The sequence below is a fragment of the Campylobacter sp. US33a genome (assembly GCF_004378855.1).
Classification (GTDB): domain Bacteria; phylum Campylobacterota; class Campylobacteria; order Campylobacterales; family Campylobacteraceae; genus Campylobacter_D.
In genome coordinates, this window is the sequence record NZ_RYYL01000003.1 from 57,672 (window position 1) to 115,342 (window position 57,671).

Here is a 57,671-nt window from a genome sequence, read left to right on the forward strand (position 1 = left end):
AACACCGATAAATAAAGATAAAATCACATCTTTTGTAATAAATGCCAAAACGATAGCCACTAAAGGCGGAAGCAAAGTAAAAACACCAAATATTTCAGCATTTGTTTGCGGATCAGCAAATGCAACCAAAGGTAACAATAAAAAATATAAAATTCTCAATCACTCTCCTTAATTTTTTTCAGTAAAAGTTCCTGCCCAAGTTTGAGTTACGGGCATTAATTCTATCTCATTAACATTGACATGCTCAGGTAAATTAATAATAGCTAAAATCACCTGCGCTATATCTTTTGCGCTAATGAATTTAGTGTTTTCATAAACCAAATCCGCCTTTTGCTTATCCCCCTTAAAGCGCACTTGGCTAAATTCGGTTTTGCAAAGTCCTGGAGCTATATTTGTTACTTTGATATTGCTTCCTCTTAAATCATTCCTTAAAGCTCTTGAAAACTGACCCACAAAAGCCTTTGTGCCACAATATACATTGCCACCAAAATAAGGCGTATTTCCTGCAATAGATCCAAGATTAAATATATAAGCATTTTTTTGCTTTCTTAAAATAGGAATAACCGCTCTAGCCACATATAAAAAACCTTTGATATTTGTATCTACCATAGTTTCTATGTCTTCGAGTTCCAACTCATCAAATTCATTTAAACCCAAAGCAAGTCCTGCATTATTTAAAAGCAAATCAATATTTTTAAATTCACTTGGTAAATTTTCGAGCAAAGCAAAAACTCCCTTTTTATCTCTTACATCAAGCTCTGCGATGAAAATTTGATCCTTAAATTCATCTTTTAATTCTTGTAATTTATCTTTACGTCTAGCAATAGCAATGATTTTATATCCAAGAGCTGCTAAAGCTCTAGCGCTTTCCTTACCAAAACCAGAACTTGCACCCGTAATAAGTGCTGTTTTCATTCTAAACTTCCTCCATAAAATAAATTTTCATTCTCTTTTAAACCTAAAGATTTTAAATATTTAACATTCTCTTTTTTATTTGCCATCAAAGCAAAATCAAGAGCATTAAAACCCAAATCATCAATTTCAAATATTTTCACACCTTTAGCTACAAGTAATTTTAAAATTTCAACATCCCCATAACTTGCTGCGTGCATAAAAAGATTTTTAGAAGTATGTTCTAGGGCACAAAAGGTAATGTAATAAGGCGTATCAAAATTTGTATTGTTACTTAATGCGAGTTTTTCATTGTTGTTAATGTATTTTTGATGGATATTTGCACCATTTTCAATTAAAAGTTGAGCTATATCCTTGCGATTAAATTCAACCGCATAAAAAAGTGGAGATTTTCCAAAAGCATTCGTTTGATTGACATTTGCACCTTGCGTGATTAAAAACTGAGTATTTTCATAATTTTCCAAAGCATAAAAAATAGCACTTTCATAGCTTTCATTAAGCTTTGCGCCCAATTTAATAAACAAGGTTAAAATTTTAATATCTTTTTGTGCCAATAAAGCTATTTGCAAAGCTATACTAAGCTCGGCTTGAGAAGGATTGTTTTGATATATATAAGACTCAATGGCCTCTACATTACTTTCTGGTTTGATAATAAGCTTGGCAAATTCTGAGAGTTCCTTATTGATTTTTGTATCACCAACAGCCCAATATAAAAATTCATCCAAGACTTGGTTACTTAGCTTTTCGCTTGTATTTTTATCAAAATTTTTATTTTGATAAAAGAGCTTCAAAGCATTTTTTGCACTCTCATGCTCTTTCCAAAATTCTTTATATAACCTATAATTTCCTATACTTTGATAAGCCCAATATTCAAAGTATTTTTTTAATCTTAGCATATCTTTTAAATTTGAATTTAAGCTAGGATTTAAAGCCATTTTTAAAAGTAAAAAGTCAAATTTTTTAAGATTAGGCAAATAATAAATTCCAGAACAAGCACTATTACTTCCACGAATGGTATTTGAAATTTGATAAAGTTTTTGAGTAAAGGATTGATTTTTAAAAGAATCTTTGCATGTTGATACTTTATAATACAAATCCTGATTAAAATTTTCAGGATTTGTATTTTTTTCGTATTTTAAAATTTCATTACAATCTTGGGCCTCTAACAACACAATAAAAAAGCACAAAATCAGTATTTTTCGCAACATTTTTAACCTTTCTTGAACTTTTATTATTGTATCTAAAACTGCTTCAATGTAAATTAATTGTCTAATTTAAAATTATTAATTTCATTGAAATTTAAGTACTTGTAAATATTTGCTTTGTGTGCATCATTTAGCTTATCACTAACAATTTGCAAATATTCTTCCTTGCTTGGGATCTTTCCTAAAATTGCACAAACAGCTGCAAGTTCAGCACTTCCTAAATAAACTTTTGCCCCCATACCCATACGGTTATCAAAATTTCTTGTCGAAGTTGAGAAAACCACGGCTCCATCATTTACCCTAGCTTGATTTCCCATACATAAAGAACAACCTGGAACTTCTATCCTAGCTCCTGCAGCTCCAAAAACACTATAATATCCTTCTTTAGTAAGTTGCGCTTTATCCATTTTTGTTGGTGGAACTACCCAAAGTCTAGTTTTTAACATACCTTTGTCTTTTAAAATTTCACCTAAGGCTCTGTAATGTCCTATATTTGTCATACAAGAACCTACGAAAACTTCATCGATATTTTTAGGACGATTGTTATCGGCTAAAATTTCGCTTAAAGTTGCCACATCATCAGGATCATTTGGACATGCCAAAATCGGCTCTTTGATATCATTAAGATTAATTTCTATCACATAAGCGTATTTTGCATCTTTATCTGCTCTTAAAAGACTAGGATTTTTAAGCCATTCTCTCATTTTTTCAGCTCTTCTAGCAAGAGTGGCTTTATCTTGATAACCTGCTTCAATCATAGCCTCAATCAAAGAAATATTTGATTTAATATATTCACTAACGCTTTCTATGCTAAGATCTACACTACAAGCGGCAGCACTTCTTTCAGCGCTTGCATCGCTTAATTCAAAAGCTTGTTCTACTTTTAAATTTGGTAATCCTTCAATTTCTAAAATTTTACCTGCAAAAATATTTTTCTTATTTTTCTTTTCAACCGTTAATTGACCTTGTTTAATTGCATAGTATGGAATGGCATTGACTAAGTCTCTTAAAGTTACCCCAGGTTGTAATTCTCCACTAAAACGCACTAAAACACTTTCAGGCACATTTAAAGGCATAGATCCAGTAACCGCAGCAAAAGCTACAAGTCCGCTTCCTGCAGGAAATGAGATACCTATAGGAAAACGAGTGTGTGAATCCCCGCCTGTTCCAACCGTATCAGGCAACACAAAGCGATTAAGCCATGAATGAATAACCCCATCACCTGGTTTTAAACTCACTCCACCACGGCTTGTCATAAAACTTGGTAAAGTTTTGTGTAAATTTGAATCACTAACTTTTGGATAAGCAGCAGTATGACAAAAACTTTGCATTACAAAATCTGCGTTAAATCCTAAACTAGCTAATTCTTTGATTTCATCTCTTGTCATAGGACCTGTGGTATCTTGAGAACCAACGGTTAAAGTCATAGGTTCTATATACATACCAGGACGCACGCCTTCAACTCCACATGCGCGGCCCAACATTTTTTGAGCTAAAGTATAACCACCGCTTGCTGCTTCTGGCTGTATAGGTTTAGTGAAAATATTTTCATTTTCCATTCCCAAAAATTCTCTAGCCTTAGCACAAAGTCCGCGACCAATGATAAGTGGAATTCTTCCACCTGCTCTGACTTCATCTAAAATAGTATTTGGACTTAGCTTAAACTCAGCAATTACAGAGCCATTTTTCACAATTTTTCCCTCATAAGGATGAATTTCAAATTCATCACCCATTTCTAAATTTGTTACATCGCAAATTATAGGTAAAGCACCACTATCTTGAGCAGTATTAAAGAAAATTGGAGCTATGGTAGAACCCATTACTATGCCGCCACTATGTTTATTTGGAACACCTTCAATTTCTTTACCTAAATGCCATTGTATAGAGTTGATTGCAGACTTTCTACTCGAACCTGTTCCAACCACATCACCCACATACACAATTTCTCGACCGCTTTTTTTAAGTTCTTTAATCTTTTCTAAAGATCCCACTTGTCTGACTTTAAGCATAGCATTAGCATGTAAAGGAATGTCACTTCTAGTAAAAGCATCTCCAGCTGGACTTAAATCATCGGTATTTGTTTCGCCGGCCACTTTAAACACTACACATTTAATCACTTCAGGTAATTTTTCTTTTTTATTAAACCATTCTGCATTTGCCCAACTCTCTAAAACGGATTTAGCATAGGTATTAGCCTTACTAAGTTCTGCAATAGTATGGAAATCATCATGCACAAAAATAATATTTTTAAGCACATCTGCTGCCTTGCTAGCAATGCTTTCATCTTTCAAAGCATCAATTAAAACTTTTACATTGTAACCACCTAGCATTGTTTCAAGCATTTTCAGAGCACAATCTTTATCTATGCTTGGGGCTTTAATTTCACCTTTTAAAATAGAATCTAAAAATTCACACTTAATTAAAGCTGCATCATCAACGCCTGGATTAACACGGTTTTGTAAAAGATTTGCTAATTCTTCATCATTTTGAGTTTTGAGTATTTCGCAAAGTTCTCTAGTTTGCTCTGCATTTAAAGGAAGCGGAGGGACGCCTAAAGCTGCTCTTTCTTCAACTAATTTTTGATAATTTTCTTTGAAAGACATTTTTTCTCCTTGGTTTTATTTTGGTCTTTGGTATAATTGTAACGATAGAAAGGATAAAAAATGTTTAAAATATATTATTCCACTCCCTTTTGTTACCTATCTTTACAAAGTGATGGAAAAACCCTTATACAGCTTGATTTTTGTGATGATAAAGGCGAAGAAAAAAGCTGTGAAATTTTGCTACAAGCTTGCAAGGAACTTGATTTATATTTTTTAGGAAAATTAAAAAAATTTAGCATTCCTCTAAGAGTACAAGGTAGCAAATTTGAACAAAAAGTTTATCAAGCTTTAATGCAAATTCCTTATGGAAAAACTGCCACTTATAAAGAAATTGCCCAAAATATCAATCATCCCAAAGCTTTTCGTGCAGTAGGAAACGCAAATTCTAAAAATCAACTTCCTATTTTTATCCCATGTCACCGTGTTGTTGCAAGCAATGGTATAGGCGGATATAACGGCGGAATTAAAATCAAAAAATTTTTAATGGAACTTGAGAGAAAATTTATTTGAACCAAAAGTGCGAAAATATTACTCATTTCTACAATCAGATATGAAAACATTTTATAAAAAATCAAACAACTTTTGCTCTTGATTTGCATTTTTTACAAATTCATTTTCAAATTCATCAAAATTTTCAAGCAAAACAAGAATATATTTAAAGTCTTTTATTTGTTTCAAATCGCTTATTTTAGAATAAGAAAAATCACAAAATAAAGAATTTTTTAAAGCGCTTTTGAGACCACCAAAACCTTTAAAATTTTCTTGCCAAAACTCTAATTCTTCTTCGTTTTCCACTGCAATAAAAGCTTTAGAACTTGTTCCAAACTCTACAATTTGCATTGCTTTATTGACAAAATAAATTTTAAAAAGATTTAATTTATTTAAATCAAAATGAATTTTTAATTTATTTTCTTGTAAAAAAAACACAAATTTAGCAAAAATTTCAGTATAGATAAAAGGGAGTTTTAGGTTTTTAAAATACAAATCATTGCAAATTAAAGTGCTATAAAAAGGGCTTGAATTTTGAAATTTTTGCACTTTAGCTGCTTTTAGAATTTCATAATTAGCACAAAGTTTTGAAAGATAGTTTTCATTATCAAGGCAAAAAATTTCGCCTTTTTTAGCCCTAATCAAAGAAGTAAAATCCAAAAAAGCATTAGCGTGTAAAATTTTTAAATTAAAAACCTTGCAAAATTCTAATTCTCTTTTAGAGCAAAATAAAAATTTGCATTCCTTTTCTTCGCATAAAAATCTCAGAAGCCTCAAAATCGCATTTTCTAAATTTTCACTTTTTAGCAAATAAACTTCTTTGTCTTTAATGTCGATTATTTTATCGCAAACAATGACAAAAGCACCTTTTTCTACAGCTCTTTTAATTTCTTCTTCATCATTGCTAAAAAAAGCAAAACTTGGTTTTACCTCGCTTGAATTTAAGGCAAAACCACCCACACTTAAAGTGCTACCTTCATTTAAAATTTGTGTATTTAAAAGCTCATTAAGATTACTAATATTCATTATCCAATTAAAGAACCATTTTCCACAAGTTGTTCTGGACTAATTAATACAAGTTTATCGCCACTTTTTGCCGAAAGTATCATTCCATCGCTTTCATGACCAAAAATTTTAGCCTTTTTAAGATTGCTTATCACGCAAACTTGTTTCCCGATCAAATCACTTGCTTTATAGTATTTAGCTATACCTGAGAGCACCTGACGGACTTCTTTATTATCTAGCTCGAGCTGAAATTTTAAAAGCTTTTCGCTTCCTTCTATATTTTGACAATCAAGCACTTTGGCAACTTTAATCTCAATTTTTGCAAAATCATCGATTTTTATCTTAGGACTTTCTTCTTTTTTTATTTCTTGTTTTTCCTCGCTTAAAAGGGCTTTTTCTACTTTTGGAAATAAAGCTTCACAAGCGTTTGCTTTGAAATTTAAAAGCTCGTTTTTAATGATGAGTTTTTCATAATTTTGACTTGAAATTTCAAAATTTAAAGCTTTTGCCACTTTTTGACAAGATTTTGGCAAAGCAGGACTTAGTAAAATACTGACTTTGGCCAAAATATTTGCACAAAGCGCTACAAGGGCATTTGCCTCATTATTTTTGTTTTCTTTGATTAAATTCCAAGGCTCGTATTTACTAATAGCCAAATTTGCCACACTTAAAGCCTTAAAAAGCTCTTCTAAATAGCGATTACATTGCAAATTTTCTAAAAATTCTATCGCTAAGTTTAAATATTCTTTTGCAGTATCTAATTCATCTTTATAAAGCTTTAAAACCTCATTTTGCAAAATTTCATCACCGCTATATTTAGTACTCATTCCTATGATGCGATTTAACAAATTTCCAAATTCATTGCTAAGCTCCGCATTGATGCGATTTATTAACATAGCTTCACTAAAATCTCCATCATTTCCAAAAGGTACTTCTCTGAGTAAAAAATATCTAAAAGCTTCCAAACCATAAACATCCACAACTTCCTTAGGCTTTACAACATTACCTTTAGATTTGCTCATTTTCTCACCATCCCTAGTCCACCAACCATGTGCTCCAATAATTTCAGGTAAAGGCAAATCCGCGCTCATTAAAAAAGCAGGCCAATAAATCGCATGAAAACGCAAAATATCCTTACCCACTAAATGTACATGAGCAGGCCAAAATTTTGCATTTTCACCTTCAGTGCCATAATCAAGAGAACTTACATAAATAAAAAGCGCATCAAGCCATACATAAATGATATGCTTTTCATCGTTGATTTCTTTTGGTAAATTAATCCCCCAATCAAAACTCGTTCTAGTGATGGATAAATCTTTCAAACCGCCTTGTATAAAATTAATCAGCTCATTTTTTTTGTTTTTTGGTAATATAGGATCTTTTTCTTCATACCATTGTAAAATTTTATCTTGGTATTTTGAGAGTTTGAAAAAATAACTTTCTTCTTTTAAAAGCGAAGTGTTTTTGCCACAATCAGGACAGGCACAATCATTCACAAGTTGAGATTTGGTAAAAAAACTCTCACAAGATACACAATAATGCCCTTCGTATTCATCTTTATAAATATCGCCTTTTTGCCACATTTTTAAAAACATAGCTTTAACAAATTCAATATGTCTATTATCTGTCGTTCTAGCGTAAATATCATAAGTGATTTCAAATTCATCCCAAAGTTTTTTAAATTCCAAACTGATTTTATCGGCGTATTCTTTTGGGCTAAAATTTCTTACTTTTGCGGCTTCTTCTATCTTTTGTCCATGTTCGTCAGTTCCGGTTAAAAATCTCGTTTCATGCCCTTGTAAACGATAAAATCTAGCCAGCGTATCGGCTATGATAGTCGTATAAGCGTGTCCTAAATGAGGCACATCATTTACATAATAAATTGGAGTAGTAATATAACGCATTCTTTTCCTTTAAAAATCAAATCCGCCCTCAGTTTTACCCTTGGACATACTATTATAAACTGCATCGACATAATTTTTTCTTGTCTCGCAGCTAAAAATTTCATCGCAATTATAACAAGACTTTAAGCCTTTGGTATTTTGACAAGAGATTAAAATTTCTTTTTTTTTATCCATATCTTGCTCAAATTCATCTCTAATCTCACTCATTATATGCCTTTAAAAGCTTTGAAATTTCATAATTTGATCCAAAAAAGCAAGGCGTTGTGGCGTGGATTTCATCAAATTTAAGCTCCAATAAAGAATTATTTTTGCCATTTGTGGTTTTACCGCCTGCTCTTTCTATGATAAAGGCTAAAGGAAAGACTTCAAAAAAAGCACGCAATTTTCCTTTAGGAGCGTCTTTTGTTGCTGGATAGCTAAAAAGTCCGCCACCTTTGAGTAAAATTTGATTTATATCGCTTACCATAGCTCCTGAATACCTTAAACGATAGCCTTCATCAAATAATTCTTTAATGAATTTAGCGTGCTTTTCTTCCCAAAATTTTTGAGTACCACCTGTAGCGTTGACTTTGCCTTTTTCTTGCATTTTAAGTTCTTTGACAAAAATAAATTCATTATTTTCATTAACGCGGTAAAGTTTTGGTAAATCTTCACAAATCACAAATTCCAAACGCGCTCCATACATACTATAAAGTGCAGCTTTTAAATTTTTCGCATCTGCTTTTTCTTCATAAATGGCAAAAATCGAACCTATAGCAAAATTAACATCCATTAAACTTGAACCATCAAGCGGATCATAAGCAACTACAAATTTAGCCTTTTCATTGATAGTTAAAATTTCATCTTTTTCCTCGCTGATAATAGCTTTAATGCTAGAACATTTACTTAAAGTTTTTGTGATGATTTCATCACTTAAGACATCAAATTTAAGCTGGGTATCACCAGTGGAATTTTGATTTTGACTGTAACTTGTATCAGGAAATTTCAAAGCTTTAGAAATTTCTAAAACTGCTTCTTGTATGTAAGAGATAAGTTCTTGCATTTTTATAATTCTCCTTTTAATTTTTTTGCATTTTGTAAAATATATTCACAAATTCCTTGTATATCATTTAAATCAAGCCAAACCAAACTTTTATGCGAAATTTTTTCATAACTTGCAACAGCATTTGAAAAAGCGAAATAGCTTTCATCAATTTCCTTACAAAAGACACTAATGCGTGGCAAATCAAGTGTTTTTAAACCCTCAACCAAACACAAATCAAAATCAGGCGATATTCTTAAAGCACTAAAAATATCCCTTTCTTGATGCGAAAAAAAAGTTGTTCTTGTAGGGCTAAGCACCATCACTTCGGCGCCACTTTGAAAAAATTTAAAGCTATCCTTACCGTTAAAATCAAATTGCGCTTTATCAGAAGGATCGTGTTTGATAATTAGCACTTTTAAATCTTGATTTATAAATTCATTTGCAATTTTTGTAATCAAAGTTGTTTTGCCTGAATTTGAAGGACCGCTAAAAGCCATAACCAATTGTTTCATTCTAATTTCCTTAAAACAAAAAAGAAATTATAATATTTTAAACCAAAAAATAGAGTTAAAAGGTTAAAATATGAAAAATTTTTTAGGATAGATTATGAAATTTTATATTTTAATTTTAAGCATAGTTTTACTGAGTGCTTGTTCGCGCGAAAGCATTAATTATACCAACTTAAAAGCACAAACTTTAATGCACACTCACAAACAAAAACTTAGCAAAGATCACTTAAGTGGCATTGCAAGTTTAAGCTACTTAAATCCTGTTTTGGATTATAAAAGCAAAGATGAAATTTTTGTCTTAGCCTTGGCACCAAAAGAATTTGAACACAAAAAAATGGAAGTTTTTATCAACAACAATAAAGCCCAAATCACGCCTTTAGAACACAACGATGAACTTTTAAAATATCTCATTAACAATGAATATTCAAACTATTATAAAGTTAGCATATCCAATCAAAACAATATCACTTTGCAAGCTAAAGTTTGTTTGCAAGATTTGCCTTGTTTTGAATTAAATTTTCAAAAATACTCGAAATCTTTATATTATCGTTCAATAGAGCTTGATACACAATATAATTAGCCAAAACTTTTTTAGCATAAATTCTGCTTTCTTGATAAGGCACAAGCTCCATAGATAAAAAAGGTTCGTATTTGCCTTCCTTGAACATATCTGGACGCTCCAACATTCTTCTAGTAAATCCTATACCGCCATTATAGGCATAAGCTACAAAAACAGGGGAATTAAGATAAGTTTCCAAATAATTTAAATGATGATTAGCAAAATAATAAGCTACTTCAGGTTTAAATACCTCATCTTGATCAAAATTTGGAATTTTCAACTCTTTTTGTCCTATATGATTAGCTAAAAATGGCATAAATTGCATTACGCCTAAAGCATAAGAGGTTGAAATAGCCGTAGGAATAAAGCGACTCTCTTGTCTGGCAATAGCCATAATTAAAGCTTGTCTTTGAACAGGATAATCTTTTAAATATTCATAATAAGGCATAATAAAATAATTTTTCTTGAATTTAGAAACTCTTTCCATAATATAAGCATAAATAGCTAAGGTATGTTGAGAATTAAACTGCTTTGCAAGCTTTAAAAGCTCGGCTTCGTCAGCGTTTTGAATCTGCTTATTTAAATTTTGCCACAAAAAAGGATCTAATAAATCAAAATTAGATTTTTTATCGTCTGCTGTCAAAACAATAATTTCTGGAAAAGGTTTATTTCTAAGTTCCTTAGCATACAATGCATAAATATTTAAAGAATTGCTTTGTGCTAAAGTTTCCAAATATTGCTCATTTTTACTGATTAAATACATCCAAAAAAGCGCATTGTCTTTAGTATAAGACATCTTAAAACTTAAATAAGCTTGTTGAAAAAATGCAAAAGCCTGTTTTTCTTCATCATGCAACAAAGCATTTACTCCCAAATAAAAAGCTGTATCTTCCTTAACTATTTGTGGATTGATATTTACTAAAGAAGCACGGATTTTTGGATTTTTCTTCTTAATAATAATATTTTGAGCAAAAGTTTTAAAAGACCCATGTTTAGCAAGCTCATTGATAAATTTATCGCTTAAAACAAGATCGTTATTTTTAAAATAATCATAAAATTGCAAAAAAGCTGATGAATTAAGTTTTTGAGCACTATAGGCTAAAGGATTATCTTGATTAAAAGCTTCAAGCTTAAAAGCCGAATTTGGATAGTTTTGTTTTAATTCTTTAGCAAGCTTTGTTCTTGTTGTTTTGTCTAAGGAAGATATAAAATATAAAGAATTGCTACGGTAATTTTTACAAGTAAGATTAGCATCTAAAATGGTTTTTTTATTATAATTAAAACATGGGGCATAAGCTGGATCAATATAGGTTTGAACAGGAACTAATTTCTCAAATTCGGTTTTTATTTTTCCCACATAACGAAAAATATGATTTGCTAAATTTTGCGCTTCTTTTTTATTGATTTTTTTCTCTTCCAAAAGTCTATGAATATAATAATCTTTTGCTAAAGAATTTTCTTTAATTCTTAAAGTTTTTAAATCATATTCAGCAGCAAAAGAAAAAGTCAAAAATAAAAATAAAAATAAAAATAATCTCATAAAAAACCTTAAAACATATTAGCAATCAACACACTAATAAATTGTAAAACCAAAATAATAATTAATGGCGCCAAATCGATATTTCCAATGCGTGTTGGAATTTTCCTTACCAAAGCATAAGCAGGATAGCTAAGTTTATATAAAATCTGCACGATAGGATTATAAGGATCAGGATTTACCCAACTCAAAAAAGCCGTAATAACAATAATCCAAGTATAAATACTGATAAGAATTTGAATCATTTGTAATAAGGACTGAAATAAAGAATCAATAATCATTTTTTATATCCTTACCAAATCATAAATAAAATCTTTTATATGCGGATACAAATCATTAAGTTCTGGGCCATGGATACTTCCTGTTAAAATGATTCTTAATGGCATAAAAAATTTCTTACCTTTAAGCTCGGTTTTTTTCATTAACTCATTTTTAAAGTCTTCATAATTTTCACTCAAAGCCAAATCACGCAAAGCAACTTTGATAGTTTTACACTCATCCTCAAATTCAGCATAATTTTTAACACCAAAAATCAAACTAATTTTTTCCTTAAGCTCTTTTATAGTACTTGCTTCTTGAGTATAAAATTTGGCTAGTGCTGCTACATCTTTACCTAAATTTAAAAGTTTATTGAGCTCATCATTTGGCATCATTTTTATATGTTCGCGATTAATCTGCAAAAGCTTTTTAAGATCAAATCTTGCCGGAGCTTTAGAAACTTTAGAAATATCAAACCAAACAATAGCCTCTTCTAAAGTAAAAATTTCACAAGGAGTTTTATTACCTAGCATAATAAGATAATTTGCAATAGCACTCGGTAAAATTCCGCTTTCAAGTAGCCATTTTACCGAAGAATGCGCCTCTCTTTTGCTCATTTTCACTCCTTCTTCATTTAAAATGATAGGCAAATGCGCATAAGTCATAGCTTTTTCATAACCTAAACTCGCACGGATATGTTCTTGTTTTGGCGTATTAGAGACATGATCTTCGCCGCGGATAATGCAAGTAACATTTTCGAGCATATCATCAACCGCACAAGCAAAATTATAAGTAGGCGTCTTATCTGTTCTCATAATCACAAAAGAGTCAATATTTTCAGGCTCAAAACTTAGCTCACCTTTGATAAAGTCTCTAAATTTCATTGTTTGATTAGGCTTTTTAAGGCGGATTACAAAAGGTTTTTCACATTTTAAAACGTCTATATCAGCCAAATTCTCACAAGTACCATCATAGCGATAAGCCCTGCCTTGCTTTTTGGCAAGTTCTTTTTTACTTTCTAATTCCTCTTCTGTACAAAAACAAGCAAAAGCCTTTTTTTCGCTAACAAGTTTTAAGGCCATTTGACGGTGAAATTTCAAATTCTCACTTTGCACATAATAATGCTGCCAAGAAATTCCAAAAAGCTTCAAAATTTCCTTAATTTCCTCTTCTTTTCCTGCGATATTTCTAGCTTTATCTGTATCTTCTATACGCAAAATAAAATCCGTGTTATTTTGTCTAGCACAAATGTAATTAAAAATAGCCGCACGCAAATTTCCTATGTGCATATCTCCAGTAGGAGATGGAGCAAAACGATACATTTTAAATAACTTCCTTTGAAATTTAGAATTTTTGGCTGATTATAAAAAAAAAATATTAATCAAAATAAAACCATTCTTTCATTTACAATTTCTTAGATACAATTTCGCTTATGTTATTTTTAGTTTTTTCATTCGGGATATTATTACTTTTCGCTATTGCAAATATCTACATTTATAAAAGATTTATTTTGCAAATTCATTTTTTAAAACCTTTTAAAAAAATATTCGCACTGCTTTTAATACTTTTGTTTTTGGGACAAGCTATTTTCTTGCTTTTTCGTAGGGATGATTATTTAAGTGATTTTATTTATGGACTTTTAGCAAGTTTTTACGCGGTAAGTTATTGCTTATTTTTAATTGCCTTGTTAGCAGACTTATTTAAAATTTTAAGTTCTTTTTTACAAAATAAAGGGCTATTTTTAGGTATAAATTCCAAATATGCCAAAACTTTTTTTGACATTTTCTTCATATTACTAGGATGTTTTTTTATACAATACAGCATAAATAATGCCCTTGGAACACCTAGCGTAAAAGAAAAGGAAATTGTCATTCCAAAATTGAAAGAAAATTTAAAAATCATCTTACTTACCGATATCCATCTTGGAAAAAATTTGCATGAAGATTTTTTGCAAAAACTTATAGAAAAAGTCAATGCTTATGAGAATGTCGATGCAGTGGTTATTGTAGGAGATTTAATTGATACAAAACCACAAAATTTAAGCTCTTATATTCATAAACTTGATGAATTTAAGTCCAAATATGGAACTTTTTACGCGCTAGGCAATCATGAGTATTATCACGATGCCGATGAAGTTATAAAATTCTTAAAAACATATACTAAACTTAATATTTTAATTAATAATGTTAAAATATTACCTTCAATTAATATAGCCGGTATAGCTGATTTATCTAGCTATAGTTTTCAATCTCATATTCCTGATATCGATGCTATCAAAAATAAACTTGATCCAAATTTACCTAGCATCTTGCTTTCACACCAACCAAAAAGTGTCGATGTGCTCGATCTAAGCCATTTTGATCTTATTTTAAGTGGCCATACACATGCAGGACAAATATTTCCTTTTGCATTTTTGGTATTGCTTCAGCAAGGATATTTGCACGGTTTATATAAGCTAAAAACACAAAATCAACTCTATGTAAGCAGTGGTGCTGGATTTTGGGGTCCAAGTTTTAGGACTTTAGCACCAAGCGAAATAGTACTTTTAAATTTAAAAGGAGAATAAATGGCATTTTCAAATTTAACTTCAAATATTTTTGGACATATTGCAAAAATCAATTTTCCAAAGCCCTTACAAAATTTTATCAACCAAAAATACATAGAATTTTTTAACATTAATATGAGTGAATTTAAAAATGCAAACGAATATGAAAATCTAAATGCTCTATTTACAAGAAAATTGCAAAAAGAAAGAATGATAGAAGATGATTTTATCAGTCCTTGTGATGGAAAAATTTTACAATACTCTAAAAGCCATAAAATTAAAACTAAACATTTTGCTTTTAGTATCAAAGGTAAAGAATACTCACTTGAAGAATTGTTAAAAAATAATTATGATAAAAACGATTTAGAACAAAAACTTGAATATGTTAATATCTATCTTTCGCCAAAAGATTACCACCGCTACCATGCACCTTGTGATATGCAAATTTTAAGCGCTGCTTACACTAAAGGGGTGCTTTTTAGTGTCAATGAAAAACACCTTAATAAAATCAAAAGCGTTTATACTCAAAATGAGAGAGTCTCTTTAAAATGTTTGATTGATAATAAATTTTTAGTATGGCTTGTTTTTGTTGGCGCCCAAAATGTTGGAAAAATGCGTTTTAATTTTGACGAAAGCATACAAACTAATGCGAAAATCAAACATGATTTTATACATAATTATAAAAAGCTTTATTTTAAAAAAGGCGAAGAATTAGGAAATTTTGAACTAGGTTCTACTATAGTTATCATTGCGCAAAAAGGCTTTTTAGATTTCAAGCTTCAAGAAATGCAGCAGATTAAATTTGGAGAACAAATTGCTAAATTCGTAAAAAATTAAGCAATTTTTCGAAGCAATCTTAAAGAATTTAACACCACGCTTAAAGAGCTAAAACACATCGCTAAAGCTGCGATATGTGGGCTTAAGACAATAAAAGAAAAAGCTCCCGCAGCAATAGGAATACAAAGCGCATTATAAACAAAAGCCCAAAGTAAATTTAATTTTATAATACTCATTGTTTTTTTTGAAAGCTTGAAAACATAGGCAGCAAGCATTAATTCATTTTTATTTAAAACAATATCTCCAGACTCTTTAGCCAAATTATTTGCATTATTTACCACAATGCCAACATCCGCTAAAGCAAGTGCTGCTGCATCATTAATCCCATCTCCCATAAACAAGCACTTACCCTTACTTTCATACTGTTTTATCATTTGAAGTTTTTCTTCAGGTTTTAAAGCAAAATAAAATTCTTTAATGCCAAGCTTTGAAGCCACGGTTTTGACATTATTTTCATTATCCCCACTTAAAATCACATTAGTGATTTTTTCTTGAGTAAAAAACTCGCATAAATTTCTAGCATCATTTCTTAACTCATTACTCAAACAAACCACACCCAAACACATTTTATCTTTTGCAAAAAACACAGCAACAGGTGCTTTATCGCGATTTTTTTGGACAAAATTTAAGAATTTTTCATCAATGCTTACTTGATACTCTTGAAGTAATTTTTCATTTCCTGCAAGATATAAAACATTTTCTTCTTCATAAGCAATGCCTTTAGTAGGTAAAGTCTTAAGAGTGCCTTTTAAATTTGAGCCTTGTATTTTATCACTAAAAGCCTTAGAAATTGGATGATTACTAAGTTTTTGAATTTGTGTGAGTTTTTCAAAATCTTGCAAAGACATAAGACTTGCATAAATTTTAAGCTTATCTTCACTTAAAGTTCCAGTTTTATCAAAAATACTAAATTGTATTTTATGCAAAATTTCCAAAACCGGTGGATTTTTAATCAAAATGCCATTTTTAGCAGCATTTGAAAGTGCGATCACTATAGCAATGGGCGTTGCTAAACCCAAAGCACAAGGACAAGAAATCAAAAGCACAGCACAAGCATGCAAAAAAGCAGAATTTAATCCTTCTTTAAAAGCCCAAAAGGCAAAAACAAAACAAGATAAAATTAAAATAAAAGCAACAAAATAAGCTGAAATTTTATCCGCAAATTGCGCAATAGGCATTTTTGCATTACCCGCTTTGTAAATTAAATCTTTGAGTTTTTCTAAAGTGCTATCGATAGATTTTTTTTGAGCTTTGATTCTTAAATTTCCATTGATTAAAAAAGTCCCAGCTTGGATTAAATCTCCACTTTGTTTAGTTAAAGGAATAAATTCTCCATTTAAAAAACTAAGATCCACCTCAGCTTTTCCGCTAATAACTACGCCATCAACACAAACACTCTCCCCTTCTTTAGCTAAAATTTCATCATTCTCTTTCACAAAAGAACTTAAAATTTCTTTTACAACGCCATCTTTAACAAGCAAGGCTTTTTGCGTATCGATAGCTTCAAGTTTTCTTTGATAATCATAAGCTTTAAATTTAGCCTTTTCTTCTAAAAATTTCCCCAGCAAAATAAAGCTAATTATCATCGCTCCACCACTAAAATACAAATGCTTTTCTTCAAAAAAACCCAAAAAAGCTAAGAGAGAATACACAAAAGCACTAAAACTTCCCAAAGACACCAAAGTATTCATATCTAAAGCTCTATTTTTAAGCCCTTTGATGGCATGAATAAAAAATTCACGCCCGCAAAAAAAGATCACAAAAGCTCCTAAAAATAATTGGATTAAACTTGAAAAAATATTAAAAACAAACATCTCAAAAGCCATAATCACACAGCTTAAAATTAAACTTACAAAAAAATTCCACTTCAGTTTTTTTAAAGAATGCAGTTTATACTGAGCTAAATTTTCATCATCTGCTAAAATTTCAAAGCCAAGCGCAGTGATTTTATCCAATACCTTTTGTTTTGTCTTAGCATCTTTTAATAAAAACACTCCGCTAGAATTGATATAAGAAACACTCGCATCCTCAACTCCATCAAGCTTTTTGCAAACTTTTTCTATGGCATTGGAGCAATTAACGCAAGTCATTTTCCCGATTTTAAGCCTTATTTCTTGCATTAAATTTCCTCTAAAAGTTTAAAACCAAGTTCTTGTAATTGCTCCCTTAAAAGCACTATTTTATCATCATCTAAATCTAATCTTACCGTCTTTAAACCCTCTTCAAATTCAAAATTTCCAAATTCATCTTCTAAAGAATTTTTAATCAAATTCACACAATTTTGACAATTCACATTTTCAATTTTAAATCTTCTCATTTTTTTCCTCCCAAACTGGCTCTATAGTACAATGCCCTATTTCAAATTCATCGTGCAAAATTTTAGCAATTTTTCGAGATAAAAATCTAAATTCTGCAATTTTTTCTTTTTGAATTTTTATATGCATAGTCGCTACATACATTTTATTTGTAATTTGTGTTACATGTAAATCAATAATTTCTTCAATCTCATCACTAATTAAAATTGCTTGTTTTAATTTTTCCACTTCAATAGGAGAGCTTTCAAGTAAAATATTCACACTTTGTTTTAACAATATAACCGCCCATCTTAAAAGTAAAATAGACAAAATCAAAGCCAAAATCGTATCAATATAAACTATACCTGTAAAATAAACCAAAACTCCACCTATAATTACAAATAAAGATCCAAGTAAATCGCTCATCATATGCAAAAAAGCTGATTTCATATTAATATTTTCTAAATTCGCACCCTTGAACATCATAAAACCGTTAATTGCATTCACCAAAAAGCCTAAAATTGCTACTATAATCATTGTTTTAGCATCAATACTGCTTGGATTTATAAACTTTTCTATAGCCTCATAAATGATAAAAATAGCAGATATTATAATGGTTAAAGCATTCACAAAGGCCACTAAAATTTCAAGACGAAAATATCCAAAAGTTTTTTGTTCATTGTTAAATTTTTGCACCGCTAAGATGGCTAAAAAGCTAAGTCCTAACGCAAAAACATCTGAAAACATATGCAAAGTATCACTTAATAATGCCAAAGAATTTGATAGTAACGAATAAACAAATTGCACAAGCATCATAGAGCCGGTCATAAGAAGGGAAATTTTTAAAATCTTTTTATCAACTTCTCTTGCATCAGCATGAGAGTGATGTTCGTGCGAATGATGCTCATGAGAATGGCAAGTCTGTTTAATCAAAGGTTGATGAGATAAATATTCATACATTATTTCTCCTTTTTTTGGTTTGCAAATTAACACAGTAAAACTAAAAAATTACTTAAACATTTTAAAGCTTATGCAAAAAGAATTTAAACAAAAATTTATCAATTTTATTTTAGACTTACTAGAAATTTTTTAAGAAAGGCAAGAGAATGAAACAAAATGTTTTTTTTGATGATTCTTTAATTTTAACCCTTACTCAAACTCTTCGTTCTTGGCGCTTCTAAACTCTAATTTTATTCTTGACTATATTTTATTTAAAAATTTATTTATATCAACAAAGGTTTTAATATGCTAGATAAACAGGCAAATTTTTATTATAAACAAATTTTAGCAAAATGTGAAAATTCTTATTTTGCAGAGGATTTAAACCGTGTTATTATAGGGATTGATTGTGAATTTCTTGACAGCAATAACTTAACTTTTAGTGATTTTAAGGCTAGATTTTATGAATGCGCTTCAAAGGATCAGCTTTGCGATTATGCCGGATTGTTTGGGATTTTTAGCGCAAATTTCATTACACTTTTTGAAGAATTACAGCAAAGCGAAAATAAAAATTACGATTTTCCTTTGTTTTTATTTGCCAATGCCAAAGCTTACTTAGTGTATGAAAAAAATAGCAAAATGTTCTTTCAATTTGGCGAGAAAAAATATTTCGATTTTTTACAAAATGATTTTAAATGTCAAACCCAAAAGGAAAAAACACAGTTTAAAATTTTAAATTCTTTAAAGGAAGAAGAAAAAAGCTTTATTTCTATGGTTGAAAAAGCAAAAAACTATCTTTTGAGTGGAGATATTTTCCAAGTTGTTTTAAGCAAGCAACTTTGTATTGAGCATAATATCAAGCCATTTGACTTTTACGAAACTCTAAGCGAACTAAATCCTAGTGCTTATATGTTTTATTTTCCTACTAAATACGGCGTAGTTTTGGGTTCTTCACCTGAATTTTTACTCAAAATTAAAAATAAAGAAATTTTTCTAGCACCCATTGCAGGAACTAGAAATTTAGACAAAAATAGCGATATTGCTGCACTAGAAAAAGATCTTTTAAGTGATGAAAAAGAACTAAGCGAGCACAAAATGCTTGTAGATTTAGCCAGAAATGATGCATCAAAATTTGGCTATAAAACCAAAGTTGAGAAGCTTTTTAGTATACTAAAAAACGACTTTTTAATGCATATTGTTAGCGAAGTTTATAGCACAATGAAAGAAGGCACAAGTCTTTTTGATGTTATAGGAGCTACTTTTCCTGCAGGAACCTTAAGTGGCGCACCAAAAATCAGAGCCTTGCAAATCATAGCAGAACTTGAAAATTTAGACCGTGGGGTTTATGGAGGAGCCGTAGGGTTTTTAAATTTTAACGAAGATGTGGTTTTAGCTATCATTATAAGATCTGCGTTTTTTAAAGACGATAAAGCTTATATAGCAAGCGGTGCTGGTATAGTTTTAGACAGTGATTCAAAAAAAGAATATGCCGAAATTTGCGCCAAAAGAAAAGCTTTACTCGTTGCTTTTGAAAAAATTACAAAGGATTTTCAATGATACTTTTAATTGATAATTATGATTCTTTCGTTTTTAACATAAAAAATATGCTAGAAGTCCTAAGCAAAGATGAAATTTTAGTTGTTCGCAATGATAAAATTACCCTTGATGAAATACAAAATTTAAATCCCACACACATTATCTTAAGTCCAGGTCCAAAACATCCAAAAGATAGTGGCATTTGTCTTGAAATTTTTAAAGCAAAATTAAATATTCCCACTCTTGGAATATGTCTAGGACACCAAGCTCTAGGCTTAAGTTTCAATGCTAAAATTCTAAGACTTCAAAAGCCAACTCATGCCAAAAATTCAAAGCTTGAATTTGCAAAAGATAATGAGCTTTTTAAAGATCTGCCCGAGTATTTTAGCGTGATGCGTTATCATTCTTTATATGTTGATGATTTAAGCGATGAACTTGAAGCTTTGGCTTTTAGCGACGATGGAATTTTAATGGCAATGAAGCATAAAAATTTGCCATACTTTGGCATACAATTTCATCCAGAAAGCTATTTTAGCGAATATGGTTTGAAAATTTTTGCTAATTTTTTGCAGCAAAAAAACAAACAAGAAACACAAACTCACACACTTGTACCTTATTTGCAAAAATTAAGCAATGATGTTAGTTTAGAAAGTGATGATTTTAGCGAAATTTGTAAAATTATCATGAGTCAAAATTACGAACCTCTGCAAATGGCAGCTTTGCTTATTTTAATCACAGAAAAATCATTAAACGAAAAATCATTAAGTCATTTTGTGCGCCAAATTTTAAGATACTCAAAAACCTTTAGTGATGAAAGTGAAATGATTGATATTGTAGGCACTGGCGGAGATGGTTTTAAAAGCATTAATGTTTCAACAACAAGCGCTTTTATTTTAGCTGCCTTAGGCGTAAAAGTTGCCAAACACGGAAACAAAGCCATTTCAAGCACGAGCGGAAGTTCTGATGTTTTAACTGCTTTAAATTTAAAACTTCCTACAAGTTTGGAAGAAAATTTGAAATTTTTAAGGGATAAAAATTTAAGCTTTTTTCATGCCCCTTATTTTCATCCCTTAATTGGACATTTAGGTCAGATCCGTAAAAAATTAGGCATAAGAACTGTTTTTAATGTTTTGGGACCACTGCTTAATCCAAATCTTAAATTAAAATATCAAATGATGGGAAATTATCACGCTCCAGTACATAGGCTTTTAGCCGAAGTTTTAAGAACTTTAGGGCGTAAAAAGGCTTTGGTTGTAAGAGGAAATGACGGAATGGATGAGCTTAGCATTTGCGATGAAAGTAAAATTATCGAACTTAGAGACGGTGAGCTTTTTGAGTATAGCATTTCTCCAGAGCAATTTGGCTTTCGTCGTGCTTTTCATAGCGAGATTAGCGGATCAAATGCCAAGGAAAATGCAAAAGATTTGCTTGATATTTTAAGCGGAAAAATGAAAGGAGCTAAATTTGATATTGTTATTTTAAACGCAATGTTTGCGCTTTACACAGCCAATAAAGCTAAAACTCCACAAGAAGCCAAAGATATAATTTTGGAAGCCATTTATTCAGGTAGGGTTTTAGAGTATTTTAAGGAGTATCAAGACTATGCCAAAGCTTAAAATTTGTGGGATAAAAGATAAAAAAAATGCTATGGAAGTAGCGAATTTGGATGTAGATTATTTGGGCTTAATTTTTTCCAAAAGTCCCAGAAGGGTTGATTTAAAACAAGCAAAAACCCTTGCTAAAATCATTCATAAAAAAAACAAACTAGCCATTGGAGTATTTACAGATGAAGGGCTTGAATTTATCCTTAAAGCCGTGCATTATGCTAAACTTGATGGCGTACAAATTCATCGCCTGATCCCTAAGGATGAATTTAAAATTTTAAAAACACAGAAAATATTTATTTGGCAGGTTATTAGTGTGCAAGATAAACTTGAAATTCCAAAAAATATTTATGCTGATTTGATACTTTTTGATACTAAAGGTAAATTTAAAGGTGGAAATGGTGTAAGTTTTGATTGGAATTTACTTAAAATGTATAGTAAAGATTTTGCCCTAGCAGGTGGTATAGGCACACACAATGTTTTAGAGGCTTGTGCGTTAAAACCTAAAATTTTGGATATAAATTCAAAAGTAGAGGATGAAAATTTTCTTAAAAATATTTCCCTCGTTCAAGAAATTATCAATAAGGTTAAAACAATGAATAAAAAATCCTACTATGGAAATTTTGGCGGACAATTTTTACCAGAAACCGCTATGAATGCGATTAATGAACTTGAAAAAGCTTATTATAAAATTGCTTTTGGTAAAGATTTTAAAAAAGAACTTAAAAATTTACTTAAAAACTATGTTGGCAGAAAAACTCCGCTTTATCATGCAAAAAATCTTAGCAAACACTATGGGCACGAAATTTATCTTAAACGCGAAGATTTAAATCATACTGGCGCACATAAAATAAACAACGCCTTAGCACAGGCACTTTTAGCTAAAAAAATGGGTAAGAAAAAAATAATAGCTGAAACTGGCGCTGGACAACATGGACTTGCTACAGCAACTGCAGCTGCACTACTTGGCTTGGAATGCGAAATTTTTATGGGGACTTTAGATGTGCAAAGACAGGCTTTAAATGTTTATAAAATGGAACTTTTGGGTGCTAAAGTTAATGCGATTGATTTTGGATTAAAAACCTTAAAAGAAGCCACTACAGCGGCAATTCAAGCTTGGGTAAGTGATGTGGAAAATCTTTTTTATGTTATTGGAAGTGTGGTAGGTCCTCATCCTTACCCAAAAATGGTCACTCATTTTCAAAGCATCATAGGAAAAGAATGCAAAGAGCAACTTAAAAAACTTGGCAAAAATGCAGATATTATCATAGCAGCAGTAGGTGGAGGTAGTAATGCTGCAGGAATTTTTTATGAATTTTTAAACGATAAAAAAGTAAGACTTATAGGTATAGAGGCTGCTGGACTTGGGATTGACACGCCTTATCATGCTGCAACACTCACAAAAGGACGAGATGGGATTATACATGGCATGAAAACCAAAGTATTACAAGATGATTTAGGAAATATCTTGCCTGTGCATAGTATTTCTGCTGGACTTGATTATCCTGGTGTTGGACCAATGCATGCTCATTTATTTGAAACCAAAAGAGTAGAATATCATGCCATTAATGACGATGAGTGCATCAATGCTTTAAAATTACTTTGTCTTAAAGAAGGCATTATCCCTGCCATAGAAAGCGCGCACGCCTTAGCATTTTTAGATAAAATATGCCCTCGTTTAAAACATAAAAATACTATAATCGTCAATCTTTCAGGCAGAGGAGATAAAGATATGGATACGATTAGAACTTATGAAAAAGGAAAAATTTATGGTTAATTTTAAAGAATTTTATCAAGAAAATGCCAATGTGGCTTATATGGTAATGGGCTATCCTAATCTTGAGGAAAGTGAAAAATTTTTAAATTCTTTAGATCAAAGTTCTATTGATATTTTAGAAATTGGCATTCCTTATTCTGATCCAATTTCTGATGGGCGCATTATTTCAGAAGCAGCTCTACAAGCTTTAAATCAAGGTACTAGTATCCATGAAGTATTTAAAATTTTAGAGAATGTAAGCACTTCTAAAACTTTGGTTTTTTTGGTTTATTATAATCTTATTTTTTCTTATGGCATTAAAGCCTTTGTAGAAAAAGCAAAATCAGCAGGAATCAAAGGTTTAATCGTTCCCGAACTCCCTTTTGAAGAGAATGAAGAATTGTTTATTGAATGTCAAAAACAAGGTATTGCCCTAATTGCCCTTATTAGTATCACCACTCCAGAAGAAAGAATCAAGCAAATTCTTACAAGAACAAGTGGTTTTATCTATGCTGTAGCAAGCATTGGGATTACAGGCGGAGAAAAACTTGCCGAACAAAGACTTCAATCTTTAATTGAAAAAATTCGAAAATATACCAAATTACCTATTTTCGCAGGCTTTGGTATAAAAAACAATGAAGATGTGAAAAAAATTCGCAAAATCGCCGATGGAGTGATAGTTGGAACAAGTATTGTAGCTTTATTTAAAGATAAAAAAGATCAAGAATTATTAGACGAAATAGAGCAAATTTTTAAAAAATAAAAAAATTAAATTAATTTTTTATTTTTCATTGATTATAATAAAAGTATTTATTTTTAAAGGATTAATGATGCTAAAAATTCTTGAATATTCAATTATCCATTTTTGTGAACATATTTTAAATTTTAAACTCAAAGAAGCTAAGAGCATAGATGGGGAATTATATGGTGCATCTATTCCCATCATAAGTCAAAGCGAGGGAGAATATAATTTTTATTTATTTTTTCATCAAGAAACACTCAATGAATTCAAAACCGTTCTTTTAAATAATGCTAAAATGAAAGAAGATGATTGGTGCGATCTTAGCAAAGAATGTGCTAATCAAATTGTAGGTTATGCAAAAAATCTACTTAACGATGCTAAAGGCAATGATGAATTTAAGCTTGGAGTACCTGAGTATCTTGGAAAGATTGAGTTTTCAAAAATCACTTTAGATGAAGCGCTTACCTTTGAATTAAAAGGATATTCCTTTAGAATAGGTTATAAAAAATGGCAGAAGAATTAGAAAATCATGCAGGTTTATTGCAATCTTATGAAGATATTTTAGATATAACAGTTGATTTTGTCAGCGAGCTTGGTACAACAAACATGAAAGTAAGCGAGCTATTGAAATTAGAAGTAGGATCGGTTATAGATCTTGAAAAACCAGCTGGAGAAAGTGTTGAGCTTTATATCAATAAAAGAATTTTTGGAAAAGGCGAAGTGATGGTTTATGAAAAAAACCTTGCAATTAGAATTAATGAAATTTTAGATTCTAAAAGTGTTTTACAATATTTCAAAAAAGAAAGCTAATGAAATATCTAATTTTTATCCTACTATCCTTTTCTTCAATATTTGGCACAGAAATTCAAACGATAAATATCTATGACAGAGATAACAGAATTGATCTTATGCTAAGCTTTGACAATGCTTATAATGGAGTAGTAAGCCAAAGCAAAGATGGAAATTATACATTGATTGCCTTAGAAGATTTAAGTTACTCCAAAGAAGAAAGAAAACAATTGAATTCAAATTTAATTAAACAACTTCAAATCAGTGCAAAAAATAACAGAACTCTTATCATGTTAGAAACAAAACAAGATATTAATATTAATACAAGTAGCATTAATGATAAATTTGGTCTTAGAATTCGTATCCTTCCTAAAGAAACAGAAGTTAATCATCAGACCACAACTAATAGCACCCAAACATTAAATTTAGCAAATCAAAATACGCAAGACGAATTTAATATGTTTCGCTATATTATTGTAATAGCAATTCTTATTTTTCTATCTTTATTGCTTTGGTGGCTAAAACATTCTTTATCTAAGAAAAACCAATCCTTTGAAAAACAGTTTCATATAGTGTTTCAAAAACAATTAGATAAATATAATCGATTTGTTATTTTAGACTATGAAAATCAACGCTACACGCTAATCTTAGGGCACAATAATATAATATTAGATAAAAAAGAACATAATGAAGAAGATAAAAAGGAAGAAAATTTTGATTCTCTATTTGAGTCCAACAAACAAAAAATTCAAGATTTAATACTCAAAAAGCAAAAACAAAATTAAAAATTTTCTTTGTAAATTAAATTTACAGAAATGGGCTTATTGATTTTTTTAATTTCATCACTTATCATTTCAAGCTTAGAATTTGCATAAATATGTAAAACATTTTGCGTATAATTAAAATGAATTTTTTTACAATCATGTGAAAAAACAGCAATAATCTTAGCTAAAGCCAAAATAAAATTTAACCACACAATAACTTGAGTATCAGGCAATAAACTTTGATAGGGATCAAGATTATAAGGGGTAATTTTTTTGCCATTTAATCTAATTAATACAGAAATTAACACTTTTTGTTCATGCGTAAATCCATAATTTAAACCATGCAAAGCCATATAAGCAGAATGTTCATTGGAAAAATAAAAATTTAAATATCTACCAATATAAGATAATTTAGCCGCCCAGATAAGAATTTGCTTATAGCTTGATTGTAAATTATGAACAGAAATTAAACTGTCGAAAATTTGCGTAGCATAATAAGGTATAACACACTTTTTATCCCAAAAAAAACGATCTTGTAGAGATTTAATACTAGGATTAAATGACGCAGGAAAAGTATGCAAAGGCCTTAATAAATCTTGCAAATAAACCCCTTCGCGCACCCCTACTCCGCTTGTAATTACTCTTTTACTGCCTAGTTTTTCAATCACTTTTAAAAAAATCAAAGCTCCTTCTTGAATGGTATCAAAACGGTCTTTTTTAATACCACAATTAGCTAAAAAATCTGGGGAAGCTGTTGAGATTTTATTAATATGAGCTTTTTCATCTTTCAAAAGATAACAAAAGCCATGTAAAATTTTTAAAGGATAAGAATTCTTTTGCATAATGGAGCTAGAAATCGCCCTTAAGCTTCCACCAATAGCGATAAGATTTTCATTTTTAAAGTGGCTAGGGATAAGTCCTAATATAGGTTTTAAAAATTCTTCAAGCTTTTCTTGCTTATTATTATCATAAAATAATTCCTTTAGACGAACCGTGCCAATATCCAAAGATAAAGCATCAACAATCTTACCATTTTTAATTAAACAAAGCTCGCTAGAACCCCCACCAATGTCTAAAGTTGTAGCATTATCAAATCCACCCAATAAATTTACGGCTGCTACACCGCCCAAATATGATTCTGTCTTGCCATCAATGCAACGAATATGCAATCCCAAGTTATTCCAAATTCTTTTAATAAATTCTTTTGAATTTGGTGCATCTCTTAAAGCAGAAGTTCCAACTATAAGCATTTTTTTGCATTTATTTTTTATTGCCTTTTCTTTAAAAAAGGCTAGGACTTCTTCGGCTTTTGACATTGCCTCGGCTTGCAATATTTTACCATTGTTGTAAGCATTTTCACCTAATCTTACTTTTTGTTTATATTCACCAATTACATGAAAAGCATATCTGGAAGTTTTTTCAAAAACCACCATACGAATGGAATTCGAGCCAAGATCAACAACAGCGGTTCTTTTAGCCATTAATCATCTTTATGCTGATTTTTTAAACGAAGTTCTTCTATTGTTTCGATATTATCAGGATCAGGAATAATACAATCTTGCGGACATGCAACAACACAAGCAGGCTCTGAAAAATCATTGACACACTCGCTGCATAAATCAGGATCGATAATATAAATAGGATCACCCTCATAAATAGCTTGATCAGGACACTCTTCCTTACAAGAATCACAGCATGTACAATCTTTTGTAATTAAAAGCGACATAATTTTTCTCCAATTCAAATTTTTAGATATGTTTAGACTTATACTATAAAAAACTTAAATATAATATAAAAATTCCAAAAATAGTAAGATTTAATTTATTTCAAGTGGCTTTTTGTATAGTATCTTCCCTCTTATAGAGGGAAAATCGCTTATGATTTTTTAGGAAAGCAGAAACGATAACCTCTACGGCGAACTGTTTCAATAGTAGAAATATTTAAAGGTTTGTCCATTTTTTGACGAATTTGATTAATTGCCACTTCTATAACATTTGGAGTTACAAGCTCTGGCTCTTCCCAAATAGCATCTAAAAGTTGCTCTTTAGAAACAATTTGATCGGAATGTCTGGCTAAATGAGTCAATACTTCAAAAGGTTTTCCTTTAAGTTCTATCTCTTGATTTTTATAAGTAATCTTCTCTTCATCAGGGTCTATTGTCAAATCATCTATTTTAATCACATTAGTTCCACCCATACGAAGTCTTGCTTCAATTCTTGCGAGCAAGATATCAAAATCTAAAGGCTTTGCCACATAATCATCTGCTCCAGCCCTTAAAGCCTTAATCTCATTATCCTTATCATTTTTTGTAGAAATAGCAATAATTGCGGTTCTTGGAGATTTTTGCTTAATAATATTAATTAAATCACCACCATCTCCATCAGGCAAAGTCCAACTCATAATTACTAGATCATAATGTCTAATCCCTATAAAATATTCTCCATCTTTAAAATTTTCTGAAGAATCACTTTGATAACCTGAATCATTAAGATTTTCGATCATAGTTTTATTTAGCGCTATATCGTCCTCAATAACTAAAATTCTCATATTTTATATCCTTAAAAAGACTTTTTAAATCGGATTATAACACAATTTAAGTAAATATTCAAAAAACTTTAAAAAAATTTTAAAAAAACTTTTCTAAAATTGCTCCTACTTTAGCATGTTTAATAATTCGTGGTTTGCAAGTCACAATTTTTACATAAGTCGCTTTTTTATACTTATCTTTAAAATTTACAACAATAAATTCTAAAGATTCTTCTATAGTTTTAAATTGATGCTTTTTATAGCTTTTTTTTATCCACTCAGAAATTTCAGCATAATCTAAAAATTCATCAGATTTAGCTCTAAATTTCACTATAATTTTTTGTTTTTTTTTACGCTCAAAGTCTAAAAGCCCGATAATACATTTAAAAGTTATTTTTATTTTTATATAACTTTGCATTCTTTTTTGCACACCAATCTTTTAATATTAGATGAATGTTTATATAGCACTATAAAAGCAATGATAATAACAGGTGCATGCGTATCAATTATCGGCATATTATAATGATATATAAATGAAGTTGTAACGAATACAACGAGTGCAAACAAGGACGCTAAAGATGAAATTTTAAACACTTTCCCTACAATAAACCATACAATAAATGCACTCAAAAGCTCCAAAGGAAGCATTATAGCCATAACCCCTGCTCCTGTTGCTACCCCCTTGCCTCCTTCGAAAAACAAATATACGGAATAGCAGTGACCAAAAACACACAAAACACCAAAAGTCCATAAAATTCCATCACTCAATCCTAAATATTTCATTAATAACAAAGGCAAAGCAGCTTTTGCAAAATCCAAAATAATAGTTGCTATAGCAAGCTTTTTAGCCAAAATAGGATCAATCTCTTTTACTACTCTTAATACATTTGTCGCACCTATGCTTTTAGAACCTAAGTCAGTGATTTTAATTTTAGCAAATTTTTTTGCCAAAATAAGTCCAAAAGGGATAGAACCGAGCAAATAAGCCAAAGCATAAAGTATTAAATTTTCCATCACATAAACCTTAAACAATATATTTTAAAAATTCAAATTATAATTCAAATAAGGTAAAAAAATACTTATTTACAAATATACTCACTTAAATAAAAAAATATTATATTTAAAGTTTATTTTGTTTTATATTTAAAATTTAGATTTATAATTCCTTGTCTCTGACAAAAATTATCAATTAGGAGGGAAAAATGATAAAGCTACTTTCGACTTTATCTTCGGCTTTAGTTGCTTCTGTTATCTGTGCAAACGCTGCAGACTTAATTCAAGAAGCTAAAGATTATGGCTTGGCACCATTACCAAAAGATCAAAAAGGAATTGATCTTATTTTGAAAGAAAATCAAATCAAGGCAAGTAAATTTAGCGAACAAAAAGTGGAACTTGGTAAAAAATTATATTTCGAACCAAGACTTTCAAAAAGCGGATTAATATCCTGTAACACCTGTCACAACCTCGGTTTAGGTGGAGCAGATGGAATTTCAGCAGCTGTAGGACATAAATGGACAGCAAATCCTCACCATTTAAATTCCCCAACAGTTTATAATTCTGTTTTAAATTCAGCTCAATTTTGGGATGGTCGTGCAGGCACTTTAGCTGATCAAGCGAAAGGTCCTATTGAAGCAGAACCTGAAATGGCAACCCCAGCCAAGTTAGCTGTAGAAAAAATTTCATCTTTACCTGAATATGTTCAAGAATTCCAAAAAATTTATGGCAAAGAAGGTGTAACATTTGATAATATTGCCGATGCTATTGCAAATTTCGAAAGAACTTTAATCACTCCTTCAAAATTTGATAAATTCCTAGAAGGCGATAAAAACGCTCTTACCAAAGAAGAACAAGCAGGTTTAAAAACCTTTTTAGATAAAGGTTGTGCAACCTGTCATAACGGTGTAAATCTTGGCGGCACAATGCAAGCATTTGAAGTAGCAAACAAATATAAATTTGCCAACCTTGGAGACTTTAAAGGTGATGCAAATGGTATGGTTAAAACTCCTACTTTAAGAAATGTTGCCGAGACAGCTCCATATTTCCATAATGGTGCAATTTGGTCTTTGACTGAAGCGATTAAAGAAATGGGGAGTATTCAACTTGGTATCGAAATTTCTGATGCAGAAGCTAAAAGTATAGAAAAATTCTTACATACTTTAACAGGCGAAAAACCGGTAATTACTTACCCACAACTTCCAGTTTCTACGGAAAAAACTCCAAAACCTGAATTATAAAAAGCTCCCCTTTTTGGGGGCTTTTTAAATACTCTTCTATATTTTAAAACATGATTAAATTTTCTTTATATTAACTTGCTATAATAACTTCTTATTTTTTAAAAAAAGGCGGAAAAATGAAACTTTTTGGGACAGATGGTGTTCGTGGCAAGGCGGGTGAATTTTTAGATAGTTTTTTAGCAATGCGTCTTGCTATGGCTGCTGGAATTTATTTTAAAGATAAAGCCCTTACAAACAATATCTTAGTAGGAAAAGATACAAGAAGAAGCGGTTATATGATAGAAAATGCTATCGTTTCAGGACTCACTTCTATAGGTTATAATGTTATAGAAATAGGTCCTATGCCAACACCTGCTATTGCGTTTTTAACTGAAGATATGCGTTGTGATGCAGGGATTATGATATCAGCTTCACATAATCCTTACTATGATAATGGCATTAAATTTTTTGATGCACACGGAAATAAACTTGATGAGCAAGCAGAAGCAAAAATAGAAGAAATTTATTTTAATGATAAGCTCATAGAGGAAGCAAGAACAACAAAATCTCAAATTGGTCAAGCAAAAAGAATTGATGATGTAATAGGAAGATATATTGTTTCTATAAAAAATTCTTTTCCTAAAGAGCTGACTTTAAAATCTTTACGCGTTGTTTTAGATGTGGCTCATGGAGCTTCTTATAAGGTAGCACCTACGGTTTTTAAAGAACTTGGTGCAGATGTAATTGTGATCAATGATAAGCCAAATGGTCTTAATATTAACGAAAATTGTGGAGCATTGCATCCTTTAAATTTAGCTTTGGAAGTAAAGAAATTTAGAGCAGATGTGGGCTTTGCTTTTGATGGGGATGCGGATCGTTTGGTTGTTGTGGATGAAAAAGGTGAAGTGGCTCATGGGGATAGTCTTTTAGGTGTTTTAGCTTTATTTTTGAAAAAACAAGGCAAGCTAAAATCAAGCGTAGTTAGCACTATAATGAGTAATGGTGCTTTAAAAGAGTTTTTAAGCAAACATAAAATCACACATGAAACTTGCAATGTAGGCGATAAATACGTACTTGAAAAACTCAAAGAATGTGGTGGAAATTTTGGCGGAGAGCAAAGTGGGCATATTATTTTTAGTGACTATGCAAAAACTGGAGATGGTTTGGTAGCTGCTTTACAATTTAGTGCTTTAATGCTTAGTGAAGCAAAAAGTGCAAGTGAAATTTTAAATCAAGTTAAGCCTTACCCACAACTTTTACATAATCTTAAAATTTCAGAGAAAAAAGACTTAAGCAAGCTTGCAGGTTTGGAAGAGTTGAAAAAAGATTTAGAAAAAAAAGGAATTGCTAGTTTGTTTAGGTATTCAGGTACAGAAAATTTAATACGCTTATTGCTTGAAGCAAAAGATATTAAGCTTTTAGAAAAAGAAATGAAAGCTGTTGAAAGCTTTTTTATGAAAGCATTGAATGGATAAAATAAAAACTATTTTAATTTTTATTTCAAGCTTTCTTTTAGTTTTTGTTTTAGATCAGTGGGTAAAATCCTTAACTCTGCAAGGCTTGAGATGGCAAAGTGAATATTTAGATTTTACTTACGCTTTAAATACAGGCGTTGCTTTTTCTATGCTTAGTTTTTTGAAGCATTATTTAAAATATTTACATTTAGCTTTAATTGTGGTACTTTTTATTTATCTTTTGTGGCAAAAAAATTTTCTAAAGGACCATCTTGTGGCTTTTGGCATCATACTAGGCGCGGGAAGTTCCAATTTATTTGACCGTTTTATACACGGTGGAGTTGTAGATATGTTTTTTTGGCATAAATGGTTTGAATTTGCTGTGTTTAATGTCGCTGATGTGTTTATCAACTTTGGCATTATTCTGATTTTAATAAAAGAAATTTTTCATAAAAAGGAAAAAAATGGAAATTATAAATGAATATTATCAATGGGTAAAATGGTTGCATTATTTGGCTTTTATTTCGTGGATGGCTGGGCTTTTTTATTTACCAAGGCTTTTTGTGTATCATAGCGAAAATAAAGATAATATGGGTTTTGTAAAAGTGATAAAAATTCAAGAAGAAAAACTTTATTATTACATACAAAATCCAGCTATGATTATTACTGTTTTAACGGGAATTTTAATGCTCATAGTACATAAAGAAATTTTACTAAGTCATGGCTATATTCACGCAAAATTACTTTTTGCTATTTTATTGTTGCTTTATCATTTTGATAATTTGCGCTATTTAAAACAACTAAAAAATGATACTTGTAAAAAAAGTGGTAAATTTTTCAGAGCTTACAATGAAATACCAACCTTGCTTCTAATAGGTATTATTTCAATGATGATTCTTACACCATTCTAATCAATTTTAATCCGCTTTAAATTCCATATTAGCAGAATTTAGCGGATTAACTTTTTCTTTCATGATATCAATATAATCTTTATTTTTAAGTCTTACATCATCTCTAAATACAGCACGAACAAGATCCATACCCGTGTAAAAATCTTTCATCAAAACGACAAAAAGATACTGTCCAAAAGAAGTTGAATACAAACAACCATCTTTTTCATAAATAGCATTAGCAAATTTTAAACCTAATAATTCTATGTATAAATCTTTTTTTAAATCACATTCTAAAGTTTGATTAAATTTTTTAATTTCGATTTTTCCTGAAAAAATTTCGGTTAAAAAACAGTATTTAATAATCTCTTTTTTATTAAAATTTGCCTTTGCGATATTAGCATTTTGTTTTTGTCTTACAAAATTAGAATAATCATTTAAATTAAAAGCATTGATTAAGAGCTCCCCATCTAAAAAGCTAAAAGCACCGCTACCCACACCTAAATACTCGTGATGAGAACCTACATATTCATCGTTTAACTTAGTTTTTTCTAAAGAAAAACTCCAGCCATTATTACACTGATAGTCTTTAAAAAAATCGCGTATTATTTGATAAAATTCAAATTCATTATCCTTAATGCTTGCACCCAAAGCTTTAGCAATATTTTCTTTTGTAAGATTTGATTTCATTAAAGGATAAGTTGTGATTTGCTGTGGAGCCAATTTTTTAGCAATTATCAAATCGCTTAAAAGTTGTTCTTTGCTTTGCGAAGGAAAATTAAAAATCAAATCAATACTAAAAATAGGTAAAATTCCAAGTGCTTTAGAAATTTTTTCTTGCAAAAATTCACTAGAACCAAATTTATCATATCTAGCTACTTTTTTTAAAATTCCATTATCAAAACTTTGCACTCCACAACTCAAACGATCTATAAGTCCTTTAAACATAGAAAGTTTTTTTGGATCTATGTGATTTGGATCGCTCTCGCAAGAAATTTCTTTGATATTAAAAAGCTTTTTACAAAGCTCTAAAGTTTTAATCAATTCCTCTTCATTGATTAAAGTTGTCCCACCCCCAACATACATAGAAGTAAAATCAAAGCCCTTATCTTTAATTTGTTTGATTTCCTCCCTTAGACTTTGAAAATAATATTTTGCCAAATCTTCTTTGTAGTAATATTTATGAAAACTACAATAAGGACAAAAAGTATGGCAAAATGGAATGTGAGCATAAAGCATATACTCTTTGCTAGAATTAGGAATTTTTTCTTGCCCTTGTTTTAAAAGTTTAACATTAAAACCTTTTCTTAAAGATTGCTGCATCATTATATGAGAATATTTTAAAGCTAAATTTTGTATAAAATTCATTCAATTTTCCATAAATTGTAGTTATAAAAGGCTAATTTTAACAATTTTTTTAAAAAAAATACTTAAATTTTATATAATAAATAAAAAGGAGTAAAAATGAAAAATAAAAGCGAAATAATTGAAAAGTTAAATTCATTATTTAAAAGTCGAGCAGAATTTTATAAACTTTTTGATAAACACATACCAAAGATTAACAACACAGAGGTTTTTGACTTTCAAAAAGCACAAAACATAGATGCAAAAGAACTATATGAAACTTTTTATCATTTTGACTATGCTATGAGAAAACTCTTACCTAGCATATATCAAGCTTACGAAATTCAACATGAAGATTTGGATAAAAATTTTTAGAGAGTTTATTGCTCTCTAAATTTCATATCTAATTGATTGCTTTTTTCCTCAACGCCTTGCATCAAATTTTCACTAGCATTAAAACCACCACCAAATGCCTTAATCACATCAACAATAGCAATAATCAAATCAAAATTAGAATCAGAATAAGAAATTCTCGCACTCAAATAATTTCTTTGCGCATCCAAAAGTTCGATCAAAGCAGAATTTCCATTCTCATAACGAAATTGTGCTAATTCATAAATTCTACTTTGAGCTTCAAGTAAATTTGCATAATTTTGATTATTTTCATAGGCACCGCTTCTTGCATTAAGTGCTGTTCTGATTTCTCCAAAAGCCATCTTTAAAATATTTTCATAATTTAAAAAAGCTTCATCTTTCGTAAGTTTTGCAAGATCTACACTTGAGCTAATTTCTCCAAAATGAAAAATAGGCATTAAAAAATTCCCTGCTACATTCCAAGTTTTACTTCCACCTTCAACCAAAGTATCCAAATCCCTACTTTCAAAACCAAGCAAACCTGTTAAAGATAAATTCGGCAAATAAGCTGTTCTTGCAACACCTACAAGATAATTTTTCTCTTCCAATCTCTTAAGTCCTGCCTTAACATCAGGTCTTAAAAGCAATACTTCACTGGTAATACCTTGCGGAATTTCAATTGCATACTCATTTAATTCTTTAGCTTCTATGCTTTTATATAAAATATCATCCATAGTGCTTGATACAAGTATCATCAAAGCTTTTTCGTTAGAATCTTTAATCACCTGAGTACTAACAAGCATAGCTTTAGCTTTATCTAACTCTGCTTTTGATTGATAAAGCTCATATTCACTAATCCCACCAGCATTGAATTGCTCTTGTTTTAACTCATAAGTCATAGTATAAGCTTGAACTGTTTCGGTTAAAATTTGCACTTGTTTGGCATATTTTATAACATTAAAATAAGTCTTTGCAACATTAGCCGTTAGTGTCAAATAAGCCACTTCATAATCATAAGCACTGGCAGTATAAGCAGCCTCTGAAGCATTAAAAGTGTCGCGATATTTTCCCCACAAATCCACTTCATAGCTTAAATTTAAACCCAAGTTAAAATTGTTACCCACTCTACTTTGTCCTGATTGCGTGTTTGTAGAATTTGCTTGAGTTTTTCCTCTGCTTGCGCCGGCATTTGCATCAAGCTTTGGAAAAAGATTACTACGATCTATGCCCAAAGTTGCCGCAGCCTGCTCAAGTCTTACAAAAGCGATTCTTAAATCAGTATTATTTTCTAAAGCCTTTTGCATTAAGGAATTTAAAGTTTCATCGTTAAATTGTTTCCACCATTCTTTATCATAGCTAAAATTGTTTTCAACCACAGGTGTATAATTTGCTTCTGGCTCTACAAGTTCTGGTTTTAAACTACAACCCACAATCAAAAAACCCAATAAAAATACTAAAAACTTATTCATGAATTTTTCCTCGTTTTTTATCTAACCAAGCATTAAAGCTTTCCAAAATATAGAAAAACAATGGAACAAAAAATAGAGCAAGAGTAGAAGCTGCGATAATACCGCCCAAAAGCCCAGTTCCTAAAGCATGACGGCTAGCACTTCCTGCACCATAAGCAAAAACCAAAGGTAAAATTCCAAAACCAAAAGCTAAAGAAGTCATTACAATTGGTCTAAATCTCAATTTTGCTGCAGCAACTGATGCATCAAAAATACTCTTACCTTTTTTCAAATGCTCTTCCATTGCAAATTCAACAATTAAAATCGCATTCTTAGCTGAAAGTCCTATAAGTAATAAAAGTCCTGTCTGAAAATATATATCATTGTTTAACTCTCTAAACCACACAAAAAGCAAGGATCCAAAAGCCGCAAACGGAACAGCTGTAATAACAGCAACTGGCATGAGCCATCTTTCATATTGTGCCGCCAAGATCAAAAATACAAAAACCATACCAAAAATCAAAGAAATATAGCCCGCACCACTACTTGTTACTTCTTGATAAGCTGAACCTGACCAAGCAATAGAATAATCCTCGCCCAAAGTCTGTTTAGCTACTTCGCTAATGGCAGTAATAGCTTGTCCCGAGGTATATCCCATAGCAGGATCACCTTGAATTTGAGCCGCTGGGAAAAGATTAAAACGCTTTACATCATCTGGTCCAGCACTTCTTTTTAAAGTTAAAATTGAATCTAAAGCTATAGTAGAACCATCATTAGATCTTACATAAATATTTTTAAGTGCTTCTTGGGTATTTCTAAAATCCCCTAAAGCCCTAACATTAACTTGGAAATTTTTTCCTAACATTGTAAAATCATTAACATAATAAGTCCCAATAGTTGAACTAATAGTGTCAAAAACATCTTGCATATTAAGTCCGTAAAGTTTTAACTTATCACGATCAATTTCCAATTTAAACTGCGGAAAACTTGTATCTAAAGTTGTTCTAACATTGGCAAGCTCTGGTCTTGTTCTTGCTACTTCAAGCATTTTATTTACATCGTTTTGAATTTCATCATAACTTTTTCCACTTCTATTTTGCACATACATTTCAAAACCACCAGTTAAACTTAAGCCTTGGATTGGCGGTGGATTTACAAAGAAACTTTGTGCATTTCTATCACCTGCATATTTTTTACTTAAATGTGCAATGATATCAAAAGAACTAACATTTCTATCATTCCAATTTTCCAAAGAAATAAACATTGCTGCTGCATTTTCTTTCAAAGAACTTGTAAACAAATCATAACCTATCATAGCCATACTACTTTGCACTCCATTAGTTTGCATTACTTCTTTAGAAAGATTATCCACTTCTTCTATAGTTCGATACAAAGATGAAGCCGCTGGTAGATTAATAATACTCATTACCGTTCCTTGATCCTCAAGAGGCACTAAAGAATTTGGAACTTGCTTATAAAGATAATAAGTTCCACCCAACATCACACAAAAAAGAATTAAAAATATGGCTATTCTTCGGAGCGTAAAAGCAACCCCTGCGCTAAAAACTTTGGTAGACCAATCAAAAAAATCATTGAATTTTTGAACAAAATAAAAAGGCTTAGACTCATTGCGTCTTAAAAATAAAGCACACAAAGATGGAGTTAAAGTTAGAGCTACAAAACCCGAAATAGCAACCGAAATTGCCAAAGTTAATGCGAACTGTTTTTGAATTTGTCCAACAAAACCTGAAGTAAAAGCAACAGGAATAAACACAGCACAAAGAACCAATACTATTGAAACAACAGGAGAGGCAACTTCTTGCATCGCCTTAATAGCTGCCTCTTTGATAGTAATATCTGGTTCTTCGTGCATAATTCTATCTATATTTTCAACCACAATAATAGCATCATCAACAACAATACCAATAGCTAAAACTAAAGCAAAAAGAGTCAGCAAATTTACACTAAATCCTAAAACATATAAACCAGCAAAAGTCCCCAAAATAGAAACTGGCACAGCAATCATTGGGATAATAGTCGCACGGAAATTTTTAAGGAACAAATACATTACTATAAGAACAAGTACCAAAGCTTCTGCAAAAGTTTTCATCACTTCTTTAATAGAAGCATTAACAAAAATCGTCGTATCATAAGGTACTTTATAAGACAGACCTTGTGGAAAACTCTTGGATAATTCTTCTAATTTTTTTGCCACCAATTCAGCTGTTTTAACCGCATTAGCCCCTGATTGCAAGTTAATGATAATAGGCACCGCATCATTTCCATTTAAGCGCCCTTGTGAGCTATACTGCTCCGAACCAAGTTCTATATTCGCAACATCCTTTAGTCGCAAAAATGATCGGTCTTCATTAACTTTTAAAATAATATTGCCAAATTCTTCTGGATTTTGAAGCCTTCCTTGCATAGTAATAGAAAACACTTTTGGAGATTTTTGCACAACAGGCTCTTCTCCAATTTTCCCTGTAGCATACTGTGCATTTTGCTCATTAACCGCAGCTAAAACTTCAGATGCTGTAACGCCATACTTACTTAATAAATCAGGCTTTAACCATATACGCATGGAATAATTTCTATTTCCAATAGCAAAAGCATCACCCACGCCAGGTACTCTTTTCAAATCATCTAAAATATTTAAAGTAATATAATTATACACATCAACAGCACTCATACTGCCATCGGTTGAATACACGGAAATGGCTTGCAAAATACTTGAGGAGGATTTTCTAACTGTAACCCCAAGCTTTTTAACTGCTTCAGGTAGTTTTGCGGTAGCGGCTGAAATTCTGTTGTTAACATCTACCGTAGCTTGATCAGGGTCCGTTCCTATATCAAAATAAACAGTTAATCTCATTTGTCCTGAAGAACTTGAAGTTGAATCCATATAAATCATATTTTCAACCCCATTAATCGCATCTTCTATAGGGGTTGCGACAGTCGAGGCAATAGTTTGCGCATCTGCGCCTGTATAAGTTGCACTTACGCTAACAGTTGGTGGTGTTAATGAAGGATATTGTTCTACAGGTAAATTTATATAACTAATTATCCCTGCAATGGAAATAATAATCGCCACAACAGAAGCGAATACTGGTCTTTCTATAAAAAATTTAGAAAACATTATTTGCTCCCAACTTCAACAACTTCTGAGCCTATTCTGATTTTTTTAAAATTATCCATAATAATCTTATCTCCATTTTTTACACCTTCGCTTACTATAGCATATTCGTTATTTTGATAAATAATTTTAATAGGACTTTTTTCAACTTTACCATTAACTAAGGTATAAACATACACTTCATTTTGATTTTGCAAAATAGCTATTTGAGGAATTTTAAAACCGTTTTTTTGAACAAAACCTTCAGTTGTAATTGTGGTAAAAGTTCCAGGAAGTAAACTGCCATCTTTATTTTTAAATTTACCTTTTGCTTTAACGCTTCCACTATTGGCATCAATTATAGAGTCGATAAAATCAAGTTTTCCTGTAATAGTTTTTCCACTCACCACAATTTGAGTATCGATGTTTTTCAATTCCCATTTTCCTGTTTTTAAATTGCGATTGATATTTAATTTATCTGTATCAGAAATATAAAATTCTGCATAAATAGGATCTAAATTTGTAATCCTTACCAAATCAGAACTGGTAGCATTAACATAATCACCCACATCAACCAAAGAATCACCTAAAATTCCATCAAATGGAGCACTTACTTCAGTGTATCCAAGATCTAATTTAGCATCTTGTAATTTTGCTTCTGCGTTCTTTAATGTGGCTTCTGCGTTATTGAAGGCAGCTAAAGTCGTATCATAATCTTTTTGAGAAATAGCCTTTTTTTCAATTAGAACTTTATTTCTTTCATGTTCTTTTTTAGCATTACTTAAAGTAGACTTTGCAAGTGCAACTTCCGCAATAGCCATATCTACGCTAGCTTTATACTTATCAGGTTCTATCAAAAAAAGCTTATCATCTTTTTTTACCTTATCACCAGCTTTAAAATACTTCTTCACTATCGCACCACTTACTTTTGGCTTGATAATTACATCCATATCTGTTACAAGTCTTGCCGGATAAGAAAAACTTAAAGGTATATTTTCAGCTTTTGCCACATAAACACTTACAGCTTGAGGTGGCATTTTCTTCTGTTGTTGAGTTTTTGTTGCATTTTTATCCAACATTAACTTGAGTTTATCACACCCACTTAGTAACAATAAACTTGATACAACCAAAACTGTATATTTCGATAAAAATTTCATATTCTACCTTTTATTATTAATTTTTTATTTCGTAACCAATATTACAAAAATATATTGACGCAAATTCTATATTAAATTTGATTAATAGTTAGCAAATAGTATTCCTAATTTCAAACTCTACCTTTTTAAAGTGAATTTTGTGTGAATTTTATTTTTCAAAATTTCCGGTAGGAATTCCATTTAAAAACAACCTTACAACAAAATCCACATGTTCTTCTTGCTCTGCCTTATTCATAGGAGCTAAATCTGTTAAAATATGAAGATTATGAAAGGGCTGTATAAGCATAGTGCAAAAAATTTCCGAAAGTTTTTTTGCATTATTAGCTATAAAATTGTTCGTACTTTTGGAAAAATAATCATTCAAAACATTTCTGGCAAACATTTTATCGTCATCATCTAGCCATTTAGCGAGCCGTTGCTTACTATCATAAACTCTCGAAAAAATAATCTTTCCTATGGAAATGACTTGAGTTTGATTAAAAATTTCTACAAAAACCATTCCAAAAGATCGCAAAACATCTTCCAACTCGTTACTGTAAATATCTCCCATTTTAAATGATATTAATTCAGCGTGTTCTTTGCATAAATCACTTAAAATTTCAAAAAATAAACCTTCTTTATTTGTAAAAAAATCATAAATATTTGAAAAAGAACCATTTGCCTGCTTAATAATCTCACTTAAACTTGTTTCATCATAACCTTTTTGTAAAAAAAGCTGCAAGGCAATGGCTTTGATCTTTTCTCTACGAGCAAGATTTTTCTTTGTCAAAGGTTTATTTTGCTCTTGCACGCTCTAACTCCGTTGTTTTTGGATAAACAAAAATAGAATTTCTTTTAACCACAATATGCTCTTTATTGTCTATGGCATAAGCTGTAATAATTATAGGGATAATACTGTCTTTTTTATCATCACTAGCCAATTCCTTTATAGCCTTTAAAACAACTATTTTTTTAGCTTTTGCATTTGCCTCTAACTTAAATGGAGCACTTGGACGTACAATTTTAATATTTTTCTCATCACTTCCTTGAATTTGAACATCAAAATAATACTCATGAGTTTTATTATCAGTATTTTGAAATAAAAGGGTATATGCATTGGTAATTTCTAAGCCATTTTGTTTGTTTTCTATGCTATAAAGTTCGCTACTACGATTGACATTTAAAAGCATATTTTCTTTAGTTTGACTCATTAAAATTAAAGCAATTAATGCTATAAGTAAAACAATACTGTAAGCAACAGTTCTAAATCTAAAATATTTTACTTTTTGTCTTGTTTTTATGGCTTCTGAACTAGTCCAATTAATTAAACTTGGACGATTAAATTTAGCTTGAATTTTAGAACATGCATCAGCACACTCAAGACAATTAATACAATCAAGCTGCATTCCTTGTCTAATATCAATATGTGTAGGACATACACTTACACAAGCTTCACAACCTATACATTCGCCTTCTGGTGGTTTTTTATAAAGCTTAGTTTTACCATCATACACTACTCCGCCTCTTTGATCATCATAAATCACTTGCACAGTATGCCGATCAAACATTACTGATTGAATTCTTGCATAAGGACAAACATAAACACAAAATTTTTCCGCCAAATAAGTTACATCTAAAGTCAAAAATAAAGAAGCACAAAAGATAATTCCCATAAGCAACAAATGCTCACTAGGATTTTGTATATATACAAAAAAATCTTCAGGCGGTATAAAATACCAAAGCAAATTACTCACAGCAATGATAGAAATACAATAAAACAACAATACGGCTATAATTTTTTTTATATAATCGCCCGAATATTCTTTTTGTTTATCTTGAATGCTTTTGCGAATACCGAGTATTTTTGTTTGAATTAAATCCCTATAAATTACCCTAAAGATAGTTTGCGGACAACTCCACGCACACCAAACCCTACCAGCTAAAGTTGTAACAAAAAATATAGTTAAAAATAAACCAATAAGAACAAAGGGCATGAGATATAACTCTTGCGTATCAAATGCAGTAAATAATAAATTAAGTTTCTTATGATCAAAACTGAGTAAAAAAAAGTGATTGCCATTAATGGTAATAAAAGGCAATACAAAAATCACAATAGTTGTTAAACCATACCACCAATACCTTTTTAAAACATAATTTGTTATCTTACTCATTTGCATAAAAATACCTTTATATGAACTTAAAAATGCTTATATTATAACTCTTTAAAACTAAAAAATTTTTTAGTTTTAGCAAAAAAATATTAGCTGTTACAATTTTAATCACTCGTTTCTTAAAGTATCTAAAATACTTACTTCAGTTGCTTTTTTAGCAGGATAATAAGAGGACAAAGCTACAATGACAGCAGAACCCAAAAGAGTTAAAATAAAATCAACTACAGACAAATCTAAAGGCAATTGACTAGATCCGTAAACATCTGCTGGAAGTTCTATAATATTAAAATTTCCTAAAATTCCCAAAACAATAAAGGCAAGTAAAGTACCCACCACCATACCACTTCCGCCTATAAAAATACCCAAAATAAAAAAACTTTTTTTAATTTCAATTTTGCTCGCTCCAAGTGCCAATAATAAAGCAATTTCAGAGCGTCTATTCATCACTAACATCAATAAAGAACTGACTATATTCAAACTAGCAACTAAAATAATCAGCATTAAAACAATAAATAACACCCTTTTTTCCAAAGCCAATGCAGCAAAGAAATTTTGATTATTTTCCCACCAACCAAAACTTGCATAATTATTTCCTAAAAAATCTTGAATTTTTTTCACATCATCAAATGGCTTTTGTGAATATACATGTATGCCATCATAGCCGTTGCTATAAGATAAAACCTTGCGTAAAGCATCCACATCTGCATACATATAAGCCTTATCATAGAACAACAATCCCGAATGAAACTTCGCTTTTACATCGAAACGTTTGGTTTGCGGAATTAAAGAAAAACCACTGGCGTTTAAATTTGAAAATATTAAGGATAATTTATCATTTTTAGACAAAGAAAAACTATCCACAAGTGCAGAACCAACTACAATATCAAAATCCGTTAATTCTTGGTCACCAATAGCCTTTTGTATTACTTCATTAATTTTAACTTCATCTTTAAATTTAACTCCAAATAATACTCCCCCTTCAAAACGATTAGTCCCTTTAATAATAACTTGAGTGCTAATATATGGACTAAAAAGCAAATTTGGAAATTGTTGTTTTAGCTTATCAACCAAAGCATCATCAACTTGTGCATAAAATTTTGGCACAATGGTAATAGGATAATTCATTACAAAAAAGCGTTTTTCAAACTCTTTATCAAAACCATTCATGATAGCCATTGCAACAAGCAAAACACAAAGCCCTACACAAACTCCTAAAAAAGCCAAAAGCATAGAAAGCATGATAAAAGGTTGCTCTTTGTCAAAGCGCAAATATTTAAAAAGCAGATATCTTAAAACGCTTTTTTTCAAGCTAAAATTCCTTGTTTAGGACCACTTTTACCATGACATTCTTTAAATTTCTTGCCACTTCCACAAGGACAAAGTGCATTTCTTGGAACTCTTTTAAAATCTTGATTTGAAATACTTTGATTTTCTTCATTTTCCAAATTTTCACCTTGATTTTCTCTGGTTAAAACAATACTAAAAAGCAATTTAATACTATCAAATTTAATACGCTCTACAAGCTCTAAGAAAAGATTATAACTTTCTTTTTTATATTCAACAAGTGGATCTTTTTGATTATATCCACGAAGTCCAATTCCAGTTTTTAAAACATCCATTTGATACAAATGTTCACGCCAAGCATTGTCTAAAACTTGAAGATATAAAATTCTTTCAATGCGTCTAAGTTCTACACTTGGGACATCTTTCATTTTTTCATTATAAGCATTTTCTAGCTTTTCATTTAATTTTGATTCAATTTCTACTGCGCTTAAATTCAAAAAGTCTTGTTCTAAAAGTTCCACAGAACATTCATGCAAAACCCTCTGTTTTATTTTTTCAAAATCAAAATTTTCATTTACACCATTCATTGTATCATTTATTAAATTTACACTATATTCAGAAATATTTTGACTGATTTTTGCACGGATATCAAATTCTTCATCCAAAAGTTCGTTACGATAGTGATAAATAGTTTTTCTTTGCTCATTTGCTACATCATCATATTCAAGCAAGTGTTTTCTGCTTTCAAAATGTAAACTCTCAACCTTTTTTTGTGCATTTTCAACCGCTCTTGTAACTATGCTTGATTCTATATGCTCGCCCTCTTTTATCCCTAAACGCTCCATAATATTTTTAATGCGATCACCGCCAAAAATTCTTAAAAGATTATCTTCTACACTTAAATAAAAACGACTAATACCTGGATCACCTTGTCTTCCCGCACGACCACGGAGCTGATTATCAATTCTACGACTCTCGTGTCTTTCTGTACCTATGATATAAAGTCCACCCAAAGCCCTTATTTCATCATCGATCTTTATATCTACACCACGACCTGCCATATTTGTAGCAATAGTTACTGCGCCTTTTTTACCCGCATCTTGTATGATTAAGGCTTCTTGTTCGTGATTTTTCGCATTTAAGACATGGTGGGGGATTCTTTCCTTAACAAGCATATTATGAAAAACCTCACTTCTTTCAATGCTTGCAGTTCCTACAAGCACAGGCTGTCCTTTTTTATGAGCTATTTTAATTTCTTCAATAACAGCCTTAAATTTTTCATCTTGAGTTTTATAAATTAAATCATCTTTATCTTGTCTTTTAATAGGAATATTTGTAGGAATTGAAATAACATCTAAATTATAAATTTGAGAAAATTCCGTCGCTTCAGTTTGTGCTGTCCCTGTCATACCGGCTAATTTCTTATACATTCTAAAATAATTTTGGAAAGTGATATCAGCCAAAGTTTGACTTTCTTCTTGAATTTTTACATCTTCTTTAGCTTCTAAAGCTTGATGAAGTCCATCGCTAAAACGGCGTCCTTCGCTTAAACGACCCGTAAATTCATCTACAATTACAACTTCATTATTTCTTAAAACATAATGCACATCTTTTTCAAAAAGATTATGAGCTTTTAGAGCTTGATCAAGTTGATGGGCCAAAATAGCGTTATCAAGGCTATATAAATTTTCAACACCAAACAATTTTTCAGCCTTTGAAATGCCCTCTTCAGTGATAAGTATAGTTCTATTTTTTTCATCTACAACAAAATCGCCTTCAGGTTTTTCAGGAGGTAAAACCGCTTGTGCACGCTTCATTTGCTTAGCTACTTCATTAGCCTTGATATAGCCATCTAAAGTCCTATTTGCTGGACCACTAATAATTAAAGGAGTTCTTGCCTCGTCAATTAAAATACTATCCACCTCATCAACAATTACAAAATTATGCTCTCTTTGAACTTTTTCTGCCTTTGAAAATTTCATATTATCGCGCAAATAATCAAAACCAAATTCATTATTTGTCCCATAAGTGATATCGCAATTATAAGCTTGCCTATTTGCCTCATCATTAAACTGATTAGACAAAATAACGCCAACGCTAAAACCTAAGAAATTATAAATTGCACTCATCTGCTCTGCATCTCTTTTAGCTAAATAATCATTTACGGTTACAACATGCACACCCTTGCCACTCATAGCATTTAAAACTACTGGTAAAGTAGCCACAAGAGTTTTACCTTCCCCTGTTTTCATTTCTGCAATCTTACCTTCATGCAAAACCATACCGCCAATCAATTGCACATCAAAATGACGCATATTTAGCGTCCTTTTACCCACTTCTCTAACGATAGCAAAAACATCATTTAAAATACTATCCAAACTTATATTTTCTTTGATTACCTTATCTTTTAAATCCGCAAAAACTTTTTTTAAATCCTCATCGCTAAGCTTTTGATATTTTTCTTCTAAAGCATTTATTTGCGCTACTCTTTTAAAGTATTTTTTTATAGCTCTAGCGTTTTTTGTTCCAAAAATTGCTTTTACAATATTTAAAAACATCTTTAACCTTTTTCATTTAAATTTCATAAGTTGTGATTATAACTTTTATTTAATTAATCTTAGCTAGAATATCTTTAAAATTTGTTATTTTTTGGAGCAAATCAATGAAAATTTTATTTTTTCTTATCTTGATCGGTGTAAAAATTTTAGCTTTTGATCCTAAATTTAAAACTTTTTCGAGTGATTTTTTACAAAGAGTAGATTCAAAATCAAATTCAATTGAGTATAAAGGCAATTTCATCTTAACGCAAAATCAAGCTTTTTGGAATTACACCTATCCCAGCAATAAACAAATCTATATCCAAAACAATGAAATTATCATCATTGAACACGATCTAGAACAAGCCATTTTCGCCAAACTTCAAACCCTACCTAATTTAAGTAAAATTTTCAAACAAGCCACAAAAATTGATACAAATCTTTATGAGGCAAAATATCAAAATATAACTTATAAAATTACCCTAGAAAATGATGAAATCAAAAGCATCTCTTATCAAGACGAGCTAGAAAATATCATTACTATTGTTTTAAACAATGTCAAGCGCGACGAGATTATTGATAAACAAATTTTTGAAGCAAAAATCCCGCCACACTATGACACAATTTATTAATTAGTAGGATCAAATTTTATATCAAAGCCTGTGGAATTTTTTTCTACACTTTGATTATTTTCTAATTGCTTTAAAATTTGTTCGTTTAATTTTTCTTTTAAACTAGGTAAATTTATATCGTCGCTTCCATTTTCATCTTGAAAAAGAGTATCAATTTGTTTGATTTTAAAGGGTTGATTTTTTTGCATTTTCTGAATTTCTTCTTTAGGTTTTGTGCCTTTTATCTCATTTTTTTCATCAATATTTTGCAAAAAACGCTTAAACTCTTCCAAATCAAATTCTTTTACCCCATTTAAAGAAATGAAATAAATATTTTTAATCTGCAATTTATATTTTTTATTTATAAATTTTATAAGCGTTTCTTTAAATTTATTTTTCCCAAGTTCTGTAAAAATATCTTCATAAAAAAAACTCGAAATCACAGTATTAATACTGTCTTTAATTTTGGCGCTATTTTGCTCTAAATTTTGCCCTTCAAATTCCAAAGTCATTTCAATTTTTTTCAACGCATTTATTGTGCTTTTAGAATACAAATCTGTTCTAAAGTTTTCTATCACCAAAGCCTTTAGTGCTAAAACGCTTATAAATAAACATAATAAAATCTTCATATTATCCCTTCTTCTAAATTTAAAAAATGCGTTTGTTTGTAAAACTCTAATACTTTTATATCAAATTTTAAAATTTGTTTAAAATATAATTTAAAATCCATATTTTTTGAATAAAAAATTCTTAAAAAATTTGGATCAATCGCTCTAGAAAGCGCCACATAAAGTTGGCCATTCTCAAAAATATTATCTATATCACAAATTAATTTTTCTATACTCATTCCTTGCGATTTGTGTATGGTAATAGCATAAGCAAGTTTGATAGGAAATTGTATCATTTTAGCACGAATTTGCTCATCAATTTTATCCTCTTGCAAATTCAATTCTTCAAGAGCAAAAGCATATGGTTCAAGGATAATTTCTTGATTATTGCTTTTACGAATTTTTAAATAAATTTGATCCTCTTGCTCAATAATATCACTAATAATCCCTTGCTCTCCATTATAATATCCTGTATCAAAATTATTAATACAAAAAATAATCTTAGCCCCAATTTTCACCTTCAGCTCTTCAGCCACATTAAGACTCTTAACCCAGTTAATCAAAATAAAATCATCTAATTTTTCATCAATTTTAATTAATTTTGATTTCAAAATTATGGGTTTTGAATGAAGTTTTTCAAGCTCTTGCTCATTGATTAAATCCGCCTTTTTATTTATCCCGCAAAGCAAAGTATAATCATTATTTAAGCCTATTTCTTGGGTAATAAAATTTTGAAAATAAGACACAATTTCTTCATCTAAAAATCCCTTTCGCAAAGCGGATAAATGAGAGTAAAATTGAATATTATTGGTTCGTTTTGCATTATTTAAACCAAGATTTATGAATGCAAAATCTCTCCACGCAAAAGAATCAAAGGCATAAAAACCCTGAGTAAATAAAGATTTATCTTCAGTTTTTACTACAGGAGGTAATTGAAAAAAATCCCCCACAACAAGTAATTTTCCATCAAATTCAGAATTTTTAAGTCTATAATAAATCATTTCAAAAACACTTGCACTAACCATAGAGATTTCATCAATGATAATCAAATGCGTCTTTTTTAAAATTTTCCTAAGTTTAATCAACTTATCCTTTTGTTTTCTATCATAAACCATTAATTCATCAAAATTCAAACAACGGCCTAAGGCAAAAAAACTATGCAAAGTAACTCCACCAATATTCAAAGCTGAAATTGCACTAGAACCCAAAGCTACAACATTTTTACCCTTATTTTTATAAGTTTTTTTAACTTCTAAAGTCAAATAAGACTTTCCAACTCCAGCACCACCACTTAAAAAAACATTATCTTTTTCCAAAAATTTTAAAATTTTATCCGTCATTGTTTTTATTCCTTAGTTATAATTATATCTTTATTTTAAAAATAAAAGCGGGGTGTGATGAAATACTTTTTTCTTTTTGGCATTTTTATTTTTTTTATTTCTTGTTCTAGCAAAAATTTACCTTCCAATTATCTTGAATTTAAATATGAGCAAAATATCAGCATCTTACCAACCCTTGATGAAAATCAAAATTTTGTTTTAAATGATTACAAAAAAAACTTTTTTTCTCCTTGGCATATGAAAATCACCCACAAAAATCCAGAGCAAATCTTTTGGTCTTTTAATTTCTATATGAATACTCAAAAAGAATTTTATTTCTTTAATAAACAAAAAATTCCAAAAACTTGGTTTGAAAAACAAATCACAAATGCCAATGCAAAAGATTTTTTAAAAATCAACAAAAAAGCACTTGTGATTAAAAATTCCTTACTAAAAAACTTGCCCGTGGATACTCCTATCTTACTTGATCCTTTTAAGCAAGGCGAAGGGATACCTTTTGATTATGCTCAAGATTCTGTTCTTAATATCGCAAGTGCCATTTTAGTATCTCATTATACTCTAGATAAACGCTTTGTTTTCGTTAATACTGAAAGCGGCTGGGGTTTTATCCCTGCGCAAAATATAGAATTTTTTAGCGACAAAAGAGCAAAAATTTATGAAAATTTAAATTTCATCACTCCTTTGAAGGACAAATTTCCTATTTATGATAAAGACGATAACTTCATATTTCAAACCCGTATTGGAGCTTTATATCCTTATTATAGTGAAGATAAAAATTTTTATTTTGGAAAAATTGGTTCTTTAAAATTTAAATTTCCAAAATCAAAAGCGGTAAAATTTCCTTTGGAATTTAATGAGAATAATTTAAAATCTCAACTCACTCAGCTTCTAGCTTTGCCTTATGGATGGGGAGGATATAACTATGAAAGGGATTGCTCTTTATTTTTAAGAGATGTCTTTGCTCCTTTTGGATTATATATGCCACGAAATTCAAAAGCACAAAGTGAATATTTTACCCAATTTAATATCAGCAAATTAAGCAATCAACAAAAACAAATTTTCCTCAAGAAATACGCCAAGACTTATTTAACTCTACTTTATATGAAAGGTCATATTATGCTTTATGCGGGGACTATTAATGATGATATTTTAGCCCTGCATAGTGCTTGGGGCGTTAAAACAAAAGATGATGGACGCTTATTAATCGCCAAAAATGCCATTACAACACTTGATATTGCTAGCGACAAGAAAGAAGTCGATAGCAAAGATTTATTTATTTCAAGACTTAGTGCGGTAAGTTTTTTATCTTTAAGCCAAGAAGAAAAAGAAGAAATTTCAAATTATCTTCAAAATATCAATTCTCATTAGCTTCTGCTAAAATTTTCTCTACATATTTTTGACGAAGTTTTGGAACAAATTCGCCAATTTTTCCATCATTAATCAACTTACCATCAGCTTTAATCACAGGCACTAGCAAAAGGGTTGCTGCAGAAATAAAAACCTCATCAGCCTCATAAACTTCATCCATACTAAAGGCTCTTTCTTCAATCATAAGCCCAACTTCTTTAGCAAATTTTAAAATATTTTTACGACGAATTCCAGGCAGTATTTCATTTGAAAAAGGCTTGGTAATTAAAGTTTTATTTTTAATGATGAAAGCCGAAGAACTCGAACCCTCATTTACCTTACCATTTTCAATCATAAAAGCCTCATCAGCATTTGCCACAACAGCCTTTTCTTTTGCCATACATTGTGCTAAAAGCGAAATAGATTTTATATCGCGTCTTTTCCATCTTATATCACTCACGCTAACAATACTAATGCCTTTATCTTTTAACTCATTATCAAGCACTTTGCTTTCAAACACAAAAGCCATCACAGTGGGTTTTAAACCTTTTAAAAAAGCAAAATCCCTTGAAGCAACTCCACGCGTTATTTGTATATAAATTCCGCCTTCTTTAAGAGAATTTATATTGATTAACTCTTTTAAAATATTTTCAAATTCTTCTTTTTCATAAGGCAAAACCAATTGTATTGCCTCTAAACTACGCTTAAATCTCTCCCAAAACTCTTCCTTATCAACCATTTTACTTTTGATAGCAGGTATTACCTCATAAATTCCGTCTCCAAAAATAAAACCCCTATCAAAAACACTCACTTTTGCCTCGCAAGACTTTAAAAACTCACCATTTAAAAAAATCATTTCCTTTTCTTGCATCATTTTTTATCCTTTTATAAGTTCTAAAATATCTTTATCTAATTCTAGCTGATTTGAGTAATAAAAATACTTAGCCAAAACTAAAATTCCAATATAAAATTCTCTCTTTTCATCTAAAAATTGCTCAATATACTCATGGGCATTTTGTATGATCTGTAATGCCTTTTTAGGGTGTGCGTTATAATAACAAATTTGCTCTTCTAAATTATTTTCATCGACCAAAATAAAATGCTCATTAGGAACAAGCTTTCCCTCCATAAACCAAGTTTCACAAGTCATCTTAGGCGATAAAACCAAAGAATTTGAACTTAAAGCCCATTTTAAATTACTTGCAACATCATTGCCTTCTAAAGAAATAATGAATTTATATTTCATTTGTTCTTGCTTACTTAAAAAACCTTTTCTCCACATTTTATAATCATTATTAGTACAACCCAAATCACACAAAGAACTCCTAAAATATCTTTCAAAAAATTCTTTTCTATGCTTTTGATAGATTGCACCTCTAAAAACTGCTTTGTTTTGCTTATTTTCAAAATTCATTTTATCTTCAAGAAAAACAAAATGCCTATTTTTATCAAGTTTTAAAATGATATTATTATAATTTTTCTCATTAAGAGGTCTTGATTTACAAATGACTGGGGGGGGGGCAAAAAGTGCAATTAATATCTCCGTATTTTTTCACCCACAATAAATCATCTTTAAAATATTTACTAATCTTATATCCATCATAAGCTAAAGAAGTTTTTTTAAAAGGCAGTTTGCCTATTTTTTCTTTTTCATGGCAAGCTTGTAAATCCTTAGAGAAATCTGAATTAATTTTATTATAATACCCTACTCGTTCGCTTATATAAGCTAAATTTTTCGCATCGTATTTTAAAATATCGCTAAAAATATCCTTTAATTTTCTTTGAAAGAAAATTCTTGGAATTAAAGCAACGCCAATACCTTTAACATTCATTACAAAACGACAATCAGACATTTCGCTCTCTTTAAATAATTTTATTTTAAAAAATTTCACAAAAATTATAATTATTTATGATAAAATTCAAAACAAAAAATTATACCAAAAACTCAGAAAGTTTATTTTGATGAAAAAAATCGAATCATTCGTTTTGAATTTCCTTTTTAAGATTTCAACACAGCCCGTGCTTTTAAGAGATTTATTAGAAGCCAATGCTTTATTTAATGAAGGAATGCTAGTTGATCCTGCAAAATTGAATTATAAATTAAAAGTATTTAATTCTTATTTATTATATGCTTTTATTTGTCTTATTGTCTTAACACCACTTCTTGCAATTACACATTATCTTTTTACTCTTTTAGATTTTCACATTAGCATAATCAGTGCTATTGTTGTAACCTCTGCTATTTTTATAGGCTATGATCTTTTCAAAATTTACACACGCAAACTTATTTCTAAAAAACTCATACAAAAAGCTTGGATGATCCATTTTCCTTGTTTTCCATATGAAAAATATTCAAATTTGATTGAAAATATCTATAAGCAAGCCTTAAAGGAAGAAATTCCGAAAAATTCTTTAGAACAATATGTGTTGGAAAAAATCGTTCAAAATTCTTAAATCACTCCAAATAATCCAAAATTTGATTTTGAAACCGCATATTTTCTAAACGCCTTTTAAGTTCTTTATTTTCTTCATTTAATACTGCTTCTTGCGATCTTAAAACAGCAATATCGCGGCTTAAATAATAAATATTATTCCTTATATAAATTTGAGGTATAAAAACAACCAAAGAAAACATTAAAATCAAAAAAGAAAACAATAGATGATTTTTATTTAAATTTGCATCCTCTTTTGTAGCAATTTTATAACCCTCTAATAAAATATCTTTTGTTTGCAAGTTGCTTTCTTGATTATTTTGCTCCAAAGATAAATTTTCGATTCGTGTATCTGATTTTTCTTTATTTTGTTTTTGACTTTTATCTTGAAATTTTATTTTTGTATTTGCAATTTTTAAATCAGATATAAATTTCTTTTTGCGTTTTAAACTAAGAAAATTCTTTAAATTTAAAGTCCTTTTTTCAATGAAATTTATCGGATTTTGTTTTTCTTTATTTGCTTGATTTTTAACATCTATTTTTTGCTTTTTAATCAATTTTAAATTTTTAATTTGAATTCTTGAAAAAACTTTTGATATCAAACCCTGTTTTTCTTCGAGTTTTACATTAATTAAATCTTCTTTTAAATAAATACTTGCTTTTTTTTGTGTATTTTGCGTATTTAAAGAATCCAAAAATTCATACTTGTGCTTTTGAGTTTTAATTCTTCTTTTTAAAATGTCATCGCTTTTTAAAGACTCTTCATCTTCTATATTATCGTAATTAGGCTTTTTACCTTCCTTGATCGCTCTTGAATACTGAAGCATTTTTTGGCGTATATTTTGCTTTTCTTTTAAAAACTCATCCTCAGTCATTATTACCCTAAAAATTGAAATACTCTCATTTTTGCACAACTCGAGCGTGAATTATAATATATTTCTTCTTTACTTGCAATTATAGCTTTTTTACTTAGAATTTTACCCAAACTATGATTATTCCCGCATTCACATTTAAGCGTCATCTCATGACAGATGCAATTTTTACTCCATTCTTTAAATGCATTTTTAATCATTCTATCTTCTAAAGAATGAAAGCTAATAATCGCTACTTTGCAGCCCTTTGGTTTTATTTTTTTTAATTTTTCTAAAAATTGCTTTAAAACTCCAAGCTCATTATTAACTTCTATACGAATGGCCTGAAAAACCAAAATCGCTTTTAAAACTTTCCTACCTTTAAAATACCCCTTTCCTATAATTTCAACCAATTCTTTTGCCGTTGTTATTTCTTTATTTAAACGCGCTTTACATATCTTTTGTGCTATGATTTCTGCTTCATTTTCCAATTCACCATATTCTAAAAAAATATGCCGCAATTTTTCTTTAGAATAAGAATTTACAACCATCTTAGCATCTAATGTCGTACTTTTATCCATTCGCATATCCAAAAAATCAGAATCAAGAGCAAAACCGCGTTCATTATAATCTAGCTGCAAGGAAGAAACACCAATGTCTGCTAAAATACCCTTTAAATTATTCGTATCGATTTTATCCAAAATATCACAAAAATTACTTTTTATAATTTGCACTCTTTGCGAAAAATCTGCTAACTTTTTCTTAGAAAATTCCAAAGCCATTTCGTCTTGATCACAAGCATACAAATAGAGTTTAGGATGATGCTTTAAAAGCTCATAACTATGTCCCGCATAGCCTAAAGTACAATCTAAAAATACGCCTTCATTAAGATCGGAAAATATATTTAAAACTTCATTTAATAAAACAGGAATATGTGGACTTTGCAAAAAATCAACCTTGTTTAAGTTTTGAAATTCAAATTATATAGTATGGATTTTAGAATTTCTATTAAATTTTACATATTTTCGCAAATTCTTAGCTAAAATTAAACTGCAATTAACACTTTTTAAGATAGAATTTTAAGTTTATAAAAAATGCAAGGAAAATTATGATTACTTGGATGCAACGCCATAAGAAATATCTTGTTGTAACTATCTGGATTAGTGCAATAGCTTTTGTTGGAGCTGGATTCGTAAGCTGGGGAGCTTATGATTTTAACTTAAACCGTAGTTCATCTGTAGCTCTTGTAGGAGAAGAGCCAATTAAAATTAAAGAATTTGAAAATAGATATCAAAATTTATATAGAACACGCAATGCTATTTACGAAGGGGCTTTGACTCCAGAGCGCGCAAAAGCCGAAAAACTTGATCTTATCGCTTTAAATAATCTTATTGAAGACAAACTTTTACTTTCTTTTGCTAAGGATTTAGGTTTAAGCGTTAGCGAAGAAGAAATCATTCAAACCCTAAGCACAAAACAAGAATTTCAAAACGAAAAAGGACAATTTGATAAAAATTTATACTATAAACTCTTAGAGCTTAATCAAATGAAAGCAAAGGAATTTGAGGCTTATTTAGCAAATGATATTTTACTTCAAAAATTAGCCCAAATTTTTAATATAAAATCTAGCGATGAAGAGCTTAAAATGATTACCTCTAGTTTTTATATGCAAGATATTTTGAGCATTGACGTTATTAATGCAAATTACAACAATATTACTTTAGATGAAGAAAAATTAAAACCTACTTGGGAAAAATATAAAAATAATTTTACCACACAAAAAAGCTATGAAATTTCAACTTATTTTGTAAAAAATGATGAAATATCATACAATGAAGAAACCTTGAAACAATTTTATGAAAAAAACAAGCACAACTACAAAGACTTTAATGATAAAATTTTAAGCTTTGAACTTGCTATAGAAGATGTAAAAAAAGATTATGCATTAGAAGCAACCAAAACAAAAGCTAATCAAAATTATGTAGCTTTAAGAAAAAATGAGCTTAATTTCCAAAATGATCTTAATATTACCCAAGAGAATACAGAATTTCCAATTGAGCAACTTGACAAAGCGAAAAACCAAGATATATTAAAACCTTTTGTTTACAAAGAAGGTTATATGATAGTTCGAGTTAATACTATTAATCCCGCAAGAGTTAAAACCTACGAAGAAGCCAAAGAAGAGCTTATTCCCATATTTAAACAAGAACAAGCAATGCTAAAATTAGAAGAACAAGCTAAACAAGCTTTAGAAAATTTTAATGGAAAAAATATAGGAACAGTAAGCAGAGACACGCAAAGGGACGCAAGAAGAGTTGGCAATGAAATTATGGATGATGCTGAATTTAGTATTTTCTTAATGAATGTTTTTAACTCGAAAGAAAACAAAGGCTATGTTTTACTTCCAAATAAAGCTATACTTTATAAAATCAATAACCAAAAATTATTCAATGAAAACAAACTCGCAGAAAATAAAACAATGCTAGAAAATGCACTAAAAATCGTCAAAGAAGAACAAATTAAAAAAGACTTAATCATACAATTAAGAAAAAAATATCCTATTGAAATTTACTACAAAGGGAGTGAATCTTGAATATCTTAGGAATTGATTTAGGCTCAACACAAACTTGTGCAATCTTGGCACAAAAAGATGAAGAAGGTTTAAAAGTTGTTGGCTTTGGGAAAGCTAAAACTAACGGTGTAAAAAAAGGTGCAATTACCAATATAGAACTTGCTTCTAAATCCATAGAAGAAGCAGTAAAAAATGCTCAAATGATGTCAGGACTCCACTATGATAGAGTTGTAGTTTCTATCTCTGGAGCTTATGCAAAAAGTGTTGATAGCGTTGGTGTTGTAAATATCCCAAATCATGAAATAGGCATACACGAAATTCACCGTGCTGTTATTACTGCAAAACATACAGCCAATCTTCCAAGCGGATATGATATTATCCATGTTTTACCTTATAATTTCAAAGTCAATGATCTTGAGCATGTAGATGATCCTTTAGGAATGAGCGGAAACCGTTTAGAAGTTTCAACTCATATTGTTATTTCGCAAGAATCGCACATTAAAAACCTTAGAAAAGCCGTTGAACTTGCAGACTTAAGAGTGGATAATATTGTTTTATCTGGCTATGCATCAGCAATTGCGTGCTTAGATGAAAGCGAAAAAGAATTAGGTGCTGTACTTATTGATATGGGTGGAGCAATCTGCGATATGGTAGTTCATGCAGGAAATTCTATAAGATATAATGAATGCCTTCCAATAGGTTCAATAAATATCACCCAAGATCTTTCCATAGCCTTACATACACCATTAAAAGAAGCGGAAAAAATCAAGCTTAATTACGCAAATTTAAGTCAACAAGCAAATTCCCTTATTAAAGTCCCTGCAATGGGAGATGAAAAAAGAGTTAATGATGTTACCATTGATGTTGTTTCTAATGTAATTTATGCAAGAACAGAAGAAACCTTAATGATACTTGCAAAAATGTTAAGCGATAATCACTACGCCAATAACATGGGAGCGGGCATAGTATTAACAGGTGGAATGACAAAATTAGCCGGTTTGGATGAGTTGGCTCCTGCTATTTTCGATAATAAATCAGTAAGACTTGCAAGTGCTAGAAAAGATTTAATTATGGGTTTTGGTGAAATTTTTAGTGATCCTGAAAACACTTGCGCTATAGGCTTATGCCTTTATGGAGCAGGATTTTTTACTCCTTATGAGCTAGATTCTAACGAGAAATTGCGCTACAAAGGTGAACCGGAAAATATCAATAAACAAATCAAACAAGAATTAATTATTTCCCCAGAAATTAATCAAGATGAAACAAAAATTGAATTTTCTGATGAAATTGGTCCAGAAAATGATACAATAACAAGCAAAGAGCAATTAAAAATCAACCACAACGATAAAGAAAAACAACCTAATGTCTTTTCAAAGCTGTGGAATAAAATAACAAATCAATTCTAAATAGGAGATCAAATGAGCGAATTTTCAGTTGAAGAAATGCAGCATACAAAAGGTGCAAAAATTAAAGTAATAGGCTGTGGTGGTGGTGGTGGAAATATGATAAACCACATGATAAAAATGGGACTTAACGATCTTGATCTCATTGCAGCCAATACCGATGCTCAAGCGATATCAAATTCTTTAGCAAAAACAAAAATTCAATTAGGAGAAAAGAAAACAAAAGG

At 30.3% G+C, this 57,671-nt stretch carries 57 protein-coding genes and 1 pseudogene (2 of these 58 cut by a window edge); 23 read left to right on the plus strand and 35 right to left on the minus strand.

Annotation, left to right across the window (positions count from 1 at the left end; translation table 11 throughout):
- The 4 genes in view from ELQ16_RS02600 to ELQ16_RS02615 are tightly spaced (at most 53 nt apart) and all read right to left on the minus strand, a layout consistent with a single transcriptional unit that may run on beyond the window.
- Nucleotides 1–159, minus strand: partial view of a Na+/H+ antiporter NhaC family protein gene (locus ELQ16_RS02600; protein ID WP_134238025.1) — the 5' end (the start) only. It extends 1,557 nt beyond the left edge of the window; only the first 159 of its 1,716 coding nucleotides appear in the window; it begins with the start codon at nucleotides 157–159; the stop codon falls past the left edge of the window.
- Between the two features lie 9 nt (nucleotides 160–168).
- The gene (locus tag ELQ16_RS02605; protein ID WP_134238026.1) at nucleotides 169–915 is read right to left on the minus strand and encodes an SDR family NAD(P)-dependent oxidoreductase; all 747 of its coding nucleotides are present in this window, start codon (nucleotides 913–915) and stop codon (nucleotides 169–171) included.
- Nucleotides 912–2,120, minus strand: coding sequence for an ankyrin repeat domain-containing protein (locus ELQ16_RS02610; RefSeq protein WP_134238027.1), 1,209 nt, complete (start codon nucleotides 2,118–2,120; stop codon nucleotides 912–914). Before ELQ16_RS02610 ends, ELQ16_RS02605 begins: the two co-directional genes overlap by 4 nt.
- A gap of 53 nt (nucleotides 2,121–2,173) precedes the next feature.
- Nucleotides 2,174–4,720, minus strand: a complete 2,547-nt coding sequence (locus ELQ16_RS02615; RefSeq protein WP_134238028.1) for a bifunctional aconitate hydratase 2/2-methylisocitrate dehydratase — start codon at nucleotides 4,718–4,720, stop codon at nucleotides 2,174–2,176.
- Nucleotides 4,721–4,780: 60 nt separating this feature from the next.
- Between ELQ16_RS02615 and ELQ16_RS02620 the strand changes: the two genes are divergently transcribed.
- Nucleotides 4,781–5,230, plus strand: a complete 450-nt coding sequence (locus tag ELQ16_RS02620) for a methylated-DNA--[protein]-cysteine S-methyltransferase (RefSeq protein ID WP_134238029.1) — start codon at nucleotides 4,781–4,783, stop codon at nucleotides 5,228–5,230.
- Nucleotides 5,231–5,281: 51 nt separating this feature from the next.
- On the opposite strand, the gene ELQ16_RS02625 is transcribed toward ELQ16_RS02620, so the two are convergent.
- The 5 genes from ELQ16_RS02625 to mobB are packed head-to-tail and all read right to left on the minus strand — an operon-like array spanning nucleotide 5,282 to nucleotide 9,654.
- The gene (locus ELQ16_RS02625; RefSeq protein WP_134238030.1) at nucleotides 5,282–6,235 is read right to left on the minus strand and encodes a hypothetical protein; all 954 of its coding nucleotides are present in this window, start codon (nucleotides 6,233–6,235) and stop codon (nucleotides 5,282–5,284) included.
- The gene (gene metG / locus ELQ16_RS02630) at nucleotides 6,235–8,118 is read right to left on the minus strand and encodes a methionine--tRNA ligase (RefSeq protein WP_134238031.1); all 1,884 of its coding nucleotides are present in this window, start codon (nucleotides 8,116–8,118) and stop codon (nucleotides 6,235–6,237) included. Before metG ends, ELQ16_RS02625 begins: the two co-directional genes overlap by 1 nt.
- Before the next feature lie 9 nt (nucleotides 8,119–8,127).
- A complete protein-coding gene (locus ELQ16_RS02635; protein WP_134238032.1) occupies nucleotides 8,128–8,325 on the minus strand; it encodes a hypothetical protein in 198 nt (65 codons plus the stop codon).
- Nucleotides 8,318–9,160, minus strand: a complete 843-nt coding sequence (locus tag ELQ16_RS02640; protein ID WP_134238033.1) for a class 1 fructose-bisphosphatase — start codon at nucleotides 9,158–9,160, stop codon at nucleotides 8,318–8,320. Before ELQ16_RS02640 ends, ELQ16_RS02635 begins: the two co-directional genes overlap by 8 nt.
- Nucleotides 9,161–9,162: 2 nt before the next feature.
- Nucleotides 9,163–9,654, minus strand: coding sequence for a molybdopterin-guanine dinucleotide biosynthesis protein B (gene mobB / locus ELQ16_RS02645; RefSeq protein WP_134238034.1), 492 nt, complete (start codon nucleotides 9,652–9,654; stop codon nucleotides 9,163–9,165).
- 94 nt (nucleotides 9,655–9,748) lie between these two features.
- On the opposite strand from mobB, the gene ELQ16_RS02650 reads away from it, so the two are divergent.
- On the plus strand, nucleotides 9,749–10,231 hold the full coding sequence (locus ELQ16_RS02650; protein ID WP_134238035.1) for a hypothetical protein: 483 nt from the start codon (nucleotides 9,749–9,751) through the stop codon (nucleotides 10,229–10,231).
- Here the strand turns inward: ELQ16_RS02650 and ELQ16_RS02655 are convergent.
- From ELQ16_RS02655 to gltX, 3 genes are read right to left on the minus strand one after another with little or no spacing between them, the layout of a single operon-like run.
- The gene (locus ELQ16_RS02655; protein ID WP_134238036.1) at nucleotides 10,128–11,750 is read right to left on the minus strand and encodes a lytic transglycosylase domain-containing protein; all 1,623 of its coding nucleotides are present in this window, start codon (nucleotides 11,748–11,750) and stop codon (nucleotides 10,128–10,130) included. The two genes, ELQ16_RS02650 and ELQ16_RS02655, sit on opposite strands and share 104 nt — an antisense overlap.
- An 8-nt stretch (nucleotides 11,751–11,758) precedes the next feature.
- Nucleotides 11,759–12,028, minus strand: a complete 270-nt coding sequence (locus tag ELQ16_RS02660; protein WP_134238037.1) for a YggT family protein — start codon at nucleotides 12,026–12,028, stop codon at nucleotides 11,759–11,761.
- Nucleotides 12,029–12,031: 3 nt separating this feature from the next.
- Nucleotides 12,032–13,327, minus strand: coding sequence for a glutamate--tRNA ligase (gene gltX / locus ELQ16_RS02665; protein WP_134238038.1), 1,296 nt, complete (start codon nucleotides 13,325–13,327; stop codon nucleotides 12,032–12,034).
- 110 nt (nucleotides 13,328–13,437) lie between these two features.
- On the opposite strand from gltX, the gene ELQ16_RS02670 reads away from it, so the two are divergent.
- Both ELQ16_RS02670 and ELQ16_RS02675 read left to right on the plus strand, forming a co-directional pair.
- Nucleotides 13,438–14,571, plus strand: coding sequence for a metallophosphoesterase (locus ELQ16_RS02670; protein ID WP_134238039.1), 1,134 nt, complete (start codon nucleotides 13,438–13,440; stop codon nucleotides 14,569–14,571).
- Nucleotides 14,572–15,387: a phosphatidylserine decarboxylase gene (locus ELQ16_RS02675; RefSeq protein ID WP_134238040.1), complete on the plus strand. Its 816-nt coding sequence runs from the start codon at nucleotides 14,572–14,574 to the stop codon at nucleotides 15,385–15,387.
- Here ELQ16_RS02675 and ELQ16_RS02680 read toward each other — a convergent pair.
- Genes ELQ16_RS02680 through ELQ16_RS02690 form a run of 3 tightly spaced genes read right to left on the minus strand, consistent with a single transcriptional unit; the run spans nucleotide 15,384 to nucleotide 18,641 of the window.
- Nucleotides 15,384–17,507 carry a cation-translocating P-type ATPase gene (locus tag ELQ16_RS02680; RefSeq protein WP_134238041.1) on the minus strand — a complete coding sequence of 708 codons (2,124 nt, stop codon included), beginning with the start codon at nucleotides 17,505–17,507 and terminating at the stop codon, nucleotides 15,384–15,386. The two genes, ELQ16_RS02675 and ELQ16_RS02680, sit on opposite strands and share 4 nt — an antisense overlap.
- Nucleotides 17,507–17,704, minus strand: coding sequence for a heavy-metal-associated domain-containing protein (locus tag ELQ16_RS02685; protein WP_134238042.1), 198 nt, complete (start codon nucleotides 17,702–17,704; stop codon nucleotides 17,507–17,509). Before ELQ16_RS02685 ends, ELQ16_RS02680 begins: the two co-directional genes overlap by 1 nt.
- Nucleotides 17,691–18,641: a cation diffusion facilitator family transporter gene (locus ELQ16_RS02690; protein ID WP_134238043.1), complete on the minus strand. Its 951-nt coding sequence runs from the start codon at nucleotides 18,639–18,641 to the stop codon at nucleotides 17,691–17,693. Before ELQ16_RS02690 ends, ELQ16_RS02685 begins: the two co-directional genes overlap by 14 nt.
- Before the next feature lie 285 nt (nucleotides 18,642–18,926).
- Here ELQ16_RS02690 and ELQ16_RS02695 point away from each other — a divergent pair, with 285 nt between their 5' ends.
- The 8 genes and pseudogenes from ELQ16_RS02695 (at nucleotide 18,927) to ELQ16_RS02725 (ending at nucleotide 25,832) form a co-directional block, all read left to right on the plus strand.
- A complete protein-coding gene (locus ELQ16_RS02695) occupies nucleotides 18,927–20,177 on the plus strand; it encodes an anthranilate synthase component I family protein (protein ID WP_134238044.1) in 1,251 nt (416 codons plus the stop codon).
- Complete coding sequence (trpD, locus tag ELQ16_RS02700; protein WP_134238045.1) at nucleotides 20,174–21,772, plus strand: anthranilate phosphoribosyltransferase; 1,599 nt, start codon at nucleotides 20,174–20,176, stop codon at nucleotides 21,770–21,772. The genes ELQ16_RS02695 and trpD overlap by 4 nt, the downstream gene beginning before the upstream one ends.
- Nucleotides 21,759–22,331 (plus strand): annotated as a pseudogene (locus ELQ16_RS10250) (phosphoribosylanthranilate isomerase); the annotation flags it as partial. The gene trpD and the pseudogene ELQ16_RS10250, both read left to right, overlap by 14 nt.
- 24 nt (nucleotides 22,332–22,355) lie before the next feature.
- Nucleotides 22,356–23,537, plus strand: coding sequence for a tryptophan synthase subunit beta (gene trpB / locus ELQ16_RS02705; protein ID WP_243832576.1), 1,182 nt, complete (start codon nucleotides 22,356–22,358; stop codon nucleotides 23,535–23,537).
- Nucleotides 23,530–24,279 carry a tryptophan synthase subunit alpha gene (trpA, locus tag ELQ16_RS02710; RefSeq protein WP_134238047.1) on the plus strand — a complete coding sequence of 250 codons (750 nt, stop codon included), beginning with the start codon at nucleotides 23,530–23,532 and terminating at the stop codon, nucleotides 24,277–24,279. The genes trpB and trpA overlap by 8 nt, the downstream gene beginning before the upstream one ends.
- 67 nt (nucleotides 24,280–24,346) lie before the next feature.
- A complete protein-coding gene (locus ELQ16_RS02715; RefSeq protein ID WP_134238048.1) occupies nucleotides 24,347–24,781 on the plus strand; it encodes a hypothetical protein in 435 nt (144 codons plus the stop codon).
- A complete protein-coding gene (fliN, locus tag ELQ16_RS02720; RefSeq protein ID WP_134238049.1) occupies nucleotides 24,766–25,068 on the plus strand; it encodes a flagellar motor switch protein FliN in 303 nt (100 codons plus the stop codon). The genes ELQ16_RS02715 and fliN overlap by 16 nt, the downstream gene beginning before the upstream one ends.
- Nucleotides 25,068–25,832 (plus strand): hypothetical protein, encoded by a 765-nt coding sequence (locus ELQ16_RS02725; RefSeq protein ID WP_134238050.1) that lies wholly within the window; start codon nucleotides 25,068–25,070, stop codon nucleotides 25,830–25,832. The genes fliN and ELQ16_RS02725 overlap by 1 nt, the downstream gene beginning before the upstream one ends.
- On the opposite strand, the gene ELQ16_RS02730 is transcribed toward ELQ16_RS02725, so the two are convergent.
- The 5 genes from ELQ16_RS02730 to plsY form a co-directional block, all read right to left on the minus strand.
- Nucleotides 25,829–27,292 (minus strand): Ppx/GppA phosphatase family protein, encoded by a 1,464-nt coding sequence (locus ELQ16_RS02730; RefSeq protein ID WP_134238051.1) that lies wholly within the window; start codon nucleotides 27,290–27,292, stop codon nucleotides 25,829–25,831. The genes ELQ16_RS02725 and ELQ16_RS02730 overlap by 4 nt on opposite strands.
- On the minus strand, nucleotides 27,292–27,537 hold the full coding sequence (locus ELQ16_RS02735; RefSeq protein WP_134238052.1) for a YfhL family 4Fe-4S dicluster ferredoxin: 246 nt from the start codon (nucleotides 27,535–27,537) through the stop codon (nucleotides 27,292–27,294). Before ELQ16_RS02735 ends, ELQ16_RS02730 begins: the two co-directional genes overlap by 1 nt.
- 149 nt (nucleotides 27,538–27,686) lie before the next feature.
- Complete coding sequence (hsrA, locus tag ELQ16_RS02740) at nucleotides 27,687–28,358, minus strand: homeostatic response regulator transcription factor HsrA (RefSeq protein WP_134238053.1); 672 nt, start codon at nucleotides 28,356–28,358, stop codon at nucleotides 27,687–27,689.
- Between the two features lie 79 nt (nucleotides 28,359–28,437).
- Nucleotides 28,438–28,755 (minus strand): dihydroneopterin aldolase, encoded by a 318-nt coding sequence (locus ELQ16_RS02745; RefSeq protein WP_134238180.1) that lies wholly within the window; start codon nucleotides 28,753–28,755, stop codon nucleotides 28,438–28,440.
- Nucleotides 28,740–29,351: a glycerol-3-phosphate 1-O-acyltransferase PlsY gene (gene plsY, locus ELQ16_RS02750; protein WP_134238054.1), complete on the minus strand. Its 612-nt coding sequence runs from the start codon at nucleotides 29,349–29,351 to the stop codon at nucleotides 28,740–28,742. The genes ELQ16_RS02745 and plsY overlap by 16 nt, the downstream gene beginning before the upstream one ends.
- A 188-nt stretch (nucleotides 29,352–29,539) precedes the next feature.
- On the opposite strand from plsY, the gene ELQ16_RS02755 reads away from it, so the two are divergent.
- The 4 genes from ELQ16_RS02755 (at nucleotide 29,540) to hemJ (ending at nucleotide 32,915) form a co-directional block, all read left to right on the plus strand.
- Nucleotides 29,540–30,571, plus strand: a complete 1,032-nt coding sequence (locus tag ELQ16_RS02755) for a cytochrome-c peroxidase (protein WP_407919954.1) — start codon at nucleotides 29,540–29,542, stop codon at nucleotides 30,569–30,571.
- Nucleotides 30,572–30,687: 116 nt separating this feature from the next.
- Nucleotides 30,688–32,025: a phosphoglucosamine mutase gene (gene glmM / locus ELQ16_RS02760; RefSeq protein WP_134238055.1), complete on the plus strand. Its 1,338-nt coding sequence runs from the start codon at nucleotides 30,688–30,690 to the stop codon at nucleotides 32,023–32,025.
- On the plus strand, nucleotides 32,018–32,485 hold the full coding sequence (lspA, locus tag ELQ16_RS02765) for a signal peptidase II (protein WP_134238056.1): 468 nt from the start codon (nucleotides 32,018–32,020) through the stop codon (nucleotides 32,483–32,485). The genes glmM and lspA overlap by 8 nt, the downstream gene beginning before the upstream one ends.
- Nucleotides 32,469–32,915 carry a protoporphyrinogen oxidase HemJ gene (gene hemJ, locus ELQ16_RS02770; protein WP_134238057.1) on the plus strand — a complete coding sequence of 149 codons (447 nt, stop codon included), beginning with the start codon at nucleotides 32,469–32,471 and terminating at the stop codon, nucleotides 32,913–32,915. The genes lspA and hemJ overlap by 17 nt, the downstream gene beginning before the upstream one ends.
- A gap of 6 nt (nucleotides 32,916–32,921) precedes the next feature.
- Here the strand turns inward: hemJ and ELQ16_RS02775 are convergent, their stop codons facing one another.
- Entirely contained in the window at nucleotides 32,922–34,262 is a 1,341-nt protein-coding gene (locus tag ELQ16_RS02775; protein ID WP_134238058.1) for a coproporphyrinogen III oxidase family protein, read from the minus strand.
- Nucleotides 34,263–34,358: 96 nt separating this feature from the next.
- Here ELQ16_RS02775 and cmeU point away from each other — a divergent pair, with 96 nt between their 5' ends.
- Nucleotides 34,359–34,613, plus strand: a complete 255-nt coding sequence (gene cmeU / locus ELQ16_RS02780; protein WP_134238059.1) for a CmeU family protein — start codon at nucleotides 34,359–34,361, stop codon at nucleotides 34,611–34,613.
- A gap of 5 nt (nucleotides 34,614–34,618) precedes the next feature.
- Here cmeU and ELQ16_RS02785 read toward each other — a convergent pair whose 3' ends face one another.
- From ELQ16_RS02785 to secA, 7 genes are all read right to left on the minus strand, one after another.
- Nucleotides 34,619–36,061, minus strand: coding sequence for an efflux transporter outer membrane subunit (locus tag ELQ16_RS02785; RefSeq protein ID WP_134238060.1), 1,443 nt, complete (start codon nucleotides 36,059–36,061; stop codon nucleotides 34,619–34,621).
- Nucleotides 36,054–39,176, minus strand: a complete 3,123-nt coding sequence (locus tag ELQ16_RS02790; RefSeq protein WP_134238061.1) for an efflux RND transporter permease subunit — start codon at nucleotides 39,174–39,176, stop codon at nucleotides 36,054–36,056. The genes ELQ16_RS02785 and ELQ16_RS02790 overlap by 8 nt, the downstream gene beginning before the upstream one ends.
- On the minus strand, nucleotides 39,176–40,309 hold the full coding sequence (locus ELQ16_RS02795; protein ID WP_134238062.1) for an efflux RND transporter periplasmic adaptor subunit: 1,134 nt from the start codon (nucleotides 40,307–40,309) through the stop codon (nucleotides 39,176–39,178). Before ELQ16_RS02795 ends, ELQ16_RS02790 begins: the two co-directional genes overlap by 1 nt.
- A 148-nt stretch (nucleotides 40,310–40,457) precedes the next feature.
- Nucleotides 40,458–41,099 carry a TetR/AcrR family transcriptional regulator gene (locus ELQ16_RS02800; RefSeq protein WP_134238063.1) on the minus strand — a complete coding sequence of 214 codons (642 nt, stop codon included), beginning with the start codon at nucleotides 41,097–41,099 and terminating at the stop codon, nucleotides 40,458–40,460.
- Entirely contained in the window at nucleotides 41,083–42,465 is a 1,383-nt protein-coding gene (gene ccoG / locus ELQ16_RS02805) for a cytochrome c oxidase accessory protein CcoG (protein ID WP_407919955.1), read from the minus strand. The genes ELQ16_RS02800 and ccoG overlap by 17 nt, the downstream gene beginning before the upstream one ends.
- Before the next feature lie 102 nt (nucleotides 42,466–42,567).
- Nucleotides 42,568–43,767, minus strand: a complete 1,200-nt coding sequence (locus ELQ16_RS02810) for an ABC transporter permease (RefSeq protein ID WP_134238064.1) — start codon at nucleotides 43,765–43,767, stop codon at nucleotides 42,568–42,570.
- On the minus strand, nucleotides 43,764–46,301 hold the full coding sequence (secA, locus tag ELQ16_RS02815) for a preprotein translocase subunit SecA (RefSeq protein WP_134238065.1): 2,538 nt from the start codon (nucleotides 46,299–46,301) through the stop codon (nucleotides 43,764–43,766). The genes ELQ16_RS02810 and secA overlap by 4 nt, the downstream gene beginning before the upstream one ends.
- 104 nt (nucleotides 46,302–46,405) lie before the next feature.
- Between secA and lolA the strand changes: the two genes are divergently transcribed.
- Nucleotides 46,406–46,912: a LolA-like outer membrane lipoprotein chaperone gene (lolA, locus tag ELQ16_RS02820; protein WP_134238066.1), complete on the plus strand. Its 507-nt coding sequence runs from the start codon at nucleotides 46,406–46,408 to the stop codon at nucleotides 46,910–46,912.
- Here the strand turns inward: lolA and ELQ16_RS02825 are convergent.
- Together ELQ16_RS02825 and ELQ16_RS02830 are read right to left on the minus strand one after the other, a co-directional pair.
- Entirely contained in the window at nucleotides 46,909–47,520 is a 612-nt protein-coding gene (locus tag ELQ16_RS02825; RefSeq protein WP_134238067.1) for a flagellar basal body-associated FliL family protein, read from the minus strand. The two genes, lolA and ELQ16_RS02825, sit on opposite strands and share 4 nt — an antisense overlap.
- Entirely contained in the window at nucleotides 47,517–48,839 is a 1,323-nt protein-coding gene (locus ELQ16_RS02830; protein ID WP_134238068.1) for an ATP-dependent RecD-like DNA helicase, read from the minus strand. Before ELQ16_RS02830 ends, ELQ16_RS02825 begins: the two co-directional genes overlap by 4 nt.
- Before the next feature lie 57 nt (nucleotides 48,840–48,896).
- On the opposite strand from ELQ16_RS02830, the gene ELQ16_RS02835 reads away from it, so the two are divergent.
- On the plus strand, nucleotides 48,897–50,207 hold the full coding sequence (locus ELQ16_RS02835) for an SH3 domain-containing C40 family peptidase (protein WP_134238069.1): 1,311 nt from the start codon (nucleotides 48,897–48,899) through the stop codon (nucleotides 50,205–50,207).
- Here ELQ16_RS02835 and ELQ16_RS02840 read toward each other — a convergent pair.
- From ELQ16_RS02840 to ELQ16_RS10260, 3 genes are all read right to left on the minus strand, one after another.
- Nucleotides 50,194–51,060 (minus strand): D-amino acid aminotransferase, encoded by an 867-nt coding sequence (locus ELQ16_RS02840; protein WP_134238070.1) that lies wholly within the window; start codon nucleotides 51,058–51,060, stop codon nucleotides 50,194–50,196. The genes ELQ16_RS02835 and ELQ16_RS02840 overlap by 14 nt on opposite strands.
- A gap of 3 nt (nucleotides 51,061–51,063) precedes the next feature.
- Nucleotides 51,064–51,600 (minus strand): glycosyl transferase family 90, encoded by a 537-nt coding sequence (locus ELQ16_RS10255; RefSeq protein ID WP_166739644.1) that lies wholly within the window; start codon nucleotides 51,598–51,600, stop codon nucleotides 51,064–51,066.
- A gap of 85 nt (nucleotides 51,601–51,685) precedes the next feature.
- A complete protein-coding gene (locus ELQ16_RS10260; RefSeq protein ID WP_166739645.1) occupies nucleotides 51,686–52,039 on the minus strand; it encodes a hypothetical protein in 354 nt (117 codons plus the stop codon).
- Between the two features lie 109 nt (nucleotides 52,040–52,148).
- On the opposite strand from ELQ16_RS10260, the gene ELQ16_RS02850 reads away from it, so the two are divergent.
- Nucleotides 52,149–52,640: a hypothetical protein gene (locus ELQ16_RS02850; protein WP_134238071.1), complete on the plus strand. Its 492-nt coding sequence runs from the start codon at nucleotides 52,149–52,151 to the stop codon at nucleotides 52,638–52,640.
- A 1-nt stretch (nucleotide 52,641) separates the two neighbouring features.
- Here ELQ16_RS02850 and ELQ16_RS02855 read toward each other — a convergent pair whose 3' ends face one another.
- The gene (locus ELQ16_RS02855; RefSeq protein ID WP_134238072.1) at nucleotides 52,642–53,493 is read right to left on the minus strand and encodes a hypothetical protein; all 852 of its coding nucleotides are present in this window, start codon (nucleotides 53,491–53,493) and stop codon (nucleotides 52,642–52,644) included.
- 2 nt (nucleotides 53,494–53,495) lie between these two features.
- Nucleotides 53,496–54,416 (minus strand): 16S rRNA (cytosine(1402)-N(4))-methyltransferase RsmH, encoded by a 921-nt coding sequence (gene rsmH, locus ELQ16_RS02860; protein ID WP_134238073.1) that lies wholly within the window; start codon nucleotides 54,414–54,416, stop codon nucleotides 53,496–53,498.
- Nucleotides 54,417–54,577: 161 nt separating this feature from the next.
- Between rsmH and ELQ16_RS02865 the strand changes: the two genes are divergently transcribed.
- The 3 genes in view from ELQ16_RS02865 to ftsZ are tightly spaced (at most 12 nt apart) and all read left to right on the plus strand, a layout consistent with a single transcriptional unit that may run on beyond the window.
- Complete coding sequence (locus ELQ16_RS02865) at nucleotides 54,578–56,062, plus strand: peptidylprolyl isomerase (RefSeq protein WP_134238074.1); 1,485 nt, start codon at nucleotides 54,578–54,580, stop codon at nucleotides 56,060–56,062.
- Entirely contained in the window at nucleotides 56,059–57,447 is a 1,389-nt protein-coding gene (ftsA, locus tag ELQ16_RS02870; protein WP_134238075.1) for a cell division protein FtsA, read from the plus strand. Before ELQ16_RS02865 ends, ftsA begins: the two co-directional genes overlap by 4 nt.
- Before the next feature lie 12 nt (nucleotides 57,448–57,459).
- Nucleotides 57,460–57,671: the 5' portion of a cell division protein FtsZ gene (ftsZ, locus tag ELQ16_RS02875; protein ID WP_134238076.1), read on the plus strand. It continues 907 nt past the right edge of the window; 212 of the gene's 1,119 nt are visible here — the first part of the coding sequence; its start codon is at nucleotides 57,460–57,462; its stop codon lies off the right edge, out of view.

Coding starts and splice junctions, on each gene's coding strand:
- ELQ16_RS02835 (WP_134238069.1), top strand. CDS start 48,897: ATGAAATACTTTTTTCTTTTTGGCATTTTTATTTTTTTTATTTCTTGT.
- ELQ16_RS02865 (WP_134238074.1), top strand. CDS start 54,578: ATGATTACTTGGATGCAACGCCATAAGAAATATCTTGTTGTAACTATC.
- metG (WP_134238031.1), bottom strand. CDS start 8,118: ATGCGTTATATTACTACTCCAATTTATTATGTAAATGATGTGCCTCAT.
- plsY (WP_134238054.1), bottom strand. CDS start 29,351: ATGGAAAATTTAATACTTTATGCTTTGGCTTATTTGCTCGGTTCTATC.
- ELQ16_RS02830 (WP_134238068.1), bottom strand. CDS start 48,839: ATGACGGATAAAATTTTAAAATTTTTGGAAAAAGATAATGTTTTTTTA.
- ELQ16_RS02670 (WP_134238039.1), top strand. CDS start 13,438: ATGTTATTTTTAGTTTTTTCATTCGGGATATTATTACTTTTCGCTATT.
- ELQ16_RS02620 (WP_134238029.1), top strand. CDS start 4,781: ATGTTTAAAATATATTATTCCACTCCCTTTTGTTACCTATCTTTACAA.
- ELQ16_RS02850 (WP_134238071.1), top strand. CDS start 52,149: ATGAAAAAAATCGAATCATTCGTTTTGAATTTCCTTTTTAAGATTTCA.
- ELQ16_RS02825 (WP_134238067.1), bottom strand. CDS start 47,520: ATGAAGATTTTATTATGTTTATTTATAAGCGTTTTAGCACTAAAGGCT.
- lspA (WP_134238056.1), top strand. CDS start 32,018: ATGGATAAAATAAAAACTATTTTAATTTTTATTTCAAGCTTTCTTTTA.
- glmM (WP_134238055.1), top strand. CDS start 30,688: ATGAAACTTTTTGGGACAGATGGTGTTCGTGGCAAGGCGGGTGAATTT.
- ELQ16_RS02610 (WP_134238027.1), bottom strand. CDS start 2,120: ATGTTGCGAAAAATACTGATTTTGTGCTTTTTTATTGTGTTGTTAGAG.
- ELQ16_RS02695 (WP_134238044.1), top strand. CDS start 18,927: ATGCTAGATAAACAGGCAAATTTTTATTATAAACAAATTTTAGCAAAA.
- ELQ16_RS02735 (WP_134238052.1), bottom strand. CDS start 27,537: ATGTCGCTTTTAATTACAAAAGATTGTACATGCTGTGATTCTTGTAAG.
- ELQ16_RS02685 (WP_134238042.1), bottom strand. CDS start 17,704: ATGAGAAGATTTAAAATTGAAAATGTGAATTGTCAAAATTGTGTGAAT.
- ELQ16_RS02615 (WP_134238028.1), bottom strand. CDS start 4,720: ATGTCTTTCAAAGAAAATTATCAAAAATTAGTTGAAGAAAGAGCAGCT.
- ELQ16_RS02635 (WP_134238032.1), bottom strand. CDS start 8,325: ATGAGTGAGATTAGAGATGAATTTGAGCAAGATATGGATAAAAAAAAA.
- ELQ16_RS02715 (WP_134238048.1), top strand. CDS start 24,347: ATGCTAAAAATTCTTGAATATTCAATTATCCATTTTTGTGAACATATT.
- mobB (WP_134238034.1), bottom strand. CDS start 9,654: ATGAAACAATTGGTTATGGCTTTTAGCGGTCCTTCAAATTCAGGCAAA.
- lolA (WP_134238066.1), top strand. CDS start 46,406: ATGAAAATTTTATTTTTTCTTATCTTGATCGGTGTAAAAATTTTAGCT.
- ELQ16_RS02730 (WP_134238051.1), bottom strand. CDS start 27,292: ATGGCTAAAAGAACCGCTGTTGTTGATCTTGGCTCGAATTCCATTCGT.
- ELQ16_RS02675 (WP_134238040.1), top strand. CDS start 14,572: ATGGCATTTTCAAATTTAACTTCAAATATTTTTGGACATATTGCAAAA.
- secA (WP_134238065.1), bottom strand. CDS start 46,301: ATGTTTTTAAATATTGTAAAAGCAATTTTTGGAACAAAAAACGCTAGA.
- ELQ16_RS02785 (WP_134238060.1), bottom strand. CDS start 36,061: ATGAATAAGTTTTTAGTATTTTTATTGGGTTTTTTGATTGTGGGTTGT.
- ccoG (WP_407919955.1), bottom strand. CDS start 42,465: ATGCAAATGAGTAAGATAACAAATTATGTTTTAAAAAGGTATTGGTGG.
- ELQ16_RS02855 (WP_134238072.1), bottom strand. CDS start 53,493: ATGACTGAGGATGAGTTTTTAAAAGAAAAGCAAAATATACGCCAAAAA.
- ELQ16_RS10260 (WP_166739645.1), bottom strand. CDS start 52,039: ATGTCTGATTGTCGTTTTGTAATGAATGTTAAAGGTATTGGCGTTGCT.
- ELQ16_RS02640 (WP_134238033.1), bottom strand. CDS start 9,160: ATGCAAGAACTTATCTCTTACATACAAGAAGCAGTTTTAGAAATTTCT.
- trpD (WP_134238045.1), top strand. CDS start 20,174: ATGATACTTTTAATTGATAATTATGATTCTTTCGTTTTTAACATAAAA.
- trpB (WP_243832576.1), top strand. CDS start 22,356: ATGAATAAAAAATCCTACTATGGAAATTTTGGCGGACAATTTTTACCA.
- trpA (WP_134238047.1), top strand. CDS start 23,530: ATGGTTAATTTTAAAGAATTTTATCAAGAAAATGCCAATGTGGCTTAT.
- ELQ16_RS02790 (WP_134238061.1), bottom strand. CDS start 39,176: ATGTTTTCTAAATTTTTTATAGAAAGACCAGTATTCGCTTCTGTTGTG.
- ELQ16_RS02660 (WP_134238037.1), bottom strand. CDS start 12,028: ATGATTATTGATTCTTTATTTCAGTCCTTATTACAAATGATTCAAATT.
- gltX (WP_134238038.1), bottom strand. CDS start 13,327: ATGTATCGTTTTGCTCCATCTCCTACTGGAGATATGCACATAGGAAAT.
- ELQ16_RS02655 (WP_134238036.1), bottom strand. CDS start 11,750: ATGAGATTATTTTTATTTTTATTTTTATTTTTGACTTTTTCTTTTGCT.
- ELQ16_RS02840 (WP_134238070.1), bottom strand. CDS start 51,060: ATGATGCAAGAAAAGGAAATGATTTTTTTAAATGGTGAGTTTTTAAAG.
- ELQ16_RS02775 (WP_134238058.1), bottom strand. CDS start 34,262: ATGAATTTTATACAAAATTTAGCTTTAAAATATTCTCATATAATGATG.
- ELQ16_RS02725 (WP_134238050.1), top strand. CDS start 25,068: ATGAAATATCTAATTTTTATCCTACTATCCTTTTCTTCAATATTTGGC.
- hsrA (WP_134238053.1), bottom strand. CDS start 28,358: ATGAGAATTTTAGTTATTGAGGACGATATAGCGCTAAATAAAACTATG.
- hemJ (WP_134238057.1), top strand. CDS start 32,469: ATGGAAATTATAAATGAATATTATCAATGGGTAAAATGGTTGCATTAT.
- ELQ16_RS10255 (WP_166739644.1), bottom strand. CDS start 51,600: ATGAATTTTGAAAATAAGCAAAACAAAGCAGTTTTTAGAGGTGCAATC.
- ELQ16_RS02625 (WP_134238030.1), bottom strand. CDS start 6,235: ATGAATATTAGTAATCTTAATGAGCTTTTAAATACACAAATTTTAAAT.
- cmeU (WP_134238059.1), top strand. CDS start 34,359: ATGAAAAATAAAAGCGAAATAATTGAAAAGTTAAATTCATTATTTAAA.
- ELQ16_RS02680 (WP_134238041.1), bottom strand. CDS start 17,507: ATGCAAGAAATAAGGCTTAAAATCGGGAAAATGACTTGCGTTAATTGC.
- fliN (WP_134238049.1), top strand. CDS start 24,766: ATGGCAGAAGAATTAGAAAATCATGCAGGTTTATTGCAATCTTATGAA.
- ELQ16_RS02795 (WP_134238062.1), bottom strand. CDS start 40,309: ATGAAATTTTTATCGAAATATACAGTTTTGGTTGTATCAAGTTTATTG.
- ELQ16_RS02605 (WP_134238026.1), bottom strand. CDS start 915: ATGAAAACAGCACTTATTACGGGTGCAAGTTCTGGTTTTGGTAAGGAA.
- ELQ16_RS02690 (WP_134238043.1), bottom strand. CDS start 18,641: ATGTATGAATATTTATCTCATCAACCTTTGATTAAACAGACTTGCCAT.
- ELQ16_RS02745 (WP_134238180.1), bottom strand. CDS start 28,755: ATGCAAAGTTATATAAAAATAAAAATAACTTTTAAATGTATTATCGGG.
- ELQ16_RS02650 (WP_134238035.1), top strand. CDS start 9,749: ATGAAATTTTATATTTTAATTTTAAGCATAGTTTTACTGAGTGCTTGT.
- ELQ16_RS02755 (WP_407919954.1), top strand. CDS start 29,540: ATGATAAAGCTACTTTCGACTTTATCTTCGGCTTTAGTTGCTTCTGTT.